Here is a 55,797-nt window from a genome sequence, read left to right as displayed (position 1 = left end):
GAATACCTTCGTGCTTCGCACTGCGGTGCGAGCCTCTTCGGGCGGCCGGGCGAGGCTCATGGGAAGGCTTCCTCGTCGGCCGTGCCGGCGGTTGATGCGGACGAGGTCGGCAACTGCTTGCCGGATGCGGGCGTGCTGGGGGCGCTGTGGGCGGTGTCGGTGCTCGCCAGCGCGGGCAAGGCGCCGCCGGCCGCCAGCGCGCCCATGCCGCCGTGTGTGCGCGCGTTGGCCAGCACCACGTCGGCGATCGGCTGGCCCAGCCCGGCGGTGGCCAGCAGCGCCACCACCATGCGTTCGAGCTGGGCAGAGGGCGGCAACTTGCGCAAGCTTTTCCAGTCGGGGATGGCCAGCTCCAGCCGCTGGGCGCGGTCCTGCGTGAAACGCCGGCCGACGCTGACCTGCTGGCTGCGCAGCGATTGCTGCAGCGTGGCAAAGCGGGTGTTGAGGGCCAGCAGGCGCTGCTCGGCCGCTGCGTCGGCCTGGGCGAACACGGTCTCGCCGCCCAGGGTCGTCAGCCAGCCCACCATCTGCTGCGACGCGGGCTGGAACAAGCTCCATGGCGTACTGCCGTTGGAGGCGACCGAGGCCACCTCGCTGTGCAGCATCGACAAGCGCTCGGCCGTCTGCGCGATGGCCTCCTGCGCCAGGTCGACCGCCAGCCGCGCGCGGCGCCGGCCCAGCACCGGGCGCACGGTGACGGGGCGCGACAGCTTCTCACTGGGCGTCAGCGCGTCCGTCGCGCCGGGCAGGCTCTGGCCGCCGGCGGCCTGCGGCGCGCGCAACGCGAAGGCGGCCAGGCTGTCGGGGTTGCGCAGTGCCAGGGGTGAGAGGTCGACCCCGTGTTTTCCGACCTTGCCGCCCAGCTGGCCGAACAGCCGCTCGTCCTGGTAGATGTCGACCACGCCGGGCTGGATCATGTGGTGGATGGCCTCGTGTACCAGCATCCGCGCCAGCTTGGTGGCGTAGACGGCGTCGGAGGCCTTTTGCGCCAGCGCCGTCGCGCCGGCATCCGTTTGCATGCGGGGCGCCTGGTTGGGGTCCGTGCTGCCCGCAGTGCCGGTTGCGCGTTGGACGTCGGCCACCGTCGGCGGCGACAGCATCTGTGCGGAGGCAGGATGGCTGGCGCACACCACCACGTGGCCGCGCTCGTAGTAGGCGCCTGCCGTGCCGGCGCAGCCCGGCGTGTTGCCGCCCGCGTCGATGTGGATCTGGCCGCTGCCAGTGGCCGGGTCCCACACCTGGCGGGTGGTGAGGAAGTCGTGCGCGCCCTGCAGCGTGGCGCGTGTGGCGGCCACGGCCTGGGGCGTGGCGCTGCCCTGGCCGAACTGGGCCTCGAACAGCCGGCGCAGCGGCGCCTGCAGCGGCGTGGTCATCGCCGTCAGCGCACGGGACAGCCCGAGGACGGCGCGGGTGCGCGCCTGCTCCAACGCGGCCCGCAACGGGGCCTGGCGGGCGGCCTCGGTGGGCGACAGGGGCAGCTGGCAGGTCGTGCAGCCGGCGCTCGGCGCGGGGGCGTTGGTTGCTGCGCTGCGCGGCTGCGTGGGCGGCACGGCCGTCGGCACGCTGCCGGGTGCGGGCATGCGTTGCAGCCGGCTCGGGGTGCCGCTGCCCTGTTGCACGACGTGCGCCAGCTCGTGCGCCAGCAGGTGGCGGCCGGTGTCGGTGTGTGGCGCGTACTGGCCGGTGGCGAACGCGATGTCCGTGCCCACGGTGTAGGCCTGCGCGTGCACGGCGCGCGCCGACGCGGCGGCACCGGCGTCGGCGTGGATGCGCACGCGGCCGAAGTCGTGGCGGAAGCGCGGCTCCATGAAGGCGCGCGTGTCGGCCGGCAGGGGCGCGCCGCGCCCGGCCAGGGTGGGAGCGAGGGGAGGGGTGAAGGCCGGCCGGCCGGCGCCCTGGCCCGTGCCATGGTGTGCGGCTTCGGCGCGCTGCAGCGACGCGGCCGGCAGCCGCGACAGCGCTGCGGCCGCCGGCTGCGCCTGCAGGCCTCGCAGCACGCGGTCGGCCGCCTGCTCGGCCTCGCGCTCGCAACGGTCGTCCTGCGCGCCGACCGTCAGCCGCGGCTGCAGCCAGGCGATGCGGCCGGCGCGGGTGGCCGCAGAGAAGCCTTGTGCGCGTGCCGACGCGGGTGCCGATGCGGGTGTCGCCAGGGCGAGCGCGATGGTGCTCATGGCGTGCTCGCAGGCGCGGTCTTGTCCAGGTCGAGCCGGTGCACGCGTTCGACCGTGGTCCACAGGTCGCGCGTCATGGCGCCATTGGCAGCGGCGTCTTCGTAGAACACGCGGTAGCTTTCCGGCGTGCCGCCATAGACCAGCAGCGCATCGCGCAGCGCGGCCTTGATGGCGGCCTCCTTGTTGGCCACGGTGATCGGCTTGACCTGCTTGTTGTTGACGATGTAGTGGATGTCGACGGCCGGCTGGGCCGGGCTGTCCTTGGCCTCGGGCTTGGCCGGCCGGGTCTTCTTCAGCAGCGCCACCGCATGGCCGTCGCCGACCCCCGGGAGCACCGCCAGGTAGCCCACCGGCGTGAAGCCGGCGCCGCCCAGCAGCCGCGTGGCATATGTGGCCAGCACGTCGCAGTCGGACTTCAGCCGCATGTTCGCCGGGTCGTCCGGCCCCAATGCACCCAGGTGCCCGGCCAGGTCCGGCGTCACGTCGCCCCGGTCGACGTGGAAGAAGAAGATGTCGGCGATGCGCGCATAGCTCTGCGTCACCTGGTCCGGCGCGTTCGGATACTCGGCCGCCAGGGCCTGGCCGATGTTGCCCGTCTGCGCCTCCAGCCAGGCGCGCAATGTGGTGAAGCGCAGGTTGGCCGGTGCGGTGATCGCGATGCCGTGCTTGGTGCCCAGCGCGACCAGCAGGTCGACGTAGTACTTCTGCTTGTAGGTGTAGACCCAGGGCATGTCGTCGGCCATGGTCAGCTCGCGCGGGTTGCCGGCGGCATCGGCGAACTGCGTCGGGCCGTAGCCGGGTTCCACGAAATACTTGGTCTGCAGCACCTCGAACAGGAACGCCTTGTCGGTCTTCCACAGCCACTCGGACAGCGGCACGCGGCCGGCGGCATGGAACACCAGGATCTCGGCCAGTGCCTCCAGGTAGGCGGGCTCGGCGCGGTACTTGACCAGCGTGGGCTCCAGTGCGGCCAGCAGCCGGTCTTTGCCCAGCAGCTTGGCGTAGTCGCCAGATCGGTCGGTCAGCGCGGCCAGCAGAAGGTGCTCGTCCAGGCTGGCGGCGTTGCCAACGAAGAAGGTGGAAATCACGCCGATCTGCGCCGCGCTGGCGCTGGCGGGCGCCTTCACCACTTGCTCGTAGATGTGCTTCCTGTTCGCAACTGGCAGTTGCGCGGCGATGGTCATGGCCTCGTTGACGAAGCCAGCCGTGGCCAGGTCGATGCCGATCAGGCCGGCGCGTTCCTCGCGCTGGTCGGTGCCGCTGGACGCCAGGATCATGAGCGCCAGCTGGTAGGCGTCGCGAAAGGCAGCCTGCCAGCCCGCGACCTTTTTCTTGTCGGTGGGCTTGGGCAGCAGGCCGAAGCTCTTGTCGTGCGTGATCTCGAAGGCGCGGTCCTGCGCGGTGAAGGCGAAGCTTTTGTCCTTGGGGTCGGTCGAGGGCGCGGGCGTCTTGCCCTGGGCCCAGGTCTCCAGCCGCTGGCGCGCCTCTGCCTCCTGCTTCTTGCGCAAGGCCTCGTCGTCCTCGCGCTGCAGCATGGCCGGGCCGGCGCCCTGCTGCACCACGTGGGCCAGTTCGTGCGCCAGCAGGCGCCGGCCTTCGCCGGTGTGCGGTGCATAGCGGCCGTTGGCGAACGCGATGTCCGCACCCACGGTGTAGGCGTGGGCGCCCACCGCGCGCGCCGATGCCGCCGCGCCGGCATCGGCATGGATGCGCACGCGGCCGAAGTCGTGGCCGAAGCGCGACTGCATGAAGCCGCGCGTGCCGGCGTCCAGCGGCACGCCGCTGCTGGCCAGGGTGGACTGCACGGCGTGCTCGGGCGATGTGGCGATGGCCGGCGTGGCCGTGGGGGCGGCGTCGCCGGCCTCGCGCTGCATCTGCTCGGGTGCGCGGCGCGGGGCCGGTGGTGTCGGGCCGCCGAAGTGCCCGGCCAGCTTGAGCAGGTCCAACTGCAGCGTGAAGCGCACGTCGCGCTGGTTGGCATACAGGTCGGGCAGCGCCGGGGTCTGCGCCATCACGCGCGAGCCATCTTCGCCCATCAGCGGGTAGGGCGAGACGCCGTTGCGAAAGCCGCCCGCCAGCAGCACACCGTCGCCGAAGAGGCCCAGCTGCACCTGCATCGAGGACAGCGCCAGCGGCTTGGCGCCTTTCGTGTCGAGCTTGCCACCGGTGTCGAACTTGAGGCTGGAGACGCGGGTGTTCAGCACGCCTTCGTTGAAGGCGGTCATCAGCTTGGAGGCGTCCAGCCCGACGTCGAAGGCGAAGCGGGTCTGCGCGTTGTCCAGGATGCGGTACTGGAAGGTCTTGACCGGGAACTGCGGCACCAGGCCCGGCAGCAGCGCCAGGTTGAAATCGTCGAAGGATCGGCGCATGGCCGGGTTGACCAATGCCATGCCCCACAGGAAGGCGTAGTTGGCGCCGAGGAAGGCCGGAATGCCGACGCTGACGGGCGCCGGCTGCGCCAGGAACTTGGCGGCCAGCTGCTCGCTGAAGGTGCTGAAGGCCGGGTTGTTCTCACCCAGGTTCTTGCCGACGGTGGCCAGGCCCTCGCCCAGCGGGGTGGGCGGCTCCTTCTTCTTGTCCTCTTCGCCCTCGCGCTGCAGCGGCGGCGCGGCCAGCGGCGTCAGCGTCGGCCGGCCGCGCCCGGCCAGCACGCGGTCGGCGGCCTGGTCGGCCTCTTGCTCGAAACGGTCGCCGGGGGTGCTGACGGCCATGCGGGGCTGCAGGCCCAGCGCCTGCTGGCGCGCGCAGGCCGGGCAAGGGCCGGCCACGCCGGCTGCCGCGCCGCAGCCGCACTTGGGCTGCAGCCAGGCGCTGCCGCGCGCTGCTGCCGGCGTTGCACCGGGCGTGCGCTGCGAAGGGGCGGGCAGGCGGGTCATGGCGCGGCCTTCATCGCTCGTTGGCGCCCTTGGCCGCGCAGGCGCCGGTGAGCGGCGCCCTGGAGTAGGCGGTGTAGTGGCCGTACTGGCGCGCATTGGTGGCCCAGCTGACGGTGGCCAGCAGGCCGGTGCCCCACTTCGATTGCAGGTCGCTCAGTGCCTCGTCGACCTGGCCGCCGACCAGCTCCATGCGACGCACGATGCCCGAGTGCGCCTCGTGGTCCTCGTGGTCATAGAACACCAGGATGTCGTTCGGCTGCGCCATGCACGCGTCGATGGCGTGCCAGCCGTCGTCCTGCAGCACGCGGGGCACGACGCTGCCGAACAGCGAGTACGGGCCACCGGTGGCCGCCGCGCCGCCGAAGGTGTAGCCATGGCACCAGAAGGTCTGGCCGTCGTCGGGGCGCCAGGTCTCGACGGCGGCGCCGGCGTCGGTCTTCGCTTCCAGCAGGCGGCCCTGCGGGCCATCGTCACCCCAGGGGGCGTGGGCGGTGCCGGTGTCGGTGTTCGGGAACCAGGCCATGCGCCGCAACGTGGCCTCGCCGGGCGCGGGGGTGATGGCGGGGCTGGCGTCGACGGGGTGCGGGCCGGCGGCCTGCCCGTCGGCGGGCGCAGTGCTGCCTGCTGCGCCTAGGGGAGGCGCCGCGCCCTGCTGCACCACGTGCGTCAGCTCGTGCGCCAAGAGGTGCAGGCCGGTGCGGCTGACGGTGTCGTACTGGCCGGCGCCGAACACCACGTCGCGCCCCAGCGTGAAGGCGCGCGCGTTCACACGCTCGGCCAGCGCCTGGGCGGCGCTGTCGCGGTGCACGCGCACGCGGCCGAAGTCGTGGCCGAAGCGGGGCTCCAGCAGGCTGCGCACGGCGCCGGGCAGCGGCGTGCCACCGCCGCGCAGGCCGTGGATGCTGTGGGCCAGCGCCGGTGACAAGTCGGGTGTGGCGCCGCCGGCCGGTGCGCGCTGGAGCGTGCCGGTCGCCGTGGGCGCGTCGTCGTCGTCGCGACGCCGGCCTTCGTCCACGCTCCAGGGGCTGCGCGCGTCACGCTGCAGGTGGCCAGGGGCGGCGCGCAGGCCGGGTGCGGCCAGGCGCTGCCCGCTCAGCACGCGGTGGGCCGCGGCATCGGCTTCCTGCTCCAGCCGGTCGCCCCGTGCGCCCAGGCGTAGCAAGGGCGCGCTGGCGGGGCGTTGCGGGGCCGCAGGGGCGGCGTGGGCGAGTTGCCTCATGGCGCGCGCACTCCCCCGGCTCTTGCTGCCAGATGCGAGGCCACGGCGGTGCCCAGCGCGCGGCCCTGCGCGGCGGCGCCGGTGCCGGTGGGCAGCTGCAGCCGCACGGGTGCTGCTGGCCGGCCCTGGGCCAGTGCGCTGGCCATCGACGCCACGTCGGCGGCTGCCGGCAGCCGGCCCTGCAACTGCGCGGCCAGCGCGGTGCGCAAAGCCTCGCCCACGGCGTGCGCGTCGGCGCGGTCGATGCCGCGCAGCACCAGGCGGTCGATGTGCAGGACGAGGGCGGTCATGGCTGCTGCCTGTCTGGCGCAAGATGGGCCACGCGGCCATGCGTCGCGCGTGTCACGACCAGCCCCTCAACTCGGCTTCCGAGAACGGCCGTTCGCGCTTCGCCCCCTCCATGCGCGCGGCCTGCAGCAGCTGCGCCATGCCGATGGCGGTGCCAGCTTGCGCCGCCAGAAAGGCGGCGGTCAGCGCGATGTTGCGGATGCTGCCGCCGGCCACGTCCGGGCGCGCCAGCCGCGTGAAATCCACGTCCGGCCCCAGTGGTGCGGCAGACGGGAACACGCCGCGCCAGATGCCTTCGCGCTGCGCCTGGTCGGGGAACGGGAACTGCACGACGAAGCGCAGCCGGCGCTGGAAGGCCGGGTCCAGCGCGGCCTTGTGGTTGGTCGTGAGGATGGCCAGGCCGCTGTAGGCCTCCATGCGCTGCAGCAGGTAGCTGACCTCGATGTTGGCGTAGCGGTCGTGGCTGTCCTTCACCTCGCTGCGCTTGCCGAACAGCGCATCGGCCTCGTCGAACAGCAGCACGGCGCCGGCCTCTTCGGCCGCGTCGAACACCTTGCGCAGGTTCTTCTCGGTCTCGCCGATGTACTTGCTGACCACGGCCGACAGATCGATGCGGTAGAGCGCCAGGCCCAGCTCGCCGGCGATGACCTCGGCCCCCAGCGTCTTGCCGGTGCCGCTGTCGCCCCAGAACAGCGTGGACAGCCCCAACCCGCGTGCGCCGGGGCCGGCAAAGCCCCAGGCGTGGTGCACCGTCAGCCGGTGCTGTGCGTGCACGGCGATCTGGCGCAGCACGGCCTGCTGGGCCTCGGGCAGCACCAGGTCGGCCCAGCGCGCGCGCGTCTCGATGCGCTGCGCCAGGCCGGGCATGCGGTGGCCGGTGCCGCGGCTGGCCTGGTGCAGCGTGGCGCTGTCGCGGGCCGCGTCCTCGCCACTGGCCAGCGCGGCGATTTGCGCAATGCGCCGTGCGCCCAGGCGGTACTGGCTGGCCAGCGTGTCCAGCACGGGCGCCAGCGGTGCGGCCTTGTCGGCCAGCGCGGCCTGCCACAGCGCGCGCCGCTCGGGCGCCTCGGGCCGCGCGAGCACATGGCGCCACTGCGGCACATCGCCCAGCGCCAGGCCGTCACCGGCCACGAACACCAGCCCGTCCAGGCGCTCGAGCAGGTGTGCGAGCGCGGTCTGGTGGTCCTGCGGTTCGCCGTGTTCACAGCAGATCAGCAGGCCGCAGCCCAGCAGCGCCGCCTCTCGCGCCCACAGAGCTGCGAAGGCCGCCTGCTCGATGGCGGCGGCCGGGATGTCGGCCGCCCGCAACCGCACCAGCCCGACGCCCAGGTCGGCGGCCACGGCGGCGGCCACGTCCTGCTGGCCGGCGCTGTCGTCACCCTCCAGCACGATGGGCGGCAGCCGGCCCGCGTGGGCCTGCAGCTGGGCCCGTAGCTCGGCCCGCACCGCCAACTGGGCCTGGCCCATCGCGGCGGCCGGCGGCACGGTGTGCAGCAGCGGCTGCAGCCGGTGGTCCAGCGCGTTGAGGCCGGCGATGTGGTGCAGCACGCGCTCGTCCAGCTTCAACCGCGCGCTGGCGATGCCGCTGGCATCGTCCAGGTCCAGCAGGCGGCAGCGGCGCAGCGGTTCCTGCGGTGCAATCGCGCTCCAGTGCGGCCCGGGCAGCACCGCCAGCGCCAGGCCAAAGCTGGCCCAGGGCCGGTGCGGCTGGCCGCTGGCCTGCGCGCACAGCGTGGCGATGCGCGCGTCCAGTTCGACGCCGGCCACCAGCAGCAAGAGGTCGCGCTCGAAGGCGCTGAGCTGGAACAGCCGGGTCAGCGTGTCGATGGCGGCCGGCGCCGGCATGGCCGCGCGCAGAGCGTCGGCTTCGGCGCCGGGAGCATCGGCCGGGCGCCCTTCCAGCAGCGCCGCCAGCCGCGCGAACTCGGCCACCAGCAGGCGCTGGTTGGCGTCGCTCCAGTCCAGCAGGCGGTCAGGGGCGTTCATGGCCGTCGTTCAAGTCGCTGTACGCAGCACACCAACGGGCTCTGGCAGCGCCACACCGAAGGCCGCGGAGCAGGCCATGCCAGGGCACCCGCGGAACTGGCTCTGCCAGGCCGCTGGGTGCGCCACCCTCGCGCAGCAGAGGGGGGGTGGCGGAGCGCGCAGCGCGGAGACTGGGGGGTGCTTCATGTGAACTCCACCGTGCTGTTCAGGAAGCGCGGCACCTCGGGCGGCGTTTGCGAGAAATCGATGATCGGGCTCTCGATGCCGTCGATGCGCAGGCGCGCCAGGTGCACGCCGATGGCCGCCTCGGCGATGGCGAAGGTCAGCGAGGTCGGCGTGGCGCCGGCCGCCAGCGGTGCGTATTCCTGCATGCCCAGGAGCAGCACGGCGCGCTGGCCGGGCCGCAGAGCGGGCGTGAAGTTCAGCGTGACCTGGGCCGAGCCATCGCCCGCGCGCGCCACCTGCTGCGGCAGGTTGCCGATGCGCGGTGCGATCGTCAGCGCCATGCGGTTGGTCTCACGCAGGCCCTGCGGCGCCGGGCGCAGCACGCGGGCCGAGACGCGGTAGACGCCGGCCGGCAGCGCCGCCTGCTGGCCGGCCAGGTCCAGGCCGATGCGGGTCTCGGCCGGGCGGTCGGGCGCGGCGGCCATGGCCGGCAGCGTGAGGTCGATCTCGAAGCGCTCGTGGCTCAGCAGCACGGTGCGGTCGGCGCCATCGAGGTGGTGGCCCTGCAGCAGCACCACATCGCCGATGGCGGCGACCGGCTGGCGCAGCGGCGGCACGATGGCGTCCAGCGTGGGCAGGGTGGGCAGCAGGCTGGGCCGCACGGCGATGCCGGCCTCCACGCCCGTGACCGGGTCGACCAGGCCGCGGCTGAGCACCGGCAACTGCGCGCGCACCGGCCGCTGCGATTCGATCAGCACCACCGAGGCGGTGTAGGCCACGCTGGGCCGCAGGTGGGCCTGCGTGGCGGTCCACAGCTTGGACATCTCCTCGTTGTTCAGGTGCTGCGGCGTGATCTTGATCTGCTCGATCTGGTCGGCCAACCCGGCATCGGCCAGCGCGCGCAGCGCCGGCGGCAAGTTGGGGCCGACGTCGGGTGAGGGGTTCAGGGCGGTGCGGATGGCCGCGCGCGTGAGCACCGGCGATTCGTGCAGCAACTGCATGGCATAGCCGAGCAGGATCTCGGCATGCAGGTCGCCGCCGCTGTAGACCGACAGCAGGTAGTGCAGGTCCAGCGCCAACGGCGGGTTGGTCAGGCGCGCGCGGCCGGCGCCATCGCGCGAGGGCAGGCCCTCGTTGCGCCAGCCGGCGTTGGGCGTCACCTGGTAGAGGAACAGGTTGATCTGCGAGGCCTCGGTGCCGCCCAGCGGCACGACGCGGTCGGGCGCCTGCAGACTCACGGTGACGCTCGCGCCCAGCACGCCGCTGACGTTGCGGTTGACGATGCCGTCGTTCAACAGATCGCGCAGCACGGCGCTGACGCCGGCGATGGCGAGCGCTGTGCTCATGCTCCCGTCCTCTTTTTTAGGTAACTGTCCAGCGACATCGGTTCGGTGCGCGCTGGCTTCGCGGTACGCGGTGTGGGCGTGGCAGGCAGGGCGGTCACGTCGATGCGGCCGATGTGGATGTGGACTTCGGTCGGTGCGTCGGCTGGTGCAGGCGCGCCAGCGGGCCAGGCGTTGGCCGCGACGGCGGTGCGCTGCGTGCGTGCGTGCGGGCTGGGGCCCGCAGCGGCGCTGTGGCCACGGTCTGGCCGTGAGGCGGGGAGCAGCGGGCTGGGCGCAACGTCGACGCGTGCCGGGCGCAGGGGTGGCGGATCTTGCCGGTGCGTGGGGAGTGTGCCGTCGCGGGGCGTCGACTGCGCGACCGGATGCTGGGGCGCAAGGGGCGCTTGGCGCGCGTGGGCCGCCTGGAAGGCCGTGGCGAGGGGAGCCGGGTGGTCGGGTTGTGGGCGTGCCGATGCGGCACGGTCGGCCGGCTCAGCCGTGCCGGTCGACGCACGCGGCGCTGGCTCGGTGGGCGCGCGGGCGCTGACGGGTCGCAGCGGGGCGGGGGCATTCGGCGTAGGGCGTGCGGCCGCCTCGATGGGGGCGGCGACATGGGGCTGCAGCGCCGTGGCGGGCGTGTGCATCGCGGGCGCGGATGGTGGCGGGGAGGCTGGCATGGCCAACTCCGCAGGCGGTGGCTCGCCATCGCCCAGCCGGTCGGCGCCGAACGGCAGGCGCGCGTCGGAGCGCACGGCCCAGCCGGTGCCGGTGGCGCGTGCGCCCAGGCGGTGCAGCAGGCCGGTCATGGGGATGGCTCCGTGCTGCGCGCTGCGTCGGACGGCCGGGCGCCGCTCATCCCGGACCCCCCGCCATGTCCAGATAGGCCGCACGCCGCGCCGGGCTCAGCGCCAGGATCTGCGGCTCGCTCCAACCATAGGCGCTGGCCAGCCGGTGCACTTCGTGCAGCAACTGCTGCGCGCGCACCTCGATCTCTTCCCACAACAGCGCACCGGCATCGAGCTGCGCGGCGCCGTCATGGCCGCAGTCCATGCAGTGCAGCGCGATGGCCAGGTCGGCCTGCGGGTCCAGTGTGTCCAGCGCCTCTTCGACCACCGCCAGGGCGGCATCGTCCAGCCGCGCCACATCGCCGGCCAGCGTGCAGCGGGCCAGCAGGGCGCGCGCGGCGTCGGCGGCGCCGGCTGCATCGGCCACGGCGGCGAGGTCGCGCAGGCTGGGCGCGCGCAGGCGCAGGCCCTCGGCTTCGGTCTCGATGCTGGTGACGGCATCGGCGTCGTCATCTGCATCGGCATCTGCATCGCGCGGCGCACCGGCCGGCGCGGTGGCGGCCAGCAGCTGCGCCGTGTCCAAAGTGAAGGCCAGGCGCTGGCCGCACTGCCGGCAATCGGCATGGCCATCGATGCGCGGGCCGAAGGTGGCGCTGCGCAGCTGCAGCAAGCTGGCGTTGACGGCGCCCAGCGGCAGGTCGGCGATGCTGTCCGCCGGCCAGTCGGGCCGCGCCGCAGCGGCCAGCAGCGCGCCGCGGTCCAGCGGATGGCGGCGTGCGCCGCGTTCCCACAGCGTCAACAGGTCGGCGCCGGCGAGGGCTTGCATGTCGATCACCGGCAGCGCTGGCGTCGTCGCATGTCAGGCCGGTTCGCTGAACGTCGGCTCGGCCGGCTCGACGACGTCGTAGTCGCGCTCCCAGCCCTCGTTTTCCAGTTTGATGGTCTGGATCGCAACCGCCTGTGCGTTGGCATCCAGATCCGGCAGGGCCTGGTATTCGGAGACCCAGCAGCGGAACACCTTGTAGGCCAGCGCCAGCTGGCCGGCCTCGTTGTAGACCTCGATGATCAAGTCCTTGCGGAAGTCCTTCAGCGAGACCTCGGCGCCCAGGCCGGAGCCGAAGTTCCAGACCTTGTTGGCCCACTTCTCGAACTCGGTGTCGTGCGTGACGCCGCGCTCCAGGGTGATGGCCTCGAACTTGTTGCGGCCTGGCGATTTGCGGCTGCTGGAAGGGTCGCCGCCCTCGCGGTGCTCCACCGGCTCGTTGCTGCGCTTGAGCGCGCCGACCTTGGAGATGCCGGCCACGTAGCGGCCGTCCCACTTGACGCGGAATTTGAAATTCTTGTACGGGTCGAAGCGGGTGGCGTTGACGCTGAACTGTGCCATTTCGTTCTTCCTCGGTCAGGTCTGGATTTGTCCAGCCATCTGCTGGATCTTGATGACGACGAACTCTGCGGGCTTCAGCGGTGCAAAGCCGACCACGACGTTCAGCACGCCCAGGTTGATGTCGGCCTGCGTGGTGGTCTGGCTGTCGCACTGCACGAAGTAGGCGTCGCGCGCGGCCTTGCCCTGGAACGCGCCCTGGCGGAACAGCCCCTGCATGAAGGCGCCGATGTTCAGCCGCACCTGCGCCCACAGCGGTTCGTCGTTGGGCTCGAACACCACCCACTGCGTGCCGCGGTACAGGCTTTCTTCAAGGAACAGGGCGAGGCGGCGCACTGGCAGGTACTTGTATTCGTCGGCGCTGGCATCGGCCCCGCGCAGCGTGCGCGCGCCCCACACGATGCGGCCGTTCACGCCCATGCTGCGCAGGCAGTTGATGCCCAGCGGGTTGAGCTGGCCGTTCTCCAGATCGTTCATGTTGAGCTGCAGGTCCTGCACGCCGTTCAGCGTGGCGTCGAGGCCCGCTGGGGCCTTCCACACGCCGCGCGCCACATCCGTGCGGGCCATGATGCCGGCGATGATGCCGCCGGGCATGAAGGTGTCGACGCGGCTGTCGCGCAGCGGGTCGATCATGCGCACGCAGGGGAAGTACAGCGCCGCGTTGCGCGCCGCCGGGCCGGCCAGACCGAGTGCAGTGCGGCCGTTCTGGGCGTTCGTCAGTGCGCTGGCGATCGGGCTGGCCCACGCCGGGTCGGGGTCGACGATCAGCATCGCGCGGCGCTGCACGCACAGCGCCATCGCCGCCTGCCAGACGTTGGGCGGCACCACGGTGTAGCCGGAGGTCGGCGTGCTGGTGTCGCGCGCCAGCGGCGGGATCACCAGCAGGTTGAACAGGTCGGCCAGCGCGAGCGCGTGCATGCCGGTGTGCGCGGCCTCGTTGCCCAGCAGGTCGTCGGCGCGCAGCGGCGGGCCGTCGTTGCCACCGGCGGCGTCGACCCAGGTGACGGTGGTGCCCGTCACGTTGGAGGCCGGCCGCGCCGCCGGCACCGTGCCCAGCGCGCGCACCAGGGTCGATTCGCGCTCCAGCACCAGCGGCAGATAGCGCGGGTCGGTCGCCGTGGTGGAAACGGCGCCCAGCGTCTCGAACGCGAACTCGTCGCGGCCCGGCCGCAGCCGATAGCGCAGCCGCAGGTTGAAGCGCGTGGTGTCGGCCGCAGGCAGGCCGTTGTCGGTGGCGTAGTCGACGGCGGCCGACAGCCGGCCGCCCCAGGCGCCGACGCTGGAGGCGGTCAGCACCAGCGTGCCCAGCGTGATGGTGGCGGCCGAGGCCGGGTCCGGCGCGTCGGCGGCGTCCGGGTCGACGGCGGTGCCGACCACCCGCACCACCAGCGCCAGCGCGCCGCCGTTCAGGTAGAAGTCGCGCACCGCATAGCTCATCGGGCAGTCCAGCGCCAGGCCGCCGAAGCGTCGTTCGTAGTCGGCGTAGCCGGTCAGCATCACCGGTTGCTCGGTCGGGCCGGTGGCGGCGCGCCCGACGAAGGCCGTGATCGACGTGGCCACACCGGTCAGGGTGCGCACCCCACTGGGCACTTCCTCCACGTAGACACCTGGGTAACTCAGGGCACTGGGCATAGATCCCCCTTCATGAAAGAACCTCACACACGCAACGGCCCGGGCGCGGGTCCATCGGCCGGTGGGGCCGTGGGCACCGCCCGGTAGACGGTCTGGCCATCCAGGCCCGACCAGGACTCCATCTCCCCGCCGGCCACCAGGAGCGCGACCGCCTCGCGAACGACTTCACGCCGCACCCCCATCCATTGCGGGGGCAACCACCAGGCAGCGATCCACTGCAGCGTGTCGCAAGCATCCGGGTGCGCGGCGACGTAGCGGCGCAGGGCCACCGCCACATCGGCTACAGCATCCATCTCCGGCCACGCGTCACGTTGGGACCACCACAAAGTCACGAGCGTGCTCGGCAGTGCCAGAACCGTGCCATCCACCTGCGGTGTGCAAGTGGTTGATTTACAAGGGCGCTGGCGTGGCCGGCCGGGGGCGGGCCGTGTCGTGCGCCACACAGCTAAAGGCACGCGACGTGGCGCCAGCCGACGTGGCCGCGCGCTGTGTCGCGGCCGACACGGGTGTGCCGCTGTGGACACGCAGCGCATCGCCTGAAAGGCACGCGCATGGGCCAGCGCATGGGCCTGCGCCTCGGTCAGCATCTGGCCTACGCCGGGACGGCGCGGGGTCCCCGAACTGCGAGGCGCTGCTGGCCCCAGGCTCCAGCCATCGTCAACACAACCGCTTTTTTGATCCCATGATTTCAACCACCGTTTCGCCATCCAACGCCGCCATGGATGGCGCCCGACCGCCCCAACTGGTCCCCACACTGATCTCCCGGGTCGTGTGGGGTGCCGTGTTTGCCGGCGTCGTCATCGCCATCGCTGTGCAGATGGTCCTGAGCCTGCTGGGTGCGGGGATTGGCCTGAGCACGGTGGATCCGTTGCGCTTCAGCAGCCCGGACATCTCGACGTTCGGCATCGGCGCTGGCGTGTGGTGGGCCGTCAGCAGCGTGATCTCGCTGTTCGCAGGCGGCTGGGTGGCCTCGCACATGGCTGGCACGTCGGAGAAATCCGATGCCGTCCTCTACGGCCTTCTGACCTGGGGCCTGGCCACCATCGTGACGGCTTACCTGCTGGCGTCCGCCGTCAGTGCCGTGGTGCGCGGCGGTGCCAGTGTGGTGGGCACGACCGCCACGGTGGCGGCAGGCGGTGCGGCGGCGGTGGCCGGCCCTGCGGCCGACATGGCCAAGAAGCAGCTGGAGGCTGCCGGCATCTCCTGGGATTCGATCAAGACCGAGGCCGAGCAGCTGCTCAAGCAGACCGGCAAGCCCGAGCTGACCCCCGGCGCCCTGGAAGACAAGGCTGAAGCCACGGCCGACCAGGCGACCCAAGCTGCAGCCAACGCCGGCACCGATGCCAACGCGGCCGGCGAGCTGAAGGCGCTGGTCCAGAAGATCATCGATTCGGGCAAGGACACCGTCGACCAGGTGGACCGTGATGCGGTGGTCAATGTCGTCATGGCGCGCTCGGGCCTGACCAAGCCGGAAGCCGAGGCACGCGTCGACGGCTGGATCAAGACCTACCAGGACGCCCGCGTGAAGTTCGCAGAGCAGAAGGCCGCAGCCGAAGCCAAGGCGCGTGAGATGGCCGATGCAGCGGCGAAGGCGTCCTCGCAGGCCGCGTTGGCGGGTGTGGTGGCGCTGTTGCTGGGTGGCTTGGCCGCGGCCGGTGGCGGCCTGGCCGCACGCCGCCGCGAACTGGCGATTGGCGAAGTGCGCGGCGCTGTCGCGTACCGCAGCTGATCATTCATCGACCTTTCACACAACGAAGGCAGACTCTCATGTTCCGACTGATCAAACTCGCTCCTTTTGCGCTCATGGCCTGGCGTTGGTACCGCCGTCAGGCAACACCGGCCAGCCTGTCGCGTGGCGTGCGCAGGCGCTGACGACAGCGGGTGCCGCGCCTGCGTAGGCGTTGCCCGACACGCCGATTCGCAGTGGGCTGGCAGCTTTCGCAGCCCACGCCCGTTAACCTGAACAGGCTTCGAAAACCCAGCCGGTCCCAACCGGCGCAACCGAGGAAACATACATGAACTCCGATCAAGTCAAGGGCGCCCTGAAGGACGCAGCCGGTAGGGTGCAAGAGAAGACCGGCGAGTTGGTGGGCAGCCGCGAGCAGGAAGCCAAGGGCATTGCCAAGCAAGTCGAAGGCAATGCACAGCAGAGCGTTGGCGACGCCAAGGAAGCCGTGAAAGACACGACCCGCAAGATCTGATTCTTACCCTGCGAAGATGAGACGCGGCCTTGGGCCGCGTCTTGCGTTTCGCCCCTACACCCGTACAACACTCACAGGTACCACGATGCGTCTTTTTGTTGGCTGCGACATGTCCTTGGAGGCATCCGAACCGTGTCCTACCGTTGCGATGCTGCGCCCGCGCAGCGGCGAGGCGCAGTGGTTGGCCAGCGAGAACTACCAGTTCGACCCACCAGTGCGCCCCACCGAGCACGTGGACGCCTACGGCAACCTGTGCCAGCGCTTCGAGATCGCACCGGGGCCGATGCGCATCCGCTGGAGCGCCATCGTCGAGACCGAAGAGTTCATCGCCGTCGAGCCCAACGCGCCGGCCACCTCGGTCAGCGGCATGCCGCCCGATGTGCTCGTCTACCTGCTGCAGAGCCGCTACTGCCCCAGCGACAAGCTGGGCGACAGGGCCCAGCAGATCGCAGGCACGGTCGCGCCCGGCTACGCGCAGGTCGAAGCGATCCGCGCGTGGATCCACCAGAACATCACCTACCAGTACGGCGTGAGCGAAGCGACGACGGACGCGATCGACACGCTGAACGCAGGCGCCGGCGTGTGCCGCGATTTCTCGCACATCGGCATCTCGCTGTGCCGCGCGCTGCGCATCCCCGCACGCATGGTCGTGGGCTACCTCTACCAGCTCGATCCGATGGATCTGCACGCCTGGTTCGAGGCCTACATCGGCGACCGTTGGTACACCTTCGACGCCACGCAAGAGGAGCCGAAGGGTGGCCGTGTGGTGGTGGCCTACGGGCGCGACGCCGCAGACGTGGCCTTCATCTCCAACTACGGCGGGCTGACCACGCATTCGCTGAAGGCGTGGGTGCAGCTGGACGAGGGAACGCCGCTGTTCTAGGCCGCGCTGGTCGCGCGCGGCCTGCCACGCGCTGCCGATCCGACGGGGGCCGGCCGGCCTGTCGACATGGACTGACGGTCAGGGCCCGCCGGGTGGCGGCGTTTTCACGCCGTACTTTTTGGCCAGCCGGCTCAGCGATGCGCGCTGCAGGCCGCCCATGCGCGCGGCCTCGCTGATGTTGCCGCTGCTGCGCGTGAGCAGGGCCTCGACAAAGCAGCGCTCGGCCTGTTCGGCGGCAGCGCGCTTGGTGGCGCGCAGAGTGGGCAGCAGCGCGGGCGCGCCGCATGGGTCTGCCGGTGTTACAGCCACACCCAGCTCAGGCGCGACGCGCAGCAGGTCGGCCTGCTCGATGCGCGCGCTCTGGCACACGACGTGCGCCTTCAGCAACACATGTTCCAGCTGGCGCACATTGCCCGGCCAGTCGAAGGCGTGCAGCAGGTCGGCGCAGCCTTCGCCCAGCACGCGCGGCTGGCCATCGGTCTGCTGCGCGGCCTTGGCCAGCAGGTGGGGCACCAGCATGCGCAGGTCATCCCTGCGGGCGCGCAGCGGCGGCAGAGCAACGCGGAAAGCGTCCAGCCGGTAGAGCAGATCGTCGCGGAACTCGCGCGCGCAGGCTTTCTCGCGCAGGTCGACGTTGGAGGCAGCGACGATGCGCACGTCGGCCTGGTGCAGTTCGTTGCCGCCCAGCGCGCGGTAGCTGCTGTCCTGCAAAAAGCGCAGCAGCGCGCCCTGGCCGCGCGCGGACAGGGCCTCGACCTCGTCCAGAAACAGCGTGCCGCCTTCCGCCTGGCGGACCAGGCCGGTGCGCGCCTGGCCGGCATCGGTGAAGGCGCCGCGCGTGTGGCCGAACAGCTCGCTTTCGACCAGCGCATCGGGCAGCGTGCCACAGTTGACGGGGATGAAGGGGCGGTGGCGGCGCGGGCTCAGGTAGTGCACGGCGCGGGCCACCAGTTCCTTGCCGGTGCCGGTTTCGCCGACGATCAGCAAAGGCGCTGTCCACGCGGCGTACAGCGCGACCAGGTCCATGGCTTCGCGGAACGGGGCGCTGCTGCCGACGAGGTTGGCGGCCAGCGCGGCGGTGGTGTCGGCGGGCGGGGCGGCAGGCCGGGCGGATCCCGGCGTGTTGGCGCGTGCCAGCTCCAGCACGGGGTCGCGCCCTGCAGCCTGGCCAGCCCAGCCGGGAAGCGGTTCGATGCTGCTGTGCGCCGCGCGGTTCGCTGGCGTGCTGTGTGTGTGCATGCGTGACAAGCCTCCAACACGATCACGGTTCTCGGCGGCGCGCCGCAGAGCGTCGTGGCGGACTCTACAGGTTACACGGTGCAAACGGTGTTGCTGTTGTGTTGCCCGCAAGACGTGTTTTGTCACGAATGAAGGTCAATGCGGCGCGCCGGGCGCCGGCCAGCCGGCAGCCTGTCAGGCGCCGCGCCCCACCAGCGCCACTGCGAACACCAGGGTGCCCAGGGCCAGATTGAGCGCCACCAGCTGGCGTACGGTGTTCAGCGCGGCAGCGCCATCGTGCCATCGCTGGTCGGCAACGGCCCGGCGCAGGGCCGGGAAGGCACGACCGCGCACCAGGCCGTAGACCACCGTCATCACCAGCGCCAGCGTCAGCATGGCGTGCACGCGCCAGTGCGCGCCCTTGAAGCCGCCCTGTGCCATCAGCATGGCCAGGCCGCTGAGCCAGATCAGGGCGAGGGCCACGTCCACCCCGCGCAGGAAACGCGCCAGCGCGCCGGCCATGAACGGCAGGCGTTGCGGCGGCTGCAGCGTGGCAACGGCAGCAAGGCGCACGACGAAGTGCATCGTCGCCATGCCGCCGACCCAGAAGGCGGCGGCGATGACGTGCAGGAACAGCAGGAAGGCAAAGAGTGTGGGGTGCATCGGACCATCATCCCACCGCAGGCGGAACGCCGCCCGGTCCATGGCAACATGGCGCCCCGCGCGTGGGGCCAAACGGCCTGTGGCGCTGCCCACCACCACGAGGACCGACGCGTGCACAGCCGCATTCAGAGTGTCGATGTGCTGCGCGCCGCCGCGACGGTGTGCGTGATCGCGATCCACACGACACCGTTCGAACGCGCGGGCTCGCCCCTCGGCCAGGCGGTCGACGTGGCGCTGCTGGTGAACCAGCTGGCACGCTTTGCCGTGCCGCTGTTCTTCGTGTTGTCGGGCTACTTCTGGGCGCAGAAGGTCAGCGATGCGGCCGGTGTCATGGCACCGACGCAGCGCACGAGCCGGCGCGTCGGCTTCCTGTTCGTGGCCTGGTCGCTGGTGTACCTGTGGCCGTTCTATCCGGTGGGTGGCGGCTCGCATGGGTCGGTGCCGCAGGAGATCTACTGGAACCTGGTGCGCGCGCTGCAGCGCCCGCTGGAGGGGCCGCGCCTGCATCTGTGGTTCCTGCCGGCGCTGCTGTGCGCGCTGTGGGTGTCGGCGGCGCTGCTGGAGCGTGGGCGCGTGCGGCTGCTGGTCGTGCTGGCGGTGCTGCTGTATGCGGTGGGGCTGGCGGGCATGGCCTACCGCGACAGCCCGCTGGGCTTTCACGCCAACTTCATCTTCCGCTTCGGGCCGTTTTTCGGTACGTTGTTCTTCGTGACGGGCTATGTGCTGCAGCGGCGTGGGCCCCGGCCGTCATGGCTGGCCAAGGGCTGCGCGCTGGCTGTGCTGGGCGTGCTGCTGCAGGCGGCCGAGGTGCTGTGGCTGCACAGCACCTGGGGCACGACGATGGCGCAGGACTACGTGGTCGGCACCTACTTCTATGGCCTGGGCATGGCGATGGTGGTGCTCTCCGATGCGCCAGCGCTGCGCATGCCGCGTCTGGCGGCGGTGGGCGCATCGGGCCTGGGCATCTACCTCACGCACCTGATGTTCGTGGATTCGCTGGTGCCGCTGGAGCGCCGCTGGAGCGGCCAGGCGTGGTGGGAGATCGGCTACGTGGCGTTGGTGTTCACGGCGGCCTATGGCTTCACGACGCTGCTGGCACGCTGGCGCGTGACGCGCAAGCTGGTGGAGTAGGGCGGGCCAGAGCCACGGCGACGCGAGGCGCCGCTGCAGCCGGCCGCAGCTGTGAACCAGAGGGCGCGTGCGTTCAGCGCGCGCCGACGGCCGTGTCCGGGAAGTCGCTGAACAGCCCGTCCACCCCGGCTGCGTAGAAGCGCTTGTACTCGCTGGCCGGGTCGCCCTTGTCGTCCGAGGGCAGGCCTGGCAGCTCGTTGCGGAAGGTGTAGGGCACGACCATCAGCCCGACGGCGTGGGCGTTCTTGATGACATCGGTGGTCGGCATCACCACGCGGTCGCGCCCGTCGATGCGGCCGTCGGCGTTCAAGTCGTCGGGCCGGCCATCGTTGTTGGCATCGACCTGGCGGGTCGGGATCAGGTAGGGCTTCCACGGGCCGATCATGTCGGCGTAGGTCTTGATCTCGGCCAGGCCCGTGGGCGTGAGCAGGCTGGCGAAGGTGCGCGCGTCACCTGCCACCGCGAAGTCGTAGGGTTTGTCGTAGGGGGCTGTGAGGTCCATGGTGCCGTCGGCGTTGACGTCGTTGGCATCGATCAGCTGCACCAGGCGGATCTGGGTCTTGGTGCGCAGGTACTTGAGGTTCGAGACCTCGAACGACTGCACGACGACGGGCGAGCTCTTCTGCGTGTAGCCGTAGGTGGCCAGGATGTCGAGCAGCCGGTCTTCCAGCTTCAGGCCCAGGTCCACATGGAAGGTGGGGTGCTTGGTCTCGGGGATGACGCCGATGGTGCGGCCCAGGCGCGTGCTCTCGCTCTTGGCCAGGTCCAGCACCTCTTGCAGCGTGGGGATGCGGAACTGTTGGTTGAAGCTCTGGTCGCGCGCGGCGTTGGTCTGCTTGGCGAACAAGGTCTTGAGCTCGGCCAGCGTGAAGTCGGAGGCGAAGAAGCCGGTCTCGGGCTGACCGTCGACGATCTTGGTGGTGCGGCGGGCCGCAAACTCGGGCCGCGTCTCGACGTCGGTGGTGTTGGTGATGTTGGGCTCATGGCGCGCGACCAGGTGGCCGTCCTTCGTCGCCACGAGATCGGGCTCGATGAAGTCGGCGCCCATCTGGATGGCCAGCAGGTAGCTCTCCAGCGTATGCTCGGGCCGGTAGCCGCTGGCGCCACGGTGGCCGACGACCAGCGGCTTCTCGCCATTCAGCGTCGGGTAGCCGTCGTCATCGCCGCCGCAGGCGGTCAGCAGCGTGGCCGCGGCCAGGGCCAGCGCAAGGGCGCGCAGAGTGTGCTTGGTGTTGTGGTGCATGGGGTGTCTCCGTTGGAAGTGCAGCCCTCCAGTTTCACTGGTCTGTGTGGCAGAACGGTGATGCTGTTGTGACCGATCGGTGACAAGGGCGACGCGCATCTTCGCGCGGCGGCGGCGGGGCGGCAAGGTGGGGGAGGGTTGGTGGCGCCCACCCCGCGTGCGCAGCGCGCAGCGGGTTGCGGCCAGGGCGGCGAGCAGGTGGCGACGGTGCACGGCGGAGTTGGAAGGGCAGGCCGTAGGCGGTCAGCCGGGAACGCAAACGCCATGCCGGGCGCGCATCATCGAATCGGTGGATGGCGGGGCGGCGGGTGGCATCCATGATGGTGTTGATCCGCCACATGACCCACCTTGACAGGACAGCGCCGATGCCGACCCTCCACTACCCTGCGCCCGAGCTCTTGCAGACGGGGGATCTGCTGTTTCCCAAGGCGATGCCCGACGCGGGGCTGGCGTCGTCGCACATGCTCTGGTCTGGCCATGCGGCGGCGTTGACGACGCTCTCGCTGCGGACCAACGCGCGCGCTACTCTGGGCGTGCCAGGCGGGCGCGAGAAGATGGCGGACTTCCTCGACCCGGAACTGGTGCATGCGGCCCGCAAAGGCGTTGCCTACGACGTCAGCGGACTGCTGGCGCGCCCCAGCGCGGCGGAGCACCCGATCGGGTCGGGACCTGACCTGCTCGCGTTGGGTGTGCGTCTCAGGTTGCTTGCCAAGCCAGTTGCAGGACTGTCACCCAAGGAGCTGGCGGTGGCGGAGCAGATGGAAGATTTCGGTTTCACATTGCTGACGAAGGGGGCCGCGAAGACTGACGAGGCCGAAGACCCGGTGCGCATTGCGCTGATGTTCTTCATCCTGACCAAGGCCTTTCCCAAGCTGATCGATGACTGGCTGGGCATGGAGGTGCGCGAATTCGTGCAGCATCCGCTGTGCGAGTTGCTGACCGGGGCTCTGCGCCAGCCGGCCGATGAGGGCTTCTTCGTCGGCCACGTGGCCATGGTCCTGCGTGAGACCGATGGTGCGCACGACCCCGCCGGCAAGGTCTGGGTGATCGAGGCGAACGCCACGGACTATGCGCACTACAGCGTGTCGCTGCATCCGTACTTCGTCGAGGACGAGCCATTGGCGCCGCTGGCCCAGCGGCGCGTGCGCGGCTGGCTTAACCGGCGGCTGGCGCTGGGCGAGAGCGTCTGGTGCAGCCGGCACGAGGCGCTGCAGGCGGACGACGGCGACGCTGCGGCCTGGGCCCGGGTGGAGGCCCTGCGCGCGCAACTGGTGCCGTTGGCCAAGCAGTACCTGGGGCGGCGCTATGGCTTTTTCGACGACCCCACATTCGGCGAGACCGGCCGCTTCTACTGTGCCGAGTTCGTGCACCGCGTGTTCTGGGAGCTGGGCGGCGACGCCATGGGGCTGAACCAGCATTGCCAGTGGGAATGGCTGCTCGACAACAGCGCGTTGCTGGGCAGCACGCAGTTCGTTGCGCGCATGCACGCGGCCGTGCAGGCCGAGGGCTTTCGCGAGCGCATCCGCAACAAGCCCTTCTTCCTGCTGACGCTGCCCATGCTCTACGCGTGCCAGCGGCTCGTGCGGCGCGACGCCGGGGGCACGCCTGACTACATGCCCCGGCCTGTCTGAGGCCGGGCGCCCTGGTGTTCAGAAATACTGCGCCAGGAAGCGGTTCCAGAACTTGCGCTGCGGGTTGTAGGTGGCGATGGCCTTGGCCTGGTCGGTCCAGCCGGGGTAGGCCTTCTGGAAGAAACTGTTGTCCGCAAAGCCGAAGTAGGGCAGGTAGTAGCTGCCTCGCTGGTCCAGCACGAAGCGCGTGGCCGCAGTCACCCAGCGGTAGGCGTCGGCATCCGGCGTGCGGCCCTGGTCTGCGCTGGTCGTGGTGCCGATGTCCACATCGATGGCCAAGCACACCATGGGCCTGGCGGCGCAGTACGCCAGCCAGGGTTGCGCGGTGTCAGCGCGCACCAGGCGCAGCGTGGTGCTGAGGATGTTGGCGCCGCCGTCTTGAAAGATGCCGCCGAGGTGGCGGATCTGGTCGACCAGCGTCGGGCCATCGTCGGCCGGCAGGAAATACTCCAGCAACACGTCGCAACGCGCGCCGTCGCGCTGACCCGCGAAATCGACCGAGGCGCGCAACCAGTTCACGCGCGACTTGATCTTGGGCGGGTGCAGTGCCGAGTCCTGCGTGGTGAACTGGGTCGCCAGCACTTGCCACGCGCGCACGCGCACGTCCACATCGCTGCGGGCAGCCGACCAGCCGGCGCGCAGCATCTCCGATTCTCCCCAGGCGTCTTCCTGTAGCGGCGTATCGGCCGCCGCCGTGGCGCCGGTGTGCAGGTATTGCACCGCTATGGCCGTATCGTAGAAGTGGTACGCGGAACCTGCGCGCTCACCGCTCACGCAGCAGAGCCAGCCGTAGAACAGGTGTGCGTCCTTGAAGTTGCCCTTGGCCCTGGCGAGGTCGCATAGGCCCTGCGCCAGACCGGTCAATCCGATTTTCGTGCCCTGCTGCCGCAGAAGCACATTCGGCACCACATCCAACGTGGCCTGCAGGATCAGCCCGCAACTGCCATAGCCTCCGATGACGGCGCGGAACAGGTCTGCGTTCTCGGTGGGCGAGGCCGTCAGTTCGCGCCCATCGCCGCACAGCACGCGCATGCTGCGCACGGTGGTGGATACGGGGCCGCAGCGCGGGTCGCGCCCATGGCAGTTCACGCTGATCGAGCCGCCGACCGTGAAGTGCGGGCTGGACTGGTGCACGGCCGGGGCCAAGCCGAGCGGCGACAGCACGCGGTGCAGCGCGCTCCAGGTAACGCCGGCATCGACCGTCACCGTCTTGCGGTCCTGCGCCACGGCGATGGTCTGGTTCAAATTCGCCGTCAACAGCATGCGGCCCTGCTCTGCCATCGTGTGCCCGCCCTGGCTGTGGCGCATGCCGGCCAGCGAGAGTGGCGCTGTCGTGCTCGCGCCTTGCAGCAGCCGCGTGGCCATGTCCGCGTGGTCCAGGATCGGCATGTCGCGCACCATGGTGCGGTTGAGTCCGACCAGGTCTTCGATGGGCAGGGTCATGGTGGTCCTTCAAGGTCTGCGGAACGCGTGCGAGTCGATCAGCCCCATTTGCTGCGCCTCGAACACCGCCTCGCTGCGCGAATGCACGGCGAGTTTTTCGTAGATGTGGCGGATGTGCGTGGCAATCGTGCTGACGGCCACGCCCTCCAGCCGCGCGATCTCGGCGTGGCTGAAGCCGCGCGCCACATGGTTCAGCACGGCCGTCTCGCGCGGTGTCAGCATGGCCGGCAGCGGCGCGGGCTGGCCGGCGGACGGTGTCAGCCGAAAGCGGCGCAGCACCTGCCGCGCGATCACCGGTGTCATCGGCGCACCGCCGGCCCGCAGCTCGCGGATGCGCGCGGGGATCTCGTCGCTGCTGCTGTCCTTGAGCAGGTAGCCGCCAGCCCCGGCCTCCAGGCTGCGCAGCACGTGCGCCTCATCCTCGTACATGGTGATGACCATGATCTCGGTGCGCACGTGGCGCTGGGCGCAATAGGTGATGACGGCCAGGCCCGGCAGATCGGGCAGGCCCAGGTCGGTCAGCAGCACGTCGGGCGCGTGATGCTCCAGCCAGGCCAGTGCGTCGCGGCCGTTGGTGAAGGTTTGCTGGACCTGCATGTCGGGCGCGGAGTGCACGGCCTGCACGAAGCGCTGCAGCGAGGCGGGGTCGTCCTCGACGATCACGACGGTGATGGATGCAGCAGATGGCCCGGTCATGCAACCCATGATAGGAGGGGGTCCCACATCGGCCGTCCTCCAATTGGAGGATGTCGGCACGAGCAGACCGCACACACGCCGCGCACCGAACCGGACAATTCTTGACATGTGTCACCGGTGGATCAGCGACGTGGGTTGGCGGGCTTGGCTGCTGCTGGCAGCCCTGTCGGTGGCACTGTGGGCGCCGCCTGCGCGCGCCCAGGTGCTGGTGATCGACACCGCCGAACGTGCGCCGGTGCATGGCTCGCGGTCCGATGGCTCCCTCACCGCGCAGGCCGTGGCATTGCCGGATGTCTGGAACAAGCAGGGCCTGGAAGGCACCTGGCTCTACCACAGCACCTTCCATGTGCCCACCGAGGGCGTGCACGAAGCCTGGAGCCTGTACATCCCGCGCGCGGGCAACCGGTTCGAGGTGCAGCTGAACGGGCGCGCCGTCGGGCACTTCGGCTATTTTGCCGACGACACGTCGGACTACGCCCAGCAGCCGCACTACCTGGCGCTGCCGCGCGACTGGATCGTCCCGGGCGTGAACCGGCTGAGCCTGGTGGTGCAGGGCGAGCTGGGGCGCTTTGCCGGGGTTTCGATGCTGTATGTGGGGCCGGCGCACCAGGTGCGCCCGTTGTTCCTGCAGCGCGAGATGCTGCAGATCTGGGGCTCGTTCGTGACGGTGTTCACCGCGCTGGTGCTGGGCGCCATTTCAGCCGCGCTGGCCCGCATGACGCGGGACCGCACCATCGTGCTGTTTGCGCTGGCCTGCGCCTTCTGCGCGCTGCGCACCAGCTATGCGCTGGTGGTGACGCCGCCGTTCGACTACCGGCTGTGGGGCTGGCTGCTGGACACCTGCTACGCCGCGTACCTGGTGTGCCTGTGCTGCTTTGCCACGCAGGTTGCGGGCCATCGCTCCGGCGCCGTGCGGGTGGCGACGCTGACCCTGGTGGCCGCGACCGTGGTGCTGGTGCCGTTGCACGCCTTCGGCCGCATCGTGGCCGCCCGGCAGATCTGGACCATGCTGATGGTGATCTATGGCACGGGACTGTGTCTGTTGGTGGTGTACGCGTGGTACCGCAGGCGCACTGCGGTGAACGCCACACTGGCGATCGCCGGCTCGACCAGCGTGGCCCTGGCGGTCTACGACCATATCCTGGTGTTCTACAGCCCCACGGGCTATGGCGCGGTGGGCCTGGCACGCTTCTCGCTGCTGATCTTCATGTTGGCCATGGCCTGGATCCTGGTGCTGCGCTACATGGAGAAGGTGCGCCAGGAATCCGGGCTGCGCGCGCAGCTGGCAGACGACCTGGCGCGCAAGACGGCCGAACTGGCGGCGCAGTTCGAGGCGCGCCAGCAGCAGATCCTGCAGACCGCGCACCAGCACGAGCGCCAGCGCCTGATGCAGGACCTGCACGACAGCATGGGCTTTCAGTTGAGCGGCTTGCTGGCCATGGTGGAGCACGGCGACATCCAGCGCCACGCGCTGACGACGGAGGTGCGCACGACCATCGAGCAGATGCGCATGCTGGTGGACAGCGCGGACGATTTCGACGGCGACCTGGCCCAGCTGCTGGGCCATGTGCGCTACCGCATCCAGACCCGACTGCAGCGTTGCGGCATCGACCTGGACTGGCAGATGCAACTGGACGAGCGGTTGCCGCCGCTGGACCCGGCGCACGCGCTGACGCTGCAGCGGCTGATCTTCGAGCTGTGCACCAACGTCATCCGCCACGCGCGGGCGCGCCGGGTGACGGTGCGCATTGCCCATGGCGCCGCGCCACGGCGTGTGCTGATGCTGTCGTTCCAGGACGACGGCATCGGCTACTGCCCGGTGGCCACCAGGCCCGGCGTGGGTAGTGCGTCGCTGCGCCGGCGCATCGAGGAGCTGGGCGGCGCGCTGGCGCTGGACAGCAGCGGGCAGCGCGGCACGGCCTACGCCATCGAGCTGCCGCTGGCACCATGACGGCCGGGCGCACGGCGCGCCCTCGGCAGCCATGGCGCCCTTGGGGCATCATGCGCGGCTCGCCTTCGACTGCCCTGATGAATCCAACTTCCGCGACCCCGACCTCCTCCCCCTGGCTCGTGGCCAACCTTGTAGCCCAGCTGGCGTTCGGCCTGTTGGCGATGACCATCTGCCTGCCTTCCATGCAGGACTGGCCGGCCATGTTCGACGCCACGCGGGCACAGGTGCAGATCGGCTTTGCCGGCTACGTGGCGGCCTATGGTGTGCTGCAGCTGGTGTATGGGGCGCTGTCCGACCGCGTGGGCCGCAAGCCGGTGCTGCTGGTGGGTCTGGTGCTGGCGTTCGCAGGCTCGGTGGCGGCGGCACTGGCCACCAGCCTGTGGGCTCTGAACCTGGCGCGCGTGGTGCAGGGCGCCGGCTGCGCGGCCGGCATGGTGATCGGCCGCGCCATCGTGCAGGACGTGTTCGTCGGCGCCGAGCGCACCCGCGTGATGGCCTTCATCGGCATGATGATGGGCCTGTGTCCGCCGGCCGCCATGCTGCTGGGCGGCCAGTTGCACACGCGGGTCGGCTGGCAGGCCAGCTTTGTGCTGATGGCGGCGCTGGCGGTGCTGCTGTTCGTGGCCGCCTGGTACGGCTTGCCGTCCACGCGGCCCGGCGCCGCAGCCCGTGCCGGCGGCTGGCGCGCCTTGCGGGCCGGCTATGCGCGGCTGCTGCGCGAGCCCTCGTTCGTGCTGTACGTGACCATCCTGGCGCTGACCTCGGCGTCGTTCTACACCTTCCTCGGCGGTGCGCCCATCGTGCTGGCCGGCTACGGCGTGCGGCCCGAGCACATCGGCCTGTACGTGATGACCCCGCCCGTGGCCTATGTGTTTGGCAACCTGCTGACACAGCGCCTGCTGCGCCATGGCAAAAGCGACGCCTTCCTCATGAAGATCGGGCAGGCCAGCACGCTGTGCGGCATCGTCATCGTGCTGGGCTTCGGCCTGGCCGGCATGCACACGCCGCTGACGCTGGCGTTGCCCCTGCTCTTGATGGGCATCGGCAACGGCCTGCTGCTGCCGCCCGCGCTGACCGGCACCGTGGGCCTGGTGCCGGCGCTGGCCGGCTCCGCCGCAGCTGTCGCGGGGCTGATGCAACAGCTGGTGGGCTCCATCGGCGGCTTCGTCGTCGGCCTGGTGCCGCTGCAGGGGCCGGTGTGGATGGCGCTGTTGATGCTGTCGTTCTGCACGCTCAGCTGCGTGGCGCAGGCACTGCTGCTGCGCGGGGGGCGCTGAGGGCGCCTCACGCGGGCGGGCCTGCGCTACGTGCGTGGTCGCACCGCCGCCCGGGCGCCGGTGGCCCCTGCGCAGTGGCGCATGAACCCCTGCGTGGCCGGGCCGAGGTGCTTGGCGCGGTGCACCACCATGGCCAGTTGGCGCGTGGCCGTGGGCAGCCGGTTGCGCAGCTCGACCAGCCAACGCTCTGACAGCGCGGACGCGGCGGTTGGGCGCGAGAGGCAACCCAACCCGGCGCCGGCCGCCACCAGCCGCTTGATGGCCTCGGTGCTGCCCAGTTCGTGGACCACATCGAAACGATCCAGGTGCGCAAGCAGCCAGGCATCGGTCGCCTGGCGCGTGCCGGAACCGCGCTCACGCACGATCCAGCTCGCCTCGGACAGTTGACGCGCCGTCGCCACGCGACCGGCCAGCGGGTGTGAGGGCGCCGCCACCACCACCAGCTCATCGTTGCGCCACGCATGCGTGACCAGATCGGGGTGGGTCTGCGGCCCTTCGATGAAACCGACGTCCACCTCGAAGCCCGCCACGGCGCCGATGACGTCCTGCGTGTTGGCGATGCGCAGCCGGATGCGGCTGGCCGGGTGCAAGCGCGACCATTGCGCCACCAGTTCGGGCAGCAGGTATTCGCCGATGGTGAAGCTGGCCGCCACATGCAGCGGCGCCGCGTGCTCGCCGGTGAACAGGGCCTGCACTTCGGCCGCCTGCTCCAGCAGCCGCTGCGCGCGCGGCAGCAGGGCACGCCCGTTCTCGTTGATCAGCAGGCGCCGGCCGACGCGATCGAACAGCGCCGCACCCAGCGCTGTCTCCAGGTCGGCCAACGCGGCGCTGGCGGCCGACTGCGAACGCGCCACGCGCTCGGCTGCGGCGCGCGTCGAACCCTCGCGGGCGGTGGCGACGAACACTTCCAGCTGGCGCAGATGCAGCCGCAGCCGGGTGTCTTGCTGACCTGTTTTATCGATCATCGTAAGAAATATTATCGACTTTCCTGTTTGGTTCGGGCTGCCTAGGATCTACCCACCCCACGCACTGCAAGAGGTCGGCCCGCATGTTCAAGTTCCTCTCGCCCGAGCCCGTCCATGACCCGCTGGCCGCCCCGACGCCCACCGACGCGACGACGGTAAAGACGACGACCTGCTACATGTGCGCCTGCCGCTGCGGCATCCGCGTGCACCTGCGCGAGGGCGAGCAGGGCCCCGAGCTGCGCTACATCGACGGCAACCCCAACCACCCGCTGAACAAGGGGGTGATCTGCGCCAAGGGGTCGGCCGGGATCATGAAGCAGTACTCGCCGGCGCGGCTCACGCAGCCGCTCAGGCGCAAGCGGGGCGCTGAGCGCGGTGCAGGCGAGTTCGAGCCGATCTCGTGGGACGAAGCCATGGCGCTGATGACCGAGCGTCTTGCCAGGATCCGCGCGACCGATCCCAAGAAGTTCGCGCTGTTCACCGGTCGCGACCAGATGCAGGCGCTGACAGGGCTGTTCGCGCGCCAGTTCGGCACGCCCAACTACGCGGCGCATGGCGGCTTCTGCTCGGTGAACATGGCGGCCGGCATGATCTACACCATCGGTGGCAGCTTCTGGGAATTCGGCGGGCCGGACCTGGAGCGGGCCAAGCTGTTCGTGATGATCGGCACCGCCGAGGACCACCACAGCAACCCGATGAAGATGGCGCTCGGCAAGTTCAAACGCGATGGCGGCCGCTTCATCTCGATCAACCCGATCCGCACCGGTTACTCGGCGATTGCCGACGAGTGGATTCCCATCAAGCCCGGCACCGACGGCGCCCTGCTCATGGCGCTGCTGCACGAACTGTTCGCCAGCGACCTGATCGACCACGACTTCCTCAAGCGGTTCACGAACGCGCCGCAGCTCGTGGTGCTGGACGACTGCGACCGGGAGGGTATGTTCGCGTTCGACCCCGATCCCACGAAAGGCCCACCCGGCGACGGCCGCCACCCGCACAACAAGCTGATCTGGTGCAAGAACAGCGGGCGTGCGCTGAACGCCTACCCGGAGGGCATTGCCGACGGCTGCGACCCAGCGCTGGAAGGCCACTACACCTTGGAAGACGGCACGCGCGTGGCGCCCTCGTTCCAGCTGCTGCGCGAGCGCGTGGCAACCTGCACGCCGGAGTGGGCCGAGGGCATCACCGGCATCCCGGCAGAGCGCATCCGCCAACTGGCGCGCGAAATGGGCGAGACCGCGATGCACCAGGCCTTCGAGCTCCCCATCCCCTGGGAAGACGCCTGGGGCAAGCAGCACGCCACCACCATCGGCCGGCCCGTGGCCTTCCACGCCATGCGCGGCCTGGCGGCGCATTCCAACGGTTTTCAGACCGTGCGCGCACTGGCCGTGCTGATGAGCGCGCTCGGCACCATCGACCGGCCGGGCGGTTTTCGCCACAAGGCGCCGTATCCGCGGCACATCGTGCCGAACTACCGGGCCTTCAACGACCCGGCCATGATCCAGCCGAACACGCCACTGAACGCGGCGCCGCTGGGCTTTCCGGCCAACCCGGACGAGCTGGCGATCTACCCCGACGGCTCACCGATCCGCATCGACCATGCCTTCTCGTGGGAGCACCCGCTGTCGGCGCACGGGATGATGCACAACGTCATCACCAACGCCGCGCGCGGCGACCCGTACCGGCTCGACACGCTGATGATCTTCATGGCCAACATGGCCTGGAACAGCAGCATGAACACCTCGGGCGTGCGCGAGATGCTGAACAGGAAGGACGAGAAGGGCAACTACCAGATCCCGTTCCTGATCGTGTGCGACGCGTTCCAGAGCGAGACCGTGGCCTTTGCCGACCTGGTGCTGCCCGACACCACCTACCTGGAGCGGCACGACGTGATGAGCATGCTGGACCGGCCGATCTCCGAGTTCGAAGGGCCGGTGGATTCGGTGCGCGTGCCGGTGCTGCCGCCCACGGGGCAATGCCGGCCCTTTCAGGAGGTGTTGATTGAGCTGGGCTCGCGCCTGAAGTTTCCGGCCTTCACCACGGCCGAGGGCGGCCGCAAGTTCAAGGACTACCCGGACTTCGTCGTCAACTTCCAGCCGGCGCCGGGCATCGGCTTTCTGCTGGGCTGGCGCGGCAAGGACGGCACGGACCATCTGCGCGGCGAACCCAACCCGAAACAGTGGGAGATGTACGCGCAGAACAACTGCGTGTTCCAGTACCACATGCCAGAGGGCATGCACTACATGCGCAACTGGAACCGCGCCTACCTGGACTTCGCCAAGGACAAAGGCTGGCGCCAGAAGAACGACCCGGTGCAGCTCGCGCTGTACAGCGACACGCTGCAGAGCTTCCGCCTTGCGGCCCAGGGCAAGACCGCAGGCCGCCAGCCGCCCGCGCACCTGCGCGAGCGCATCGCGACCTACTTCGACCCGCTGCCGTTCTGGTATGCGCCGCTGGAAGAGGCCGCGACCGATCTCAAGGGCTACCCGCTCAATGCGGTCACGCAGCGGCCCATGGCCATGTACCACTCCTGGGACTCGCAGAACGCCTGGCTGCGTCAGATCCACAGCCACAACTACCTGCACGTGAACCCCAAGACCGCGCAGGCTGCCGGCATCGCCGACGGAGGTTGGTGCTGGGTGGAGAGTCCGTGGGGCAAGGTGCGCTGCATGCTGCGCTTCAGCGAGGCGGTGGAGCCCGGCACGGTGTGGACCTGGAACGCCATCGGCAAGGCCGACAGCGCCTGGCAGCTCGCGCCCGGTGCGGACGAGGCGCGCAAGGGCTTTCTGCTGAACCACCTGATCCGTGAGGAGCTGCCGTGTGCGGGAACGCCGGCCGGCACCATCAGCAACTCGGACCCGATCACCGGCCAGGCCGGCTGGTACGACGTGCGGGTGCGCATACGGCCCGCAGCGCCCGACGAAGCGCAGGAGACGTATCCGCAATTCGCAGGCACGCCAGCGGCCCCCGGCGTGCTGGGCAAGGCGCAACGCGTGCTGGCCTACTTTGCAGGAGCAAAAAAATGAACTCCATCGGCACCGTTTTGCAATGCAATGGCGCTACAGGGAGCGCTCGCTTGCCCTCGGGCGACCGGAGAGCGCGGTCATGATCCAGTGGCTCAAAGATCTGCTGCAGCCCCACGCCTTGGCGAGCACCGAATCCCCTGGCCCGCGCGCGGGCCAGGGCGGTGCCCCAGTGGCCCGCGCCAGTGCCCGCAAGAGCGCCCGTTGGCAGCCCGGCGACACGCTGGCCAAACAGCTCGCGCTCGTCATCGACCTGAATGTTTGCGTCGGCTGCCACGCCTGTGTGACCTCATGCAAGGAGTGGAACACCTCGGGCTCCGCCGGCCCGCTGGCCGACCAACGTGCCTACGGGGCCGACCCCACCGGCACCTTCTTCAACCGCGTGCAGACCTACGAGGCCGGCGTGTTTCCGTTGACGGACACGGTGCACTTCCCCAAGAGCTGCCTGCACTGCGAAGACCCGCCCTGCGTGCCGGTCTGTCCCACTGGCGCAAGCTACAAGCGCGCCGAAGACGGCATCGTGCTGGTCGACTACGACAAGTGCATCGGGTGCAAGTACTGCGCCTGGGCCTGCCCCTATGGCGCGCGCGAGCTGGACGAGGAACGCCAGGTCATGACGAAGTGCACGCTGTGCGTCGACCGCGTGTACGACCAGAAGCTGGCCGAGGAAGACCGCAAGCCCGCCTGCGTGAAGGCCTGCCCGACGAATGCGCGCTTGTTCGGTGATGTGAAAGACCCGAACAGTGACGTCTCCGTTGCGATTCGCGAGCGCGGCGGCTACGCGCTGATGCCCGAGTGGGAGACCCTGCCCGCCAATCAATACCTGCCGCGCCGCATCACGCAGGTTGCCGGGCAGGGCCCGGGGGCGCAGCCATGAACCCGGCCATGTCCGTCGTGGTGTTCACCGTCGTCGCCGGCGCCGCCCAGGGCCTGGTGGTGGCGTTGGCCATCGCCACGCTGGCGGGGGTGGGCATGGCGCGCGGCTTCGTGTCGGGTGCGCTGCTGTTGGCCAGCGCGATGGCCACCGTCGGCCTGCTGTCGTCGTTCGGTCACCTGGGCCGCAAGGAACGCGCCTGGCGTGCCGTGCTGATGTGGCGCACGTCGTGGCTGTCGCGCGAATGCCTGGTGCTGCCGGCCTTCATCGGCTGGACGCTGCTGTGGCGGGCGCTGCTGCCGGACGCCGCCGCGGGGCCTGCGTGGCTGCAGGGCGGCGATGCGGCGGCCACCTGGCTGCAAGGTGGCGATGCGGCAGCCACCTGGCTGCACGGCAGTGAAGCGGCGGCCATCTGGCTGCCGGTGGGCGCCCTGGTGCTGGCAGCGCTGCTGTGGCTGTGCACGGCGATGATTTACGCCTGCCTGCGCTTCATCCAGGAGTGGGCGCAGCCGCTCACGCTGGTGAATTTCACGCTGATCGGCCTGGGCTCGGGCCTGCTGCTGGCCAGTGCGCTGGCGGCCGGCGCCGGCGAGGCGGCCCTGCTGCGCATGACAGGGCCGGCGGCGCTGGTCGTGCTGCTGGCCGCGCTGGTGGCGCGTGCCATCACACTGGCGCGCAATGCGAAGCTGAAACCGAAGTCCACGCTGCACAGCGCCACCGGCATCCGCACACCGCAGCTGGTGCAGAAGTCCATGGGCATGTCGGCCGGGGCGTTCAACACGCGCGAGTTCTTCCACGGCCGCACGGCATCCTTCCTGAAGAACCTGAAGTGGCTGTTCCTGCTGTGCGCATTCGTGCTGCCGGCGCTGTGTGCGGCCTGGGCCCTGGCCGGGGGGCCGGCTGGCGCCTGGGCGCTGGCCGTCGCCCTGCAGGTGCCGGGGCTGTTGGCCGAGCGCTGGTTCTTCTTCGCGCAGGCGCGGCACCCGCAGAACCTGTACTACCAGGTCGTCTCGTGACCGGCCGCTCAGGACGCCTGGGCGGGCGGGCCGGTGGTGCCCCGCACCAGCAACTCGAAAGGCAGCAGCGACTGCTGTGCAATCGGTTTGCCGGCCAGCGTGCTGAGCAGTTGCGCCGCAGCGATGCTGCCCAGGTCGTGCGTGGGCAGGCTGATGGTGGTCAGGCCCGGATTCATCTCGGCGGCCAGCTCATGGTTGTCGATGCCGCAGATCGACAGGTCTCCAGGCACGCGCAGGCCGCGCCGCTGCGCTTCGAGCAGTGCCCCGGCGGCCAGCAGATCGTTGCCGCAGACGATGGCCGTGGGCGCGGGCCGTGTAGCCAGCAGGGCGGCCAGCCCCAGGCGGCCGCCGCTGATGGCCAGGGCCTGCTCGCTCACCGCCGTGGCGGGCAGTTTCAGGCGCGCGGCCGCCAGCGTGTCGCGGACACCGGCCACCCGCGCGCGGGCACGGTCGTTGTGGGCAGTGAAGCCGGTGATCATCGCGATGCGCCGGTGCCCTTGCTCCAGCAGATGCCGGGTGGCCAGCGCGGCGATGGCATGGTTGTCAAAGCCCACCGAGGGCAAGCGCGGGTCGCAGGCCCAGGTCAGCAGCACCGGGTTGCCCCAGCTCTGCAGCGCCTTCCAGGCCGCAGCGGCACGCTCGGCGCCCACCAGCACCAGTGCGTCCACGCCACGCTGCTGCAGGGCCTGCACCAGTGCCATCTCCTGCCCAGGGTCGTAGTTGTGGCTGGCCACCAGCAGCTGGTAGCCGGCTTCGGCCAGCGCCACCTGCAGCGCGTGCGTGCTGCGCGCGAAGATGGCGTAGTCCAGCGTCGGGATCACACAGCCCACCGTGCGGGTGCGCCCCGAGGCCAGCGCCCGACCGGCCGCGTCGGGCACATAGCCCAGTTTGGCAACCGCTTGCTGCACCAGATCGCGCGTCTGCGTGCTGACTCTGTCGGGCCGCGACAGGGCCCTGGACACCGTGGCCGTGGACATGCCCACCGCGTGGGCGACATCTTCGATGCGAATCCGGTTGCGCATGCGTGGATCGTCCTGAAAAGTAGCTCAATGATGCAAGCGCATACGTTGCAAAGTGTAGGTGCCCGACGGGATCTTCCTGTCGTTTTCCCTAGAAAGGGTCCACTCCCAAGTAACGCGCGTTGACACGGAAATGCAAGGCCCTGCAAAATAATGGCAAGCGCTTACATGACTTTGCGCTGTCACAACAATGGAGACATGCTAAGCGATGGCTACTCAACGTTCTCGGACGATCGGCCCCTCGCGCCGCACCCTGGTGGGCCTGGCCACGGTAGCGCTTGCCTTGCTGGCGTGGTGGGTGCTCACGGCCGCCACCGGCATCGTGTCGGCAGCGCGCTTTCCAACGCCTGCCGAGGTGGGCGTCGCGCTCAGCCAGATCGTGCGCGAGGGCTATGGCAACGGGCGGCTGCACCAGCATGTACTGCAAAGCCTGCGCCTGGTGGCCATGGGCTTCGGCGTGGCGGTGCTGGTCGGCGTGCCGCTGGGTCTGCTGATGGGCTATTCGCGGCGGGCCGAGGCGTTCTTGAACCCGGCCTTCCTGCTGTTGCGCCCGATCCCGCCGCTGGCGTGGATCCCGTTGGCCATCGTCTGGCTGGGCCTGGGTGACACGGCCAAGATCCTGGTGATCTTCGTGGCGGCCTTCGTGCCGTCGGTGATCAACAGCTACACCGGCGTGCGCAACATCGAGGTGCCGGTGATGGAGGCCACGCGCATGCTGGGCGTGCGCGGCTGGCCGCTGGTGCGCGAGGTGCTGGTGCCGGGTTCCTTCCCGATGATCTTCACCGGCTTGCGGCTGTCGTTGCAGGCCAGCTGGACGACGCTGGTGGCGGCCGAACTCATCGGCGCGCTGTATGGGCTGGGCAGCATCCTGAACCAGGGCGCGCAAGACATCTACCCGGCCATGATCCTGGTGGCCATGGCGTGCGTGGCGGTCTGCGGCGGGGCCACCACGGCGCTGTTGGCGCGGCTGGAAGGGCGCGTCATGCCCTGGCGCGTCGGGAGGGTGGCAGCATGAAGCGACTGTCCTTGCTGGGCGCGCTGAGCTTCCTGGCGATCTGGTACCTGGCTGCCATCCTGCATCTGGCGCCGCCCCAGTTCCTGCCGATGCCCCACACGGTGCTGGGGCGGCTGGCACAGCTGGCTGTCGAGCCGTTCTCGGGCTACACCTTGTGGCAGCACATGGCATCGAGCCTGCAGCGCTTCGCCATGGGCTTCGGGCTGGCCGTCCTGGTCGGCGTGCCGCTGGGCCTGCTGATGGGCTGGTTCCGCTGGCTGGACGACATCGTCTCGCCGCTGTTCGACGGTCTGCGCTTCATTGCGCCAGTGGCCTGGGTGCCGTTTGCCGCGCTGTGGTTCGGCACCGGCATCGGCGGGCCGACGCTGATCATCTTCGCCGGTGCGTTTCCGCCGTGTGTCATCAACGCCTACCGCGGTGCGCGCGGCGTCGATCTGCGCTACCTGGAGGCGGCCGCCATGCTGGGCGTGGGCAACATGCGCACGATCACCGAGGTGCTGTTCCCGGCGGCCGTGCCCAGCATCATCGCCGGCCTGCGCATTGCCGCTGGCCTGGGCTGGATGTCGCTGGTGGGGGCCGAGCTGATCGTGGCCTCCAGCGGCATGGGCTACCTGATCGTCAAGGGGCAGAGCGCGATCGCCACCGACGTCGTCATGGCCGGCATGTTGGCCATCGGCATGGTCGGCGTGCTGATCGACCTGGCGCTGCGGCGCATCGAGGCGCACCTGCTGCGCCACCGCACCGCCCACTGACGACGCGCATCAAATCTTGACCGGAACCGTCCCATGAGCACCATCGAATTCACCCAGATCGGCCGCGTGTTCGAGCGCGACGGCAAACCCGTTCCCATCATCGAGGGCTTCGACCTGACCGTGCGCGACCAGGAGTTCGTGGCCGTCGTCGGCCCCTCGGGCTGCGGCAAGACCACCTGCATGCGCATGGCGGCGGGCCTGGAGTTTCCGACCTCCGGCAGCCTCAAGGTATCCGGCAAGCCGGTCACCAAGCCCGGGCCGGAACGCGCCGTCGTGTTCCAGCAGTTCGCGCTGTTCCCCTGGAAGTCCGTGTACGACAACATCGACTTCGGGCTGCGTGCGCTGCGCCTGCCGTCCGAGCAGCGGCACGAGACCATCACCCGCTACATCGCGCTGATGAATCTGAAAGGGTACGAGTCGGCCTATCCGCACCAGCTGTCCGGCGGCATGCAGCAGCGCGTGGCGATCGCTCGGGCCTACGCGCTCGACCCGGACGTGCTGCTGATGGACGAGCCCTTCGGCGCCCTGGACGCGCAAACGCGCGTGGTCATGCAGGAGGAGCTGGTCAAGTTGGCGCGCAAGCACCCGCGCACCGTGCTGTTCATCACCCACGCGGTGGAAGAGGCGGTCTACCTGGCCGATCGCGTGGTGATCATGGCCGCGCGGCCGGGCCGGGTGAAGGAGATCCTGGACATCAAGACCGTGCGCGAGGCCGACCATTGGGACCGCCATGCCCGCATCGAAGACGTGATGGATCTCGAATCCTTTGTCCACCTGCGCACCCGCATCTGGAAATCGCTGCGCGAGGAACACGCGGGCGTCGACCACTGAGCGTTCAGCGCCGCAACCTGACTGCACCCCCACGCCACCCCAAGGAGACTTCACCATGCTGCACCGCCCCCTGAAGACATTCGCCGCCCTGGCCCTGGCACTGGGCATGTCCGCCACTGCGCTGGCGCAGGCGCTCACGCCGATCAAGATCAGCTACCAGCCGGCGCTGTACTGGGCGCTGCCGTTCCATGTGGCCACCGAGAAGGGCTGGTGGAAGGAGGTCGGCCTGCAGCCGGAGTTCAGCACCTTCCCTGCCGGCGTGCCGCAGATCGCCTCGGCCGCAGCCAAGTCGTGGGACGTGGGGGGCACCGGCTCCGTGCCGGCCGTGCTGGGCCATGTGCGCTTCGGCATCAAGACCATCGGCATCACCAACGACGAATCCGCCGGCAACGCGCTGGTCGGCAGCGCCAAGAAGGCCGCCGAGTTCGCCAAGGATCCAGCGGCGGCGCTGCGTGGCCAGACCGTCACGCTGACGCAGAACTCGACGGCCGACTTCGCCATCCAGTCGTGCCTGAAAAAGTACGGTCTGAAGAAGTCGGACCTGGTCTTCAAGAACATGGGCCAGGCCGAGATCATCTCGGCGCTGTCGTCGGCCAACACCGACCTGGCCGGCCTGTGGGCGCCGAACACCTACACCGTGGAGGAGAAGGCCGGCGCCAAGGTGCTGTGCAGCGGTGCCGACAGCGGCGCCATGGTGCCGGGGGCCCTGATCGCGCGTGGTGACTATGCCAAGGAGAACCCGCAGAACGTGGCCAGGTTCCTGGCCGTGTACCTGCGTGCCTGGCACTGGATGGCGGCCAACAAGCCGCAGGCGCTGGCGATGATGAAGGACTTCTATGCCAAGGGCGGCGTGGCGATCAGCGAGGCGTCGATGAAAAAAGAGTTCGACAGCCGGCCGACCTTCGACCTGGCCGCGCAGCTCAAGCAGATGGACCGCAGCGCTGGCACTTCGCAGATGGACGCGTGGTTCGCGCAGATCGCCGTGTTCATGCGCGAGACCGGCGCACTGCCCAGCATTCCGCAGGTGCAGGACTTCATCACCGGCGAATACATGGCCCTGGTGCAGGCCGACCCCAAGCTGCGCGATTTCGCCAGCGGCAAGTAGGCATCGAGCCCCCCGATCCTCACACCCTGGCGCAGCCGGGTGGCAGGCAGCGCTTTGCCCCGTTTTTCGACGATTGGAGAGACCCCGTGACCATTCAGTACCTCAAGAAGGCCGACAAGACACCCGATTCCGAAACCGCCACGGCACAGCAGGTGGTTGGCGAAATGCTCGCCAGCATCGAGCGCGAAGGCGAGCAGGCCGTGCGCCGCTACGCCAAAACGCTGGACAAATGGGAGGGCGAGTTCATCGTCACCCGCGCCCAGCTCGACACCAACGCCGCGCAGGTGCCGGCCGAGGTGCGGGCCGACATCGACTTCGCCATCCGGCAGGTCTACGACTTCGCGCGCGCGCAGCGCAATTCGCTGGGCGACTTCGCCACCACGCTGCACCCCGGCGTGACCGCCGGGCAGCGTGTGCTGCCGGTCAATGTCGCGGGCTGCTATGCGCCGGCGGGTCGTTACGCGCACATTGCCTCGGCCTACATGGGCGTGGCCACGGCCAAGGCGGCCGGGGTCGGCACCATCATTGCCTGCTCCGGCCCGTTCCGCGGCGGCCCCATGCATCCCTACCTGATGTATGCCTTCGACAAGGCCGGTGCCGACGTGATCCTCACGCTCGGCGGCGTGCAGGCCATCGCGACCATGGCCTATGGCCTGTTCACCGGCAAGCCGGCCGATGTGATCGTGGGACCTGGCAACAAGTTCGTGGCCGAGGCCAAGCGCACGCTGTTCGGCAAAGTGGGCATCGACGTGTTTGCCGGCCCATCCGAGGTGGCGGTGATCGCCGACGACAGCGCCGACCCGGCGGTGGTCGCGGCCGACCTGGTCGGACAGGCCGAGCATGGCCACGAATCGCCGGCCTGGCTGTTCACGACCAGCGAGCGCGTGGCGCGCGAAGTCATGGCGCGCATGGAGCCGCTGATCGCAGCGCTGCCCCCGACGGCCCGCGATGCGGCCGCCAGCGCCTGGCGCGACTACGGTGAGGTGGTGCTGTGCAGCACGCGCGAAGAGGTGGTGCAGGTCTCCGACCGCTATGCCAGTGAACACCTGGAGGTGCACGCGCAGGCGCTGGACTGGTGGCTGGAGCACCTCACCTGCTATGGCTCGCTGTTCCTGGGTGAGGAGACCACCGTGGCCTATGGCGACAAGGCCAGCGGCCCCAACCATGTGCTGCCCACCAAGGGGGCGGCGCGCTATTCCGGCGGGCTGTCGGTGCACAAGTTCATGAAGACGCTGACCTGGCAGCGCATGACGCGCGAGGCCGCGCGCGACATCGGCCTGGTGACCGCACGCATCTCGCGCCTGGAGGGCATGGAGGCCCACGCCCGCACCGCCGACGAGCGCCTGGCCAAGTACTTCCCGGGCCAGACGTTCAACGTGGGCGAGCCGGTCGCGGTATGAGCGACGCGGAGGTATCCCAGTGAGCGACGTACCGGCACACCCCGGGCCAGCGCGCACCGATCGTGCCGCCGCTGAGGCGCCCATGCGCATCGCGCGGCTGTTCGACCTGCGCGGCCGCACCGCGCTGGTGACGGGCGGCAACTCCGGCATCGGCGAGGCGATCGCGCTGGCGCTGGGCCTGGCGGGCGCCCGCGTGGTGCTGATGGCGCGCCGTACCGATGCATTGGCCGAGGCGGCAGGCCGCCTGCAGGCAGCAGGGCTGGCCGGCGATGCGGTGGCCAGCGTGGCCTGCGATCTGTCGGACCTGGACGGCGCCCAGCAGGGCGCGCAGGCCGCGCTGGCGCTGGGGCCGGTGGACATCCTCGTCAACGCGGCCGGCGTGAATCTGCGCGAGCCCTTCGAGGCCGTCAGCCCGGCGACCTGGCAGACGCAGTTGAACCTGCACCTGGGCGCGCCGTTCTTCCTGACGCAGGCGCTGGCGCCAGCCATGGCCGTGCGTGGCTGGGGCCGCATCCTCAATATCGCCAGCCTGCAAAGCTCGCGCGCCTTTGCCAACAGCGCGCCGTATGGCGCCGCCAAGGGCGGGGTGACGCAGCTCACGCGGGCCATCGCGCAGGAATGGTCGGGCCGCGGCATCAACTGCAACGCCATCGGGCCGGGCTTCTTCCCGACGGCGCTGACCGCGCCCGTGTTCGGCAATGCAGCGCTGACGCAGCAGCACGCCGCAAGCACCTGCATCGGCCGAAACGGTGAGTTGCGCGACCTGCATGGTGTGGCGGTGTTTCTGGCCAGCGACGCGTCGGCCTACATCACCGGCCAGACCCTCATGGTCGACGGCGGCTTCACCGCCAGATGAGGCAGCACGAACATGCCCTCGCTCTCCGAATTCTGGATGCCCTTCACACCCAACCGCGGCTTCAAGGCGGCGCCACGGCTGGTGGTCAGCGCACAGGGGCTGCACTACCGGACGGCTGAGGGCCGCGAGGTGCTGGACGGCACCTCGGGCCTGTGGTGCGTGGGCGCCGGGCATTGCCACCCCTTGATCGCCGAGGCGATGAAGCGCCAGATCGACACGCTGGACTTCGCCTCGTCGTTCCAGGTCGGCCATCCCGGCGCGTTTGCGCTGGCCGAGCGCCTGGCCACGCTGGCACCGGTCGGGCTGGACCGCGTGTTCTTCACGAACAGCGGATCGGAGGCCTGCGACACGGCGCTGAAGATCGCACTGGCCTACTGGCGAATCTGCGGCGAGGGGCAGCGCACCCTGTTCGTCGGGCGCGAGCGCGGCTTTCACGGCGTGGGCTTCGGCGGCATCTCCGTCGGCGGCATGCTGAACAACCGCACGGCCTTCGGCGGCGCGCTGCTGCGCAGCGACCATCTGCGCGCCACCTGGGACCCGGCCACACAGGCCTTCGTGCGCGGCCAGCCCGAGGCCGGCGCGGAAATGGCGGACGAGCTGGAGCAGCGCATCGTCGCGCTGCACGGGGCCAGCAACATTGCCGCCGTGGTGGTCGAGCCGTTTGCCGGCTCCACCGGCGTGCTGGTGCCGCCCAAGGGCTACCTGCAGCGCCTGCGCGCCATCTGCGACAGGCACCGCCTGTTGCTGGTGTTCGACGAAGTCATCACCGGCTTTGGCCGCACCGGTGCGATGTTCGCCGCCCACAGCATGGGCGTGACGCCGGACATGATCCTGTTCGCCAAGACCGTCACCAACGGTGCGGCGCCGCTGGGCGGGGTGTTGGTGCAACGCGAGATCCACGACGCGCTGATGCAGGGCCCCACGCACCTGGCCGAGCTGATGCATGGCTACACCTTTTCCGGCCACCCGCTGGGCTGCGCCGCTGCCTCGGCCATGCTCGATGTGATCGAGCAGGAAGACCTGTTGCACCGCGTGCGGGCCCTGTCGCGGTACTTCGAGCAGGCGGTGCACAGCCTGGCCGATGCGCCCAACGTGGTCAGCATCCGCAACTTCGGGCTGGCGGCCGGCATCGAGCTGGCGGTGCGCGACGGTGCGCCCGGCCTGCGCGGCGCCCAGGCACAGGCGCTGGCGTTCGAGCACGGCCTGTTGACGCGCGCGCCGGGCGACACCCTGGTGCTCGCGCCGCCCTTCATCGCCGGCAGGGGCGACGTCGACCGCATGGTCGAGCGCCTGCGCCTGGCCATTCAACAAACCCCCTGACGCCGAGGACATCGCGTGCAAGCACTGGTCTACACCCAACCCAACGAAGTTCAACTGCAAGAGAGGCCCGCGCCCACGCTGGAGGCGGGCGAGGTCGTGCTGCGCATCGACGCGGTCGGGATCTGCGGCTCCGATCTGCACGCCTACCACGGGCACGATCCGCGTCGCCTGCCGGGTCTGGTGCTCGGGCATGAGTTCTGCGGCACCGTGGTGGACAGCGCCTCGCCGCTGTACGCCGTCGGCACGCGGGTGACCGGCAACCCCTTGATCACCTGCGGCAGGTGCGAGTACTGCGTGCAAGGCCGCAACAACCTGTGCGCGCACCGCAGCATGGTGGGCATGAGCCGGCCCGGCGCCTTCGCCGAGTTGATGTCCATTCCGGCGGCATCGCTGATCGACATGCCGCAGGACATGTCGCCCGTGCACGCGGCGGTGACCGAGCCGGCCGCCACGGCGCTGCACGCCCTCAACCTGTCGATGAAGGCGCTGACCCGGCCGGTGCAGGAATGCCGCACGCTGGTGCTGGGCGGTGGTGCCATTGGCATGCTGTCGGCCTTGCTGCTGCGCCACTACGGCTGCACCGAGGTCACGGTGGCCGAGGTCAACCCATTGCGGCGCGGGCAACTGGCCCGCCATGCGGGGGTGGACACCTTCGATCCGCGCGAGCAGACCGCGCCAGAGGACCGGTTCGACTACGTGCTCGATGCCGTGGGGTCGGCCGTCACGCGCCGGGCAGCGCTGGCCGCCGTGAAGGCCGGGGGCGTTGTCATGCACGTGGGCCTGCAGGACTGGGCCAGCGAAATCGACATGCGCCGCCTGACGCTGGCCGAGATCACGTTGCTGGGCACCTACACCTACACCACGGCCGACCTGCGCGCCACCGTGCAGGCGATCCACCGGGGTGCCTTCGGCGACCTCGGCTGGGTGGACGTGCGGCCGCTCACCGCAGGGCCGCAGGCCTTCGACGATCTGGACAAGGGCCGCGCGGCGTCGGCCAAGGTCATCCTGCTGCCGGGGTGAGCCGCGCGCCTGGCGCTGCGGCAGGTCGGTTGCAGGGTCACTCGGCCCGGATGCCCGCGTCCAGTTCTGCACCTGCAGCGCCGGCATGCCGCCTCGGCGGTGGTGGGATCGTCGGGCATGGCCGGCGTGCGTCGGTGGTCACGGCCACTGCGCGCTGACGCGCCAGTTGTCTGCTCGTGGGGTGGCCGCATGGGTCGGCCGGGAAGCAGCGCGTCACCACGCGTAGATTGACGCGCGCGAGATCAGCCGGTCACCAGCAGTGACGCGGGCACGTCGATGCCGTGCTGCTGCGCTTGCCGGCGCAGCTGTTCGCGGCGCGCGCCGGGCAGCCGCACATCGGCATCGCGCAGCAACTCGGTCAACAGCACCTCGATGCGGTCCAGGTAGGCGGCGCTGCCCGCAGTCGCGCCCGGGTCGATCACCACGAAGGTCTGGCCGATGCGCGGCCGGTTGCCTTCCTCGACGAAAAAGCTCGAAGCCTCGAAGCCGAACTGCGCGCCAATCAACGCGGTGGCCAGCAGCTCGACCACCAGGGCCAGCATGGCGCCCTTGGGGCTGGTGGCGGCGCCGATGGGCAACATCGAGCCGGCCAGGCCGGCCTTGGGGTCGGTGGTGGGCGCGCCCTGCGCGTCCAGCGCCCAGCCCAGCGGAATGTCGCGCCCCTCTTTGGCGGCCACCATCAGCTTGCCGCGCGCCACTTCGGACAGGCTCAGGTCGATCAGCAGCGGGTCGGCCGCGCGACGCGGGAACACCGCCGCCACCGGATTGGTGCCGAAGACGGGGTGCCGCCCGCCGGCGGCCGGCATCGCCGCCGGTGAGTTGGCAAAACCCAGGCCCACCATGCCGGCGTCGGCCACCGCCCGCAGGTGGTCGACGAGCACGCCGCAGTGGTGGCTGTTGCGCACGCCCGCCAGTGCGATGCCGGCGATGCGCGCGCGCGCGATCGCCTCCGTCACGGCCAGCTCACAAGCCGCAAAGGCCAAACCTTCGCCAGCGTCGACCACGAAGGCCGCGCGCTGCGTGCCATCGTTCACGATGCGCGGCACGGCGCCGCCCGCGACGCGACCGTTGCGCAGGTGCGCGCTGTACTGCGGCACGCGGCTCAAGCCATGCGAGGCGAGGCCCTGCGCTTCGGCCAGCACCAGGGCGCGGGCGGTGGCCTCGGCCATGGGGGCGCTGGCGCCGGCCTCGCGCAGCCGGGCGGACACCGCCTGGCGCGCTTGTTCGAGGGTCATGCGGATCATGGGTGCCGCTCCTTCAGCGCGTGCAGGACGCGCTCGGCGATGAGGTCGCTGACGCGGGTGTTGGATTCGGCCGTCACACCGGCCATGTGCGGCGTGAGCAGCAGGTTCGGGCAGCCCTCGAAGTGCGGCGCCACGCCCAGCGGTTCGTCGGCAAACACGTTGTGGCCGGCAGCACCAGCATGCGGCGGGCCTCGCAGGCGGCCACGTCGATGTTGTCCAGCCCCGACACCGAGCCGACCGACAACGCGGCAGCGCTGCAGCGCCTGCAACAGCGCGCCGCGCACCTGGGTGCGGTTGCGCACGATGAGCGCGTCGGCACCGGCCGACTCGGCCGGCAGGCGTGGCGCATCGTCCACCAGCACGGGGTCGTACAGCACCTCATGCGCCGCCCGCAACCGCGCGAGGGCGGGCGCATCCATGAACCCGGTGATGACGATGCGCATGGCCTTCAGGCGCTTTCGTACAGGCGTGTCAGCACAAACTCGCGGTGGCCCAGGGCCTCGGCCGCCGTCAGCCGGCCGTTGGCGGTGCGCAGCATGCATTCGAGCAGCTGGTCACCGGCCTGGTCCAGCGTGATCTCGCGTTGCAGCAGGCCGGAGGTGTCGACATCGACGTGCTCGCTCATCAGGCGCACCGTGCGCGGATTGGCGCAGATCTTGATGACCGGCAGGATCGGGTTGCCGATCACGTTGCCCTGGCCGGTGGGGAAGAAGTGCACCGCGTAGCCGGAGGCGGCGCACAGCGTCACCATCTCGGCGGCGGCACTGGAGGAGTCCATGAACCACAGGCCCGGGCCGGTGGGCACTTCGGCCTTGTCCAGCACGCCATCGACCAGGCACTTCTTGCCGATCTTCTGGATGTTGCCCAACGCCTTTTCCTCGATGGTGGTGAGGCCGCCGGCAATGTTGCCCTTGGTCGGCTGGCTGTCCGAGAGATCGCTGGTCTTGTGCCGGTTGATCATGTCCTGGTAGCGGTCGAACATGAACATGAAGCGCTCCTTGACATCCGGCGTGCGGCAGCGGTCGGCGACGATGCGTTCGCCACCGGTCAGCTCGGAGGTCTCGCCGAACACCAGGGTGCTGCCCAGTTCGTAGAGCTTGTCGAACGCGTTGCCCACCGTCGGGTTGGCGCCGCAGCCGCTGGTGGTGTCGCTCTCGCCGCACTTGGTCGATACCCATAGTTCGCCGATGGGGCAGACTTCGCGCTGCTTCTCGCTGGCCCACTGCACGAATTCGCGCGCGGCCTTGCTGGCCTTCATGATGGTGTCGTGGTCGCCGTGGCCCTCGATGCCGAAGCCGACCACCGGCTTGCCGGTGCTGGCAATGCCATCAACGACCTTCTTCGTCCAGCTGTCCTCGATGCCGATGACGACCACGGCGGCGACGTTGGGGTTGCAGCCGGCGCCGATCAGCGTGCGGAAGTGCAGGTCCAGGTCGGCGCCGAACTGCAGCCGACCGTAGGGGTGCGGGATGGCCAGCGCGCCCTTGATGTTATGCGCCACGGCCTCGGCTGCGGCGTTGGACAGATCGTCCAGCGGCAGCACGATAACGTGGTTGCGCACGCCGACGCGGCCGTTCTCACGGCGGTAGCCCAGGAAGGTGGTGCTGGCGGTAACGATGCTCATGGTGTCTCCTGATGGTGGATGGGGTGGGCGACCGGGCGGCTTACCAGCGCTTGGTTTTGATGTTCTGCACGTGGGCGTGCTCGCCGGCGCGGATCGGCGCGACAACCTTGCCCATGTCGATGCCGTATTTCCAGACCGTATCGCCCGGCGCCATGTCGCGCAGCGCGACCTTGTGGCCGATCGGGATGTCTTGCAGGGCCTGAAGATGGGTCATCTTGTCTTCGTCCATGATCCAGCCCTGCAGTTGCATGCCGGCCTTGACGTTTTCGACGACGACCACGGCCACGGTGTCTTTGGTGTCGTGCAGTACGAAGTGAATCATTGCGGGTCTCCTTGTGTTGGGTGCGACGAGCGGCCATTGTCGAAACGATACTTTCCGACTGTCAAACAGGTCATCTAAATGAGTTGAAGGAATATCCCGTCGCGCGCAGAATCGACCGCATGCCTGCGAAGTCCGCAATGGATGTCTTCATGCCGATTGCCTCCGAGGCCACCGGCGCACCGCTGTATCGGGCCGCCAAGCGCGCCCTGCTGCAGGCCATCGAGTCAGGCCAGTGCCCCGCTGGCGACGCGCTTCCCAGCGAGACCGCGCTGGCGGCGGCGCTGCAGGTGTCGATCGGCACGCTGCGGCATGCGGTCGACGAACTTGTGGCCGAGAACATCCTGGTGCGCCGGCAGGGGCGCGGCACCTTTGTCGCGCTGCACAACGCCGACCGCTTTCTGTTCCAGTTTTTCCACGTCGAGCGCTGCGACGGTCTGCGCGAGGTGCCGCGGGTCGAGCTGCTGGCGTTCGAGCGCGTGCGCGTGGATGCGGATGCGGCGCTGGCGCTGGGCATGAAGCCGGGTGAGCCCGCGATCCAGGTGGACAACCGGCTGCTGCTGCAGGGCCGCGCCGTCATCCACGACCGGTTGACCCTGCCTTCGCTGCTGTTCAAGGGGCTGACGGAGAAGCGCTTTCGCGATCGCCCCAGCACGATCTACCACCTCTACCAGACGGCGTTCGGGATCACGGTCGTGCGCGCCCACGAGCGAGCGCGCGCGGTGGCCGCCGATCGGACGACCTCACGCGTTCTGGGTGTGGCCCAGGGTCAGCCCGTCATGTCGGTACGGCGGACGGCGCTGACGTTCGGCGACAGGCCGGTGGAGTACCGCGTCTCGACCATTCATACGGACCGGCACGAGTACGTGCATCTGCTGTCGCGGCCGCTCTGAGAGGGGGCGCGCCCGAGCCCGTTGGCGCCAGGCCCTCGGCTGCCGTTCCTGCTAGGCGCTGCGCCGCCCGATGGTCTTGGCGATGCTCCAGCGGTGCACTTCCGATGGGCCGTCGTAGATGCGGAAGGCACGCATGTCCGTGAAGATGCGCGAGACGATGCTCTCGCCCGACACGCCGGCCGCACCCATGATCTGCACCGAGCGGTCGACCACGCGCCATTCGGCCTCCGAGCACAGCACCTTGGCCACGCTGGATTCGTGGCGGCCCTTGCCGCCCTGGTCGAGCACCCAGGCGCAATGCCAGATCGCCAGGCGTGCGCTGTGCAGGTCCATCTCGTTGTCGGCCAGCATGAAGCCCACGCCCTCATGTTCGACCAGCGGCTGGCCGAACGCGTGGCGCTTTTTGGCGTAGGCGCTGGCGGCGTCGTGCGCGCGGCGCGCCTGGCCCAGCCAGCGCATGCAGTGGGTCAGCCGCGCCGGTGCCAGGCGCACCTGCGCGTAGCGAAAGCCCTGGCCCAGCTCGCCCAGCACGTCGGTGGCGGGCACGCGCAGGCCTTCGAAGCGCACCACGCCGTGGCCGCCGGTGAAGCAGCGGTCCATGGCGTCGATCTGGCGCTCGATCACGATCTGCGGCTGGTCCATGTCAGCCAGGAACATGGTGGCCGAGCCGTCTTCCATGCGCGCCATGATGATGGCCCAGCCGGCGCCCGTGGCCCCGGTGATGAACCACTTGGTGCCGGTGATGACGTAGTCGTCGCCATCGCGCACGGCGGTGGTCTGCAGCATCGACGGGTCGGAGCCAGAGCCGGGTGGCGGCTCGGTCATGCAGAAGCATGAGCGCACGGTGCCGTCCACCAGCGGCTGCAGCCAGCGCGCCTTCTGCGCAGCGGTGGCCACCACTTCCATCAGGTGCACATTGCCTTCGTCGGGCGCGTGGATGTTCAGGGCGACCGGGCCCAGTGGCGAGTAGCCCGCCTCTTCGAACACGATGGCCTTGTCCACATGCGACAGGCCCAGGCCGCCGTGCTCTTTCGACGCGTGCGGCGTCAGCAGGCCATGGCGTTTGGCGCGGGCGACCAGGTCGTCGCGCAGCGATTCGTGCGGGCCGTGGTGGTCCTGGCGCGGGTCGTTCTCCAGCGGGATGACTTCCTCGGCGATGAAGCGCCGGGTGCGTTCCTGCAGGTCCAGTTGAGAGGGGGAGAGGCTGAAGTCCATGGTGCGGGCCAGGCTGTGGGTAGGCTGCAAGGCTAGCGCAGCGGGTGGGGTGGGGGCTGTCGCCTTGGCTACCGGGGGTGGGCCGGTCCAGCGATCAGGCGTTGTATGCCAGCGCCAACCCCGGCACGGGCCAGTCGTCGATCGCGATCAGCTTGCCGCTGCCCGACAGCGTGGCGTAGACGGTGCGCAGGTCCGGCCCGCCGAAGCACAGGTTGGTGGTGTACAGATCGGGCAGCGGCACATGGCTGCACAGGCGGCCGTCCGGCGAGATCACGCTGATGCCGCCGTGCAACAGCGTGGCGATGCACAGGTTGCCGAAGGCGTCCACCGCCATCGAGTCGAAGCGCTGGTATTGCCCGCCTGGCGCTGCCGCCAGCATGCGGCCGCCGTGGGGCGACGGCCAGGCATCCTTGTGCACCTGGCCGGGGGCCGTGATGTCGAAGGCCCACAGCCGCGCGCCTTCGGTCTCGGCGTAGTAGAGCGTGCGGCCGTCGGGCGACAGGGCGATGCCGTTGGGCGTCAGCACCGGGCGTGCGATGGTGTGCACGCTGCTGCCGTCGGCGCGGGCGTAGTACAGGCCGCCGCGGTCCATCTCCAGAGCGCGGGTCTTGCCGAGGTCGGTGAAGTACAGGCCGCCGTGCACGTCGAACACCAGGTCGTTGGGCCCGCGCAGGCCCAGGCCGTCCACCGTGTCGTACAGCCGCTCGCTGCGGCCACTGGCGAGGTCCACGCGCTCGATGCGACCGCCCGAGTAGTCGGCTGCCTGGCCGGTCGGGCGCAGGCATCCGTGTTCGGTGGTCCAAGCGAAGCCGCCGTTGTTGCAGACGTAGACGGCACCGTCCGGCCCGATGGCGGCGCCGTTGGGGCCGCCGCCCAGGTCGGCCAGCACCTGCACGCGGCCGTCCGGCGTGACGCGCGACAGCGTGCCGCGCGCGATCTCCACCAGGATCACCGAGCCATCGGCCATGGCCACGGGGCCTTCGGGGAACTGCAGGCCGGATGCGATTTCGCGGATCTTCATGGCGTGTCCTCGTGGGTGTCAGGGCAGGCTAGCCTCGTCGAGCAGCGCCCGGCGCGCAGTCACGTGGGCGACGGCGCTCGCTGCTTCAGAACGTCACGCGCACGGACGGTGCCGAGCGTTGCGATTCGCCGTGGAACACGGCCTCGATGTTGTTGCCGTCCGGGTCGAGCACGAAGGCGGCGTAGTAGCCGGGGTGGTAGGGGCGCTCGCCGGGCGCGCCGTGGTCAGTGCCGCCGTGTGCCAGCGCAGCGGCGTGGAAGGCGTCGACCATCGCCCGGTCGCGGGCCTGGAAGGCGAGGTGGTGGCGGCCGGTCAGGTGGCCCTGCGCGGCCGGGCTGTCGCTGGCGGAGACGAAGAGCTCGTCGGCCCAGAAGTAGCCCTCGCCGGTGCCGCCGATCGGCACCTGCAGCACCGCCAGCACGGCCTCGTAGAAGCGTTGGCTGGCAGGCAGATCGCGCACCACCAGCTGGAGGTGGTCGATCAGCCGGCCGCGGTGCAGTTCGTTGGTTTCCATGTGGCGCTCCTCACAGGTGGTGGTCTAGGCGCGCAGGGTACTGCGTCGGCATGACCGCACGCAGCCCTGGGGCTTGCGCGGCGCGGCCGCGCGCGGGCCGGCCCACACGCAGCCCGGCCATACGCAACCCGGCCACACGCAGCCCGGCCACACGCGGGCCGGGCGTCAGCCGGCGGCCAACTTGCGCTCAGCGCGCACCTTGATCACACGCGGCAGGATCACCACGGCCAGCACGACGACCAGCAGCGCCAGCGAGCCGGGCCGCTGCAGGAACACCATGGGGCTGCCTTCACCGATCGACAGCGCGTTGCGCAGCTGCGCCTCGGCCAGCGGGCCGAGGATCATGCCCACCACCACCGGCGCGGTCGGGAAGCTGAAGCGCCGCATCACCACGCCCAGGAGGCCGATGCCATACAGCAGGAAGAGGTCGAACGCGCTTTGCCGCATGCCGTAGGCGCCGACGGTGGCGAAGATCAGGATGCCGGCGTACAGCTGCGGCTTGGGGATCTTCAAGAGCTTGACCCACAGGCCGACCATCGGCAGGTTCAGCACCAGCAGCATCACGTTGCCGATGTAGAGCGAGGCGATCAGCGCCCAGACCAGCGCGGCCGAGGTGGTGAACAGCTGCGGGCCGGGCTGGATGCCGTAGTTCTGGAACGCGCCCAGCAGGATGGCCGTGGTGTTGCTGGTCGGGATGCCCAGCGTCAGCAGCGGGATCAGCGCGGCCGTGACGGTGGCGTTGTTCGCCGCCTCGGGGCCGGCCACGCCTTCGATGGCGCCGGTGGTGCCGAATTCGGCCTTGTTCTGGGGGTCCTTGGTCAGCTTTTTTTCGGTCGCGTAGCTGAGGAAGGTGGGGATCTCGGTGCCGCCGGCCGGGATGCAGCCGAACGGCGTGCCGATGGCCGTGCCGCGCAGCCAGGCGGGGATCGAGCGCTTCCAGTCGCGCCCGCTCATGTGCACACGCGACAGCTTGTTCTGCGTCTCGACCACGCGGCCCTCGTACAGCACCGCATAGAGCACCTCGGCCACGGCGAACAGGCCGACCGCCACGAGCACGATCTCGATGCCGTCCAGCAGCTCGGGGATGGTGCCGACGTAGCGGCCCTGGCCGGAGATCTGGTCCAGCCCCACGCAGCCCACGGCCAGGCCGAGGAACAGCGCTGTCATGCCGCGCAGCGTGCTTTGGCCCAGCACCGCGCTGACGGTGGTGAAGGCCAGCAGCATCAGCATGAAGTACTCGGGTGGGCCGAGCTTGACCGCCAACTCGGCGACGCCGGGCGCAAACAGCGTGACGACGACGGTGGCAATCGAGCCGGCCACGAACGAGCCGATGGCCGCTGTCGCCAGCGCCTGGCCGGCGCGGCCGCTCTTGGCCATCTTGTTGCCCTCCATGGCCGTGACCATGGAGGCGGTTTCGCCCGGCGTGTTCAGCAGGATGGAGGTGGTCGAGCCGCCGTACATCGCACCGTAGTAGATGCCGGCGAAGAAGATCATCGAGGCCGTTACTTCGACCTTGCCGGTGATCGGCAGCAGCATGGCCACGGCAACGGCCGGGCCGATGCCAGGCAGCACGCCGACGGCCGTGCCCAACGCACAGCCCACCAGGCACCACAGCAGGTTGGACCAGGTCAGGGCCAGGGCGAAGCCCTGCATCAAGGCGTCAAAGGTACCCATGGTGCTTCCCCTTTACAGCCAGCCGGTGCCGGTCAGGCCCGGCAGGTTGATGCCCAGAAACTTCGTGAAGCCCCAGAACACCGGCGCTGAGATGGCCAGGCCGGTGAACACGTCGGCGGCCCAGGTGCCCACCTGCCCGGCGATCGGCTGGCCGGCGGCGCGGCGCAGGCCCTGCACCGCCAGCACATAGCACAGCGTGCAGCCGAAGATGAAGCCCACGCTGGTGATGAGCGCCGCGTTCAGCAGCAGGCCGGCCGAGATCCAGACCAGGCCGCTCCAGTTGGGTGAGACGCCGTCGCCCTCGCCCATTTCGCGATAGCCGCCGGTGCGGGCCTCCCAGACCAGCCAGGCGCCGCACAGCGTCAGCACGACGGCGCACAGCCACGGCAGGAAGTTGGGGCCGACACCGCCGTATCCGGCGTCCGACGAAATGCCGATTGCCCCCCAGGCCAGACCCAGGCCGATGAGCAGCACGCCGACGCCGACCAGCGTCTGCGGCCCGTTGGCGCCGCGCGGCGCATGCGAAGTATCAAGACCCATGGAAGTCTCCAGGCGGAAAGGAAGCGAGAGAGCGCTGGCGCTGCGTTGCGCACGTCAGCGAAGCCCGTTCGGCAAGCACCGCAGGGCTGGCGTGGCCAGGCCGCAAGTCGCAGTTGCCGGACGGGGGACAGGGCGGCCACACGGTGTGCTACCGCCCCATCGGGCTGCGATCAGATCATTCCGGACTTGACCATGACGGCGCGCAGATTGGCGAACTCGTCGTCGACGAACTTGTCGAAGGCCGGGCCGGCCAGCACGGCCGGGGTCCAGTCGTTCTTCTTCAGCGCTTCTTGCCAGGCCGGGCTTTTCAATGCCGCCAGCAGCAAATCGGTCAACGCCTTGCGCTGCTCGGCCGAGATGCCGGGCGCGCCATACACGCCGCGCCAGTTGCCGATCTCCACATCGATGCCTTGCTCCTTCAGCGTCGGCACGTTGCTGCCCGGCAGACGTTGGGCCGAGGTGACGGCGATGGCGCGCATCTTGCCGTCGGCGATGTAGGGGGCGAATTCGCTGTAGCCGCTGCCACCGACGGTGACATTGCCACCCAGGATGGCGGCCGTGGCCTCGCCGCCGCCACGGAAGGCGACGTAGTTGATCTTCGATGGGTCGGCACCAACCTTCTGCGCAATCATGGCTGCGGCGATGTGTTCGGTGGCACCGCGTGAGCCGCCGCCCCACTTGACGCTGCCTGGGTCCTTCTTGAGCTGCGCGACGACGTCGGCCATGGTTTTGAACGGCGAGTTGGCCGGCAAAACGAAGACGTTGTATTCGCTCGTGATGCGGGCGATCGGCGTGGCCTGCGACAGGTTCACCGGCGGCTTGCCGGTGATGATGCCGCCCAGCATGACGGCGCCCATCACCATCATCGCGTTCGGGTCGTTCTTGGAGCCGTTGATGAACTGCGCCAGGCCCAGCGCGCCGGCGGCGCCGCCCTTGTTGTCGTAGGTGACGGTGTCGGCCAGCTTGGCGTCCGTCAGCGCCTTGCCCAGCGCGCGGCCGGTGGTGTCCCAGCCGCCGCCCGGGTTGGCGGGGATCATCATCTTGACGTTGGGCGCGGCATGGGCGCTGAGCGGCAGGGCGCCGGTGGCGGCCAATGCGGCCAGGGTCTTGAGGAAGGTGTCGCGGCGCATGGGGTCTGTCTCCTGAGGGTCGTTGGACGGCCGCAGAATGGGGGGCCGGTCGCGACTATCATGCCCCGCCCCGCTGTCAGTTGGCTGTCCGCTGCGCTGGGGTAAACACCGAGATGAAACCCCCACGCTCATCGCTTCGCGTATCGCTGCCCCCCGAGGGGGCGCTCAGTGGCTTCGGGCGGCCGGGCGCTCATGAAATGAAGCCCCCACGCTCATCGCTTCGCGTATCGCTGCCCCCCGAGGGGGGCGCTCAGTGGCTTCGGGCGGCCGGGCGCTCACTGAGATGAAGTTGCTGTTGATCGAAGATGACCCGGCCATGCAGGCCACGCTGCAGCGCACGCTGGGCCGGCGCAGGATCGACGTGCAGGTCTGCGGCGACGGGCGCGAGGCGCTGGCCCGGTGGCGCGAGGTCGAGCCCGATGTGGTGGCGCTGGATCTGAGCCTGCCCGGGCTGGACGGCCTGCAGGTGTTGGCGCAGGCCCGCGCGGCCGGCTTGCGCACCCCCGTGCTGGTGTTGACCGCGCGCGGCACCGTGGGCGACCGCGTGCTGGGCCTGAACGCTGGCGCCGACGACTACCTGCCCAAGCCCTTTGACCTGGACGAACTGGAAGCGCGCGTGCGGGCGCTGCGCCGGCGCCAGGGCGCAGCAGACGAAGCGCTCGCGCCGCCCGAGGTCGGCGCGCTGCGGCTGGACCCGGCCAGTGGCGCCATCTACCAGCGCGGCGAGGTCATGGAGTTGACGCCGCGCGAGCTGGCCCTGCTGCGCGCGCTGATGGCGCGGCCCGGCCATGCGGTCAGCAAAGAGCAGTTGTTCTCGCTGGTGTTCCCCGGCGAGGCCGACGTGCAGTACGAGGCGGTCGAGGTCGTCGTCTACCGTTTGCGCAAGAAGCTGGCTGGCACCGGTGCCAACCTGATCACCTTGCGTGGCCTGGGCTACCTGTTGAAGGAAGACTGATGCCCCTGGCGCATCGCTTCGCGGATGGCTGCCTCCCGAGTGGCGCGCGGCAGTGCCTTCGGGCGGCCTGGCCGCGCTGACATGAACCGCACCTCGCTGCGCTTTCGGCTGCTGGTGGGGTTGCTGGCGCCGGTGGCGCTGTTCATCGTGATCAACAGCGTCAGCGTCTACCGCCAGTCGCTGGCAGCGGCCACCACGGCCTATGACCGCACCTTGCTGGCTTCGGCCAAGACCATCGGCGAGCAGCTGACGGTGCTGGGCTACGACGAGGCCGCGACGTTGCAGTCCACCGTGCCGTACTCGGCGCTCGAAGCCTTCGAGGCCGACAACCAGAGCCGCATGTACTACCGGGTGTCCACGCAGCAGGGCGAGATGGTGTCGGGCTTTGCCGAGCTGCCGTTCTGGCGCGGTCAGTTGCCGGCACGCTCGCCGTATGCGGCGCTGGTCGATTTTTACGATGACCGCTTCCGCGAGCGGCCAGTGCGCGTGGCGGTGTTGCTGCAGCCCGTGGCCGGCGCCGAGGGGCGTGGTATGGCCGTGGTGCAGGTGGCCGAGACACTGGAGCTGCGCGAGGCGCTGGCGCGACGGCTGCTGGTGGACATGCTGTGGCGCCAGCTGCTGCTGCTGGCGGTCGTCGCCGGCGTCACCGTGCTGGTGGTGCAGCGCGCCACGCGCCCGGTGCGGGCGCTGGGCCAGGCCATCGAGGCGCGCGCGGTGGACGACCTGTCGCCGATCCACGCGCCCGATGCCCCGCGCGAACTGGCGCCTCTGGTCGATGCCATGACGGCCGTGATGGCTCGGCTGCAGCAGTTGCTGGACCACCAGAAGCGATTCGTGCGTGATGCCGCCCACCAGTTGCGCACACCGTTGGCGGTGCTGAAGGTGCAGGTGCAGTCGGCCCGGCGTGGCGATGTGCCCGCAGCCCAGGCGCTGGCCGAGATCGGCGACACGGTGGACCGTGCGACGGCGCTGGCCAACCAGATGCTGGCGCTGGCCAAGGTGGAGCAACTGCGCCAGCAGTCCGACTTCGAGCCGCTCGATCTGGCAGCGCAGGTGCGCGACGTGGCGCTGGACCTGTCACCGCTGATTGCCGAGAAGGCGCTCGACTTCGAGCTGGCCGCCCGGCCAGCGCTGGTGCTCGCCCACCCCTGGATGCTGCGCGAACTGGCCCGCAACCTGTTGCACAACGCCATCAAGCTCAGCCCGCCGGGCGCCGCGCTGCAGGTGCTGGTGCTGGCCGACGGCGGGCAGGCCGTGCTGCGGGTGTGCGATGGCGGTCCGGGTATTTCGGCCGATCTGCGCCAGCG

49 protein-coding genes (1 of these 49 cut by a window edge) are annotated in these 55,797 nt (G+C 70.0%); 21 read left to right on the top strand and 28 right to left on the bottom strand.

All coding sequences use genetic code 11. The annotated features are described in order from the left end of the window. Nucleotides 1-56: 56 nt before the first annotated feature. From AC099J_RS12460 to AC099J_RS12410, 11 genes are all read right to left on the bottom strand, one after another. Nucleotides 57-2,171, bottom strand: coding sequence for an eCIS core domain-containing protein (locus AC099J_RS12460; RefSeq protein ID WP_479615575.1), 2,115 nt, complete (start codon nt 2,169-2,171; stop codon nt 57-59). Further along, the gene (locus tag AC099J_RS12455; RefSeq protein WP_479615574.1) at nt 2,168-5,047 is read right to left on the bottom strand and encodes an eCIS core domain-containing protein; all 2,880 of its coding nucleotides are present in this window, start codon (nt 5,045-5,047) and stop codon (nt 2,168-2,170) included. Before AC099J_RS12455 ends, AC099J_RS12460 begins: the two co-directional genes overlap by 4 nt. Nucleotides 5,048-5,057: 10 nt before the next feature. Then, nucleotides 5,058-6,266 carry an eCIS core domain-containing protein gene (locus AC099J_RS12450; protein WP_479615573.1) on the bottom strand — a complete coding sequence of 403 codons (1,209 nt, stop codon included), beginning with the start codon at nt 6,264-6,266 and terminating at the stop codon, nt 5,058-5,060. After that, nucleotides 6,263-6,556 carry a hypothetical protein gene (locus AC099J_RS12445; RefSeq protein WP_479615572.1) on the bottom strand — a complete coding sequence of 98 codons (294 nt, stop codon included), beginning with the start codon at nt 6,554-6,556 and terminating at the stop codon, nt 6,263-6,265. Before AC099J_RS12445 ends, AC099J_RS12450 begins: the two co-directional genes overlap by 4 nt. A gap of 52 nt (nt 6,557-6,608) precedes the next feature. Then, complete coding sequence (locus AC099J_RS12440; protein ID WP_479615571.1) at nt 6,609-8,540, bottom strand: ATP-binding protein; 1,932 nt, start codon at nt 8,538-8,540, stop codon at nt 6,609-6,611. A gap of 182 nt (nt 8,541-8,722) precedes the next feature. Continuing rightward, the gene (locus AC099J_RS12435; RefSeq protein ID WP_479615570.1) at nt 8,723-10,051 is read right to left on the bottom strand and encodes a Pvc16 family protein; all 1,329 of its coding nucleotides are present in this window, start codon (nt 10,049-10,051) and stop codon (nt 8,723-8,725) included. Continuing rightward, on the bottom strand, nt 10,048-10,836 hold the full coding sequence (locus AC099J_RS12430; RefSeq protein ID WP_479615569.1) for a hypothetical protein: 789 nt from the start codon (nt 10,834-10,836) through the stop codon (nt 10,048-10,050). Before AC099J_RS12430 ends, AC099J_RS12435 begins: the two co-directional genes overlap by 4 nt. Before the next feature lie 46 nt (nt 10,837-10,882). After that, nucleotides 10,883-11,641: a hypothetical protein gene (locus tag AC099J_RS12425; protein ID WP_479615568.1), complete on the bottom strand. Its 759-nt coding sequence runs from the start codon at nt 11,639-11,641 to the stop codon at nt 10,883-10,885. A 33-nt stretch (nt 11,642-11,674) separates the two neighbouring features. Beyond that, the gene (locus AC099J_RS12420) at nt 11,675-12,199 is read right to left on the bottom strand and encodes a phage tail protein (RefSeq protein WP_479615567.1); all 525 of its coding nucleotides are present in this window, start codon (nt 12,197-12,199) and stop codon (nt 11,675-11,677) included. Between the two features lie 15 nt (nt 12,200-12,214). Beyond that, the gene (locus AC099J_RS12415) at nt 12,215-13,828 is read right to left on the bottom strand and encodes a phage tail sheath family protein (RefSeq protein ID WP_479615566.1); all 1,614 of its coding nucleotides are present in this window, start codon (nt 13,826-13,828) and stop codon (nt 12,215-12,217) included. A gap of 23 nt (nt 13,829-13,851) precedes the next feature. After that, on the bottom strand, nt 13,852-14,121 hold the full coding sequence (locus AC099J_RS12410) for a hypothetical protein (protein WP_479615565.1): 270 nt from the start codon (nt 14,119-14,121) through the stop codon (nt 13,852-13,854). Nucleotides 14,122-14,510: 389 nt separating this feature from the next. Between AC099J_RS12410 and AC099J_RS12405 the strand changes: the two genes are divergently transcribed. From AC099J_RS12405 to AC099J_RS12395, 3 genes are all read left to right on the top strand, one after another. Continuing rightward, nucleotides 14,511-15,557 carry a hypothetical protein gene (locus AC099J_RS12405; RefSeq protein ID WP_479615564.1) on the top strand — a complete coding sequence of 349 codons (1,047 nt, stop codon included), beginning with the start codon at nt 14,511-14,513 and terminating at the stop codon, nt 15,555-15,557. A gap of 286 nt (nt 15,558-15,843) precedes the next feature. Continuing rightward, nucleotides 15,844-16,029, top strand: coding sequence for a CsbD family protein (locus tag AC099J_RS12400; RefSeq protein WP_479615563.1), 186 nt, complete (start codon nt 15,844-15,846; stop codon nt 16,027-16,029). Between the two features lie 148 nt (nt 16,030-16,177). Then, nucleotides 16,178-16,912 (top strand): transglutaminase domain-containing protein, encoded by a 735-nt coding sequence (locus AC099J_RS12395; protein WP_479615562.1) that lies wholly within the window; start codon nt 16,178-16,180, stop codon nt 16,910-16,912. Nucleotides 16,913-16,990: 78 nt separating this feature from the next. Here AC099J_RS12395 and AC099J_RS12390 read toward each other — a convergent pair whose 3' ends face one another. Together AC099J_RS12390 and AC099J_RS12385 are read right to left on the bottom strand one after the other, a co-directional pair. Next, complete coding sequence (locus tag AC099J_RS12390) at nt 16,991-18,151, bottom strand: sigma 54-interacting transcriptional regulator (RefSeq protein ID WP_479615561.1); 1,161 nt, start codon at nt 18,149-18,151, stop codon at nt 16,991-16,993. Between the two features lie 174 nt (nt 18,152-18,325). Continuing rightward, on the bottom strand, nt 18,326-18,793 hold the full coding sequence (locus AC099J_RS12385; RefSeq protein ID WP_479615560.1) for a CopD family protein: 468 nt from the start codon (nt 18,791-18,793) through the stop codon (nt 18,326-18,328). 111 nt (nt 18,794-18,904) lie between these two features. Here AC099J_RS12385 and AC099J_RS12380 point away from each other — a divergent pair, with 111 nt between their 5' ends. Beyond that, a complete protein-coding gene (locus AC099J_RS12380) occupies nt 18,905-19,924 on the top strand; it encodes an acyltransferase (protein WP_479615559.1) in 1,020 nt (339 codons plus the stop codon). Nucleotides 19,925-19,997: 73 nt separating this feature from the next. On the opposite strand, the gene AC099J_RS12375 is transcribed toward AC099J_RS12380, so the two are convergent. After that, nucleotides 19,998-21,167, bottom strand: coding sequence for a glycerophosphodiester phosphodiesterase (locus AC099J_RS12375; protein ID WP_479615558.1), 1,170 nt, complete (start codon nt 21,165-21,167; stop codon nt 19,998-20,000). Between the two features lie 365 nt (nt 21,168-21,532). Here AC099J_RS12375 and AC099J_RS12370 point away from each other — a divergent pair, with 365 nt between their 5' ends. Beyond that, complete coding sequence (locus AC099J_RS12370) at nt 21,533-22,798, top strand: hypothetical protein (protein ID WP_479615557.1); 1,266 nt, start codon at nt 21,533-21,535, stop codon at nt 22,796-22,798. An 18-nt stretch (nt 22,799-22,816) separates the two neighbouring features. On the opposite strand, the gene AC099J_RS12365 is transcribed toward AC099J_RS12370, so the two are convergent. Both AC099J_RS12365 and AC099J_RS12360 read right to left on the bottom strand, forming a co-directional pair. After that, nucleotides 22,817-24,241 carry an FAD-binding oxidoreductase gene (locus AC099J_RS12365; RefSeq protein ID WP_479615556.1) on the bottom strand — a complete coding sequence of 475 codons (1,425 nt, stop codon included), beginning with the start codon at nt 24,239-24,241 and terminating at the stop codon, nt 22,817-22,819. A gap of 9 nt (nt 24,242-24,250) precedes the next feature. Beyond that, a complete protein-coding gene (locus AC099J_RS12360) occupies nt 24,251-24,937 on the bottom strand; it encodes a response regulator (protein ID WP_479615555.1) in 687 nt (228 codons plus the stop codon). A gap of 106 nt (nt 24,938-25,043) precedes the next feature. On the opposite strand from AC099J_RS12360, the gene AC099J_RS12355 reads away from it, so the two are divergent. Together AC099J_RS12355 and AC099J_RS12350 are read left to right on the top strand one after the other, a co-directional pair. Then, on the top strand, nt 25,044-26,888 hold the full coding sequence (locus AC099J_RS12355; protein ID WP_479615554.1) for a sensor histidine kinase: 1,845 nt from the start codon (nt 25,044-25,046) through the stop codon (nt 26,886-26,888). Between the two features lie 119 nt (nt 26,889-27,007). Beyond that, on the top strand, nt 27,008-28,165 hold the full coding sequence (locus AC099J_RS12350) for an MFS transporter (protein ID WP_479615553.1): 1,158 nt from the start codon (nt 27,008-27,010) through the stop codon (nt 28,163-28,165). A gap of 26 nt (nt 28,166-28,191) precedes the next feature. Here AC099J_RS12350 and AC099J_RS12345 read toward each other — a convergent pair whose 3' ends face one another. Further along, nucleotides 28,192-29,130 (bottom strand): LysR family transcriptional regulator, encoded by a 939-nt coding sequence (locus AC099J_RS12345; protein WP_479615552.1) that lies wholly within the window; start codon nt 29,128-29,130, stop codon nt 28,192-28,194. A gap of 83 nt (nt 29,131-29,213) precedes the next feature. Between AC099J_RS12345 and AC099J_RS12340 the strand changes: the two genes are divergently transcribed. From AC099J_RS12340 to AC099J_RS12330, 3 genes are all read left to right on the top strand, one after another. After that, a complete protein-coding gene (locus AC099J_RS12340; RefSeq protein WP_479615551.1) occupies nt 29,214-32,156 on the top strand; it encodes a molybdopterin oxidoreductase family protein in 2,943 nt (980 codons plus the stop codon). Nucleotides 32,157-32,235: 79 nt separating this feature from the next. After that, complete coding sequence (locus tag AC099J_RS12335) at nt 32,236-33,030, top strand: 4Fe-4S dicluster domain-containing protein (RefSeq protein ID WP_479615550.1); 795 nt, start codon at nt 32,236-32,238, stop codon at nt 33,028-33,030. Beyond that, nucleotides 33,027-34,043, top strand: coding sequence for a dimethyl sulfoxide reductase anchor subunit family protein (locus AC099J_RS12330; protein ID WP_479615549.1), 1,017 nt, complete (start codon nt 33,027-33,029; stop codon nt 34,041-34,043). The genes AC099J_RS12335 and AC099J_RS12330 overlap by 4 nt, the downstream gene beginning before the upstream one ends. 8 nt (nt 34,044-34,051) lie before the next feature. On the opposite strand, the gene AC099J_RS12325 is transcribed toward AC099J_RS12330, so the two are convergent. After that, nucleotides 34,052-35,065, bottom strand: a complete 1,014-nt coding sequence (locus tag AC099J_RS12325) for a LacI family DNA-binding transcriptional regulator (RefSeq protein WP_479615548.1) — start codon at nt 35,063-35,065, stop codon at nt 34,052-34,054. A 205-nt stretch (nt 35,066-35,270) separates the two neighbouring features. Here AC099J_RS12325 and AC099J_RS12320 point away from each other — a divergent pair, with 205 nt between their 5' ends. From AC099J_RS12320 to AC099J_RS12285, 8 genes are all read left to right on the top strand, one after another. Then, nucleotides 35,271-36,077, top strand: coding sequence for an ABC transporter permease (locus AC099J_RS12320; protein WP_479615547.1), 807 nt, complete (start codon nt 35,271-35,273; stop codon nt 36,075-36,077). Continuing rightward, entirely contained in the window at nt 36,074-36,829 is a 756-nt protein-coding gene (locus AC099J_RS12315; RefSeq protein WP_479615546.1) for an ABC transporter permease, read from the top strand. The genes AC099J_RS12320 and AC099J_RS12315 overlap by 4 nt, the downstream gene beginning before the upstream one ends. Nucleotides 36,830-36,862: 33 nt before the next feature. Next, entirely contained in the window at nt 36,863-37,660 is a 798-nt protein-coding gene (locus AC099J_RS12310; RefSeq protein ID WP_479615545.1) for an ABC transporter ATP-binding protein, read from the top strand. 55 nt (nt 37,661-37,715) lie between these two features. Beyond that, the gene (locus AC099J_RS12305; protein WP_479615544.1) at nt 37,716-38,765 is read left to right on the top strand and encodes an ABC transporter substrate-binding protein; all 1,050 of its coding nucleotides are present in this window, start codon (nt 37,716-37,718) and stop codon (nt 38,763-38,765) included. 86 nt (nt 38,766-38,851) lie between these two features. Continuing rightward, a complete protein-coding gene (gene hpsN, locus AC099J_RS12300) occupies nt 38,852-40,165 on the top strand; it encodes a sulfopropanediol 3-dehydrogenase (RefSeq protein ID WP_479615543.1) in 1,314 nt (437 codons plus the stop codon). A gap of 82 nt (nt 40,166-40,247) precedes the next feature. Continuing rightward, entirely contained in the window at nt 40,248-41,021 is a 774-nt protein-coding gene (locus tag AC099J_RS12295) for an SDR family NAD(P)-dependent oxidoreductase (RefSeq protein WP_479615912.1), read from the top strand. Between the two features lie 12 nt (nt 41,022-41,033). Beyond that, on the top strand, nt 41,034-42,341 hold the full coding sequence (gene aptA, locus AC099J_RS12290) for an omega-aminotransferase AptA (RefSeq protein ID WP_479615542.1): 1,308 nt from the start codon (nt 41,034-41,036) through the stop codon (nt 42,339-42,341). A 15-nt stretch (nt 42,342-42,356) separates the two neighbouring features. Then, on the top strand, nt 42,357-43,361 hold the full coding sequence (locus AC099J_RS12285; protein ID WP_479615541.1) for an alcohol dehydrogenase catalytic domain-containing protein: 1,005 nt from the start codon (nt 42,357-42,359) through the stop codon (nt 43,359-43,361). 242 nt (nt 43,362-43,603) lie between these two features. On the opposite strand, the gene AC099J_RS12280 is transcribed toward AC099J_RS12285, so the two are convergent. The 4 genes from AC099J_RS12280 to AC099J_RS12265 are packed head-to-tail and all read right to left on the bottom strand — an operon-like array spanning nt 43,604 to nt 46,551. Beyond that, on the bottom strand, nt 43,604-44,605 hold the full coding sequence (locus tag AC099J_RS12280) for an Ldh family oxidoreductase (protein WP_479615540.1): 1,002 nt from the start codon (nt 44,603-44,605) through the stop codon (nt 43,604-43,606). Then, nucleotides 44,602-45,048, bottom strand: a complete 447-nt coding sequence (locus AC099J_RS12275) for a hypothetical protein (protein WP_479615539.1) — start codon at nt 45,046-45,048, stop codon at nt 44,602-44,604. Before AC099J_RS12275 ends, AC099J_RS12280 begins: the two co-directional genes overlap by 4 nt. Nucleotides 45,049-45,053: 5 nt before the next feature. Beyond that, complete coding sequence (locus AC099J_RS12270; RefSeq protein WP_479615538.1) at nt 45,054-46,229, bottom strand: UxaA family hydrolase; 1,176 nt, start codon at nt 46,227-46,229, stop codon at nt 45,054-45,056. A 40-nt stretch (nt 46,230-46,269) separates the two neighbouring features. Then, nucleotides 46,270-46,551, bottom strand: coding sequence for a UxaA family hydrolase (locus AC099J_RS12265; RefSeq protein WP_479615537.1), 282 nt, complete (start codon nt 46,549-46,551; stop codon nt 46,270-46,272). Nucleotides 46,552-46,700: 149 nt separating this feature from the next. Here AC099J_RS12265 and AC099J_RS12260 point away from each other — a divergent pair, with 149 nt between their 5' ends. Then, complete coding sequence (locus AC099J_RS12260; RefSeq protein WP_479615536.1) at nt 46,701-47,441, top strand: GntR family transcriptional regulator; 741 nt, start codon at nt 46,701-46,703, stop codon at nt 47,439-47,441. 51 nt (nt 47,442-47,492) lie between these two features. Here AC099J_RS12260 and AC099J_RS12255 read toward each other — a convergent pair whose 3' ends face one another. The 6 genes from AC099J_RS12255 to AC099J_RS12230 form a co-directional block, all read right to left on the bottom strand. After that, nucleotides 47,493-48,656, bottom strand: coding sequence for an acyl-CoA dehydrogenase family protein (locus AC099J_RS12255; RefSeq protein ID WP_479615535.1), 1,164 nt, complete (start codon nt 48,654-48,656; stop codon nt 47,493-47,495). Between the two features lie 94 nt (nt 48,657-48,750). Then, nucleotides 48,751-49,677 (bottom strand): SMP-30/gluconolactonase/LRE family protein, encoded by a 927-nt coding sequence (locus tag AC099J_RS12250; protein WP_479615534.1) that lies wholly within the window; start codon nt 49,675-49,677, stop codon nt 48,751-48,753. 85 nt (nt 49,678-49,762) lie between these two features. Then, complete coding sequence (locus AC099J_RS12245) at nt 49,763-50,191, bottom strand: VOC family protein (RefSeq protein ID WP_479615533.1); 429 nt, start codon at nt 50,189-50,191, stop codon at nt 49,763-49,765. Between the two features lie 165 nt (nt 50,192-50,356). Continuing rightward, complete coding sequence (locus tag AC099J_RS12240) at nt 50,357-51,865, bottom strand: tripartite tricarboxylate transporter permease (RefSeq protein ID WP_479615532.1); 1,509 nt, start codon at nt 51,863-51,865, stop codon at nt 50,357-50,359. Between the two features lie 12 nt (nt 51,866-51,877). Further along, nucleotides 51,878-52,405, bottom strand: coding sequence for a tripartite tricarboxylate transporter TctB family protein (locus AC099J_RS12235; protein WP_479615531.1), 528 nt, complete (start codon nt 52,403-52,405; stop codon nt 51,878-51,880). Nucleotides 52,406-52,575: 170 nt separating this feature from the next. Further along, a complete protein-coding gene (locus AC099J_RS12230; protein ID WP_479615530.1) occupies nt 52,576-53,535 on the bottom strand; it encodes a Bug family tripartite tricarboxylate transporter substrate binding protein in 960 nt (319 codons plus the stop codon). Nucleotides 53,536-53,818: 283 nt separating this feature from the next. Here AC099J_RS12230 and AC099J_RS12225 point away from each other — a divergent pair, with 283 nt between their 5' ends. Beyond that, a complete protein-coding gene (locus AC099J_RS12225) occupies nt 53,819-54,490 on the top strand; it encodes a response regulator transcription factor (RefSeq protein WP_479615529.1) in 672 nt (223 codons plus the stop codon). Between the two features lie 81 nt (nt 54,491-54,571). Further along, nucleotides 54,572-55,797, top strand: partial view of a sensor histidine kinase gene (locus tag AC099J_RS12220; protein ID WP_479615528.1) — the 5' portion only. The gene runs 187 nt beyond the window's last position; the window shows 1,226 of its 1,413 coding nt (coding positions 1-1,226); its start codon is at nt 54,572-54,574; its stop codon lies off the right edge, out of view.

It is taken from the genome of Rhodoferax sp. RT4P68, assembly GCF_056521305.1.
Note: the sequence above shows the minus strand (reverse complement) of the source record. Positions and strands in the feature narration are given on the sequence as shown.

Coding starts and splice junctions, on each gene's coding strand:
- AC099J_RS12245 (WP_479615533.1), bottom strand. CDS start 50,191: ATGGAAACCAACGAACTGCACCGCGGCCGGCTGATCGACCACCTCCAG.
- AC099J_RS12365 (WP_479615556.1), bottom strand. CDS start 24,241: ATGACCCTGCCCATCGAAGACCTGGTCGGACTCAACCGCACCATGGTG.
- AC099J_RS12225 (WP_479615529.1), top strand. CDS start 53,819: ATGAAGTTGCTGTTGATCGAAGATGACCCGGCCATGCAGGCCACGCTG.
- AC099J_RS12440 (WP_479615571.1), bottom strand. CDS start 8,540: ATGAACGCCCCTGACCGCCTGCTGGACTGGAGCGACGCCAACCAGCGC.
- AC099J_RS12400 (WP_479615563.1), top strand. CDS start 15,844: ATGAACTCCGATCAAGTCAAGGGCGCCCTGAAGGACGCAGCCGGTAGG.
- aptA (WP_479615542.1), top strand. CDS start 41,034: ATGCCCTCGCTCTCCGAATTCTGGATGCCCTTCACACCCAACCGCGGC.
- AC099J_RS12340 (WP_479615551.1), top strand. CDS start 29,214: ATGTTCAAGTTCCTCTCGCCCGAGCCCGTCCATGACCCGCTGGCCGCC.
- AC099J_RS12275 (WP_479615539.1), bottom strand. CDS start 45,048: ATGCGCATCGTCATCACCGGGTTCATGGATGCGCCCGCCCTCGCGCGG.
- AC099J_RS12435 (WP_479615570.1), bottom strand. CDS start 10,051: ATGAGCACAGCGCTCGCCATCGCCGGCGTCAGCGCCGTGCTGCGCGAT.
- AC099J_RS12315 (WP_479615546.1), top strand. CDS start 36,074: ATGAAGCGACTGTCCTTGCTGGGCGCGCTGAGCTTCCTGGCGATCTGG.
- AC099J_RS12385 (WP_479615560.1), bottom strand. CDS start 18,793: ATGCACCCCACACTCTTTGCCTTCCTGCTGTTCCTGCACGTCATCGCC.
- AC099J_RS12450 (WP_479615573.1), bottom strand. CDS start 6,266: ATGAGGCAACTCGCCCACGCCGCCCCTGCGGCCCCGCAACGCCCCGCC.
- AC099J_RS12425 (WP_479615568.1), bottom strand. CDS start 11,641: ATGCAAGCCCTCGCCGGCGCCGACCTGTTGACGCTGTGGGAACGCGGC.
- AC099J_RS12325 (WP_479615548.1), bottom strand. CDS start 35,065: ATGCGCAACCGGATTCGCATCGAAGATGTCGCCCACGCGGTGGGCATG.
- AC099J_RS12355 (WP_479615554.1), top strand. CDS start 25,044: ATGTGTCACCGGTGGATCAGCGACGTGGGTTGGCGGGCTTGGCTGCTG.
- AC099J_RS12375 (WP_479615558.1), bottom strand. CDS start 21,167: ATGCACCACAACACCAAGCACACTCTGCGCGCCCTTGCGCTGGCCCTG.
- AC099J_RS12295 (WP_479615912.1), top strand. CDS start 40,248: ATGCGCATCGCGCGGCTGTTCGACCTGCGCGGCCGCACCGCGCTGGTG.
- AC099J_RS12415 (WP_479615566.1), bottom strand. CDS start 13,828: ATGCCCAGTGCCCTGAGTTACCCAGGTGTCTACGTGGAGGAAGTGCCC.
- AC099J_RS12280 (WP_479615540.1), bottom strand. CDS start 44,605: ATGATCCGCATGACCCTCGAACAAGCGCGCCAGGCGGTGTCCGCCCGG.
- AC099J_RS12310 (WP_479615545.1), top strand. CDS start 36,863: ATGAGCACCATCGAATTCACCCAGATCGGCCGCGTGTTCGAGCGCGAC.
- AC099J_RS12235 (WP_479615531.1), bottom strand. CDS start 52,405: ATGGGTCTTGATACTTCGCATGCGCCGCGCGGCGCCAACGGGCCGCAG.
- AC099J_RS12390 (WP_479615561.1), bottom strand. CDS start 18,151: ATGCACACACACAGCACGCCAGCGAACCGCGCGGCGCACAGCAGCATC.
- AC099J_RS12320 (WP_479615547.1), top strand. CDS start 35,271: ATGGCTACTCAACGTTCTCGGACGATCGGCCCCTCGCGCCGCACCCTG.
- AC099J_RS12305 (WP_479615544.1), top strand. CDS start 37,716: ATGCTGCACCGCCCCCTGAAGACATTCGCCGCCCTGGCCCTGGCACTG.
- AC099J_RS12410 (WP_479615565.1), bottom strand. CDS start 14,121: ATGGATGCTGTAGCCGATGTGGCGGTGGCCCTGCGCCGCTACGTCGCC.
- AC099J_RS12370 (WP_479615557.1), top strand. CDS start 21,533: ATGCCGACCCTCCACTACCCTGCGCCCGAGCTCTTGCAGACGGGGGAT.
- AC099J_RS12345 (WP_479615552.1), bottom strand. CDS start 29,130: ATGATCGATAAAACAGGTCAGCAAGACACCCGGCTGCGGCTGCATCTG.
- AC099J_RS12420 (WP_479615567.1), bottom strand. CDS start 12,199: ATGGCACAGTTCAGCGTCAACGCCACCCGCTTCGACCCGTACAAGAAT.
- AC099J_RS12330 (WP_479615549.1), top strand. CDS start 33,027: ATGAACCCGGCCATGTCCGTCGTGGTGTTCACCGTCGTCGCCGGCGCC.
- AC099J_RS12395 (WP_479615562.1), top strand. CDS start 16,178: ATGCTGCGCCCGCGCAGCGGCGAGGCGCAGTGGTTGGCCAGCGAGAAC.
- AC099J_RS12430 (WP_479615569.1), bottom strand. CDS start 10,836: ATGACCGGCCTGCTGCACCGCCTGGGCGCACGCGCCACCGGCACCGGC.
- AC099J_RS12265 (WP_479615537.1), bottom strand. CDS start 46,551: ATGATTCACTTCGTACTGCACGACACCAAAGACACCGTGGCCGTGGTC.
- AC099J_RS12260 (WP_479615536.1), top strand. CDS start 46,701: ATGCCGATTGCCTCCGAGGCCACCGGCGCACCGCTGTATCGGGCCGCC.
- AC099J_RS12335 (WP_479615550.1), top strand. CDS start 32,236: ATGATCCAGTGGCTCAAAGATCTGCTGCAGCCCCACGCCTTGGCGAGC.
- AC099J_RS12405 (WP_479615564.1), top strand. CDS start 14,511: ATGATTTCAACCACCGTTTCGCCATCCAACGCCGCCATGGATGGCGCC.
- AC099J_RS12230 (WP_479615530.1), bottom strand. CDS start 53,535: ATGCGCCGCGACACCTTCCTCAAGACCCTGGCCGCATTGGCCGCCACC.
- AC099J_RS12250 (WP_479615534.1), bottom strand. CDS start 49,677: ATGAAGATCCGCGAAATCGCATCCGGCCTGCAGTTCCCCGAAGGCCCC.
- AC099J_RS12460 (WP_479615575.1), bottom strand. CDS start 2,171: ATGAGCACCATCGCGCTCGCCCTGGCGACACCCGCATCGGCACCCGCG.
- AC099J_RS12445 (WP_479615572.1), bottom strand. CDS start 6,556: ATGACCGCCCTCGTCCTGCACATCGACCGCCTGGTGCTGCGCGGCATC.
- AC099J_RS12255 (WP_479615535.1), bottom strand. CDS start 48,656: ATGGACTTCAGCCTCTCCCCCTCTCAACTGGACCTGCAGGAACGCACC.
- AC099J_RS12270 (WP_479615538.1), bottom strand. CDS start 46,229: ATGAGCATCGTTACCGCCAGCACCACCTTCCTGGGCTACCGCCGTGAG.
- AC099J_RS12240 (WP_479615532.1), bottom strand. CDS start 51,865: ATGGGTACCTTTGACGCCTTGATGCAGGGCTTCGCCCTGGCCCTGACC.
- AC099J_RS12455 (WP_479615574.1), bottom strand. CDS start 5,047: ATGACCCGCCTGCCCGCCCCTTCGCAGCGCACGCCCGGTGCAACGCCG.
- AC099J_RS12360 (WP_479615555.1), bottom strand. CDS start 24,937: ATGACCGGGCCATCTGCTGCATCCATCACCGTCGTGATCGTCGAGGAC.